Consider the following 56,327-nt stretch of genomic DNA (forward strand, 5'->3'; position numbering starts at 1 on the left):
CGGAAAGGGCACCACGCCGATCAGGTTGATACCCAGGCTGGCCCACAGCAGCGGGTCGCTGCCAGGGTGTTCGACCAACTCGATGAGGTCAGCCAGCACATCCACCGCGGCCAGGGCGTTGGCAACGATAGGGGTGTTTTCACCGAGGTTGCGCAGGGTCTGCAAGTCGAGGAAGCCGCCGCTGATGCCGTGCAGCCAGTCGTTGACAGCAGCAGCGGCGAGGCCCAGGTCCTCGCTGAGCAGGGTTTCGAGGGGGGCAATGGCGAGCTCGACGTCGTGCTCGGTGAGGGTGGTCATGGGGCTAGCCTTCCTGGCCATGGCTTGGGAAGGCGAAATGATGGTGAGCAGATGCCGCTCTGTATGTCGGAACGCGTCGCGGCATCGACAGGAAAGGGATGAGCTAGCGGTACGGGACGTCTTGCGAAATTACCAGTTGAACAAACAAGATGTTCATTGGCGCACGAAACATTGGTTATCTGGCACCCGCTTCGCGGGTGATCGCGGCTAAAGCCGCTCCCACAGAGGAATCGTGGTCCTTGTACGAGCGGCCTTGTGTCGCGAAAGGGCTGCGCAGCAGCCCCAAGCAATATCAACCCGTCAGCCCAAGCCAATCTCCACCTGCCCCGCCACCACCCGCACCGGCCACACCCGTAACTGCTGCGCCGAGTCCTCCAGGCAACGCCCGTCCTGCAGACTGAAATGCTGCTTGTACAACGGCGCCGCCACCACCAGCTCCCCCTGCAGGCTGCCCACCAGCCCGCGGCCGATGATATTGGCCCCCGAGCGCGGGTCGCGGTTGTCGATGGCGTACAGCGCCTGCTCGTGCCCGGGCAGGTAGAACAGCGCCACCTGCTCGCCCTCATGCCAAACCACCACGCCGGAATCGGCGACCAGATCGGCAGCCTGGCACACGGCCTGCCAGCTTGAATGGTGTGCTACAGCAGCATTGGACAGGTTCATCAGACAGCCTCCTCATGGGTCGGGATCAGGTGCAACGCAGCAGCAGGCCGGCGCTGGCCGCGCTCGCGGACGAAGTGCACATCGGGGTCGGCGCGCCGGTCGTTGACGAAGGTGCGGAAGCGCTTGAGTTTTTCCGGGTCGTTCAGGGCGTTGGCCCACTCGCATTCATACTGCTCGACCACATGCTGCATCTGTGCCTCCAGCTCGGCGGCCAGGCCCAGGCTGTCGTCGAGGATCACCTGCTTGAGGTAGTCCAGCCCGCCGTCCAGGCTTTCGCGCCAGACCGAGGTGCGCTGCAGCTTGTCGGCGGTGCGGATGTAGAACATCAGCACCCGGTCGATCAGCCGCACCAGGGTTTCATCGTCCAGGTCGGTGGCGAACAGCTCGGCGTGGCGCGGGCGCATGCCGCCGTTGCCACACACGTACAGGTTCCAGCCCTTGTCGGTGGCGATCACGCCGATGTCCTTGCTCTGCGCCTCGGCGCACTCGCGGGTGCAGCCAGACACCGCGAACTTGAGCTTGTGCGGCGAGCGCAGGCCCTTGTAGCGGTCCTCCAGGCGCAATGCCATGGCCACGCTGTCCTGCACGCCGTAGCGGCACCAGGTGCTGCCCACGCACGACTTCACCGTACGGGTCGACTTGCCGTAGGCGTGGCCGGTCTCGAACCCGGCCTCGATCAGCTCGCCCCAGATCAGCGGCAGCTCGTGCAACTGGGCGCCGAACAGGTCGATGCGCTGGCCGCCGGTGATCTTGGTGTAGAGGTCGTACTTCTTGGCCACCTGGCCGATCACGATGAGTTTTTCCGGGGTGATCTCGCCACCGGGGATGCGCGGCACCACCGAATAGGTGCCGTTCTTCTGCATGTTGGCCATGAAGGTGTCGTTGGTGTCCTGCAGCGGCACCAGCGCCGGGTCCATGATCGGCTGGTTCCAGCACGAGGCGAGGATGTTGCCCACCGCCGGCTTGCAGATGTCACAGCCGACATGGCCCTTGCCGTGGCGTTCGAGCAGCTCGTGGAAGCTGCGGATGCCCTCGACCCGCACCAGCCCGTAAAGCTCCTGACGGGTATAGGCAAAGTGCTCGCACAGGCTCTTGTCGACGGTCACGCCGCGGGCGGTCAGCTCGTGTTCGAAGACCTGCTTGAGCAACGCCGCGCAGCCGCCGCAACCGCTGGCAGCCTTGGTGCAGGCCTTGACCGAGGCCAGATCGCCACAGCCGCTGTCGATGGCCGCGCACACCGCGCCCTTGCTGACGTTGTGGCACGAGCAGATGGTTGCGCTGTCGGGCAGTGCATCGGCGCCCAGCGCCGGCGCGCCGCCGCCCTGAGGCAGGATCAGCGCGGCCGGGTCGGCCGGCAGCTTGATGCCGTTCTGGGCGTATTGCAGCAGGGTGTCGTAATAGCTGTTGTCGCCCACCAGCACCGCGCCGATTACGTGCTTGCCGCTGGCGTCCACCACCAGCCGGCGGTAACTGGCGTTGGCCTCGTCGATGAAGCGGTAGCTGCGCGCGCCCGGCGTGGCGCCGTGGGCATCGCCGATGGAGCCGACATCCACCCCCAGCAGTTTGAGCTTGGTCGACATGTCGGCGCCGGTGAATTCGCCGGCCGCAGCCCCCATCAGCAGCGCCGCCAGGTTGCGCGCCATGGCGTAACCCGGGGCGACCAGGCCGAACACGCTGCCGTTCCACGAGGCGCACTCGCCGATGGCGAAAATCCGTGGGTCGCTGGTGCGGCAATGATTGTCGATCACCACGCCACCCCGGGCGGCAATCTCCAGGCCACTGGCCCGGCCCAGGGCATCCTGGGGGCGGATACCGGCAGAGAACACGATCAGGTCGGTTTCCAGGTGTTCGCCGCCGTCGAAGTTCATGCGGTAGCGATAGTCTTCGCCGGCACTCACCGACTGGGTGGCGCGGGACAGGTGCACGCCCACGCCCAGCGCTTCAATCTGCGCCTTGAGTGCCGCGCCACCGTCGCTGTCCAGTTGCACCGGCATCAGCCGGGGCGCGAACTCCACCACATGGGCCTCCAGCCCCAGCGACTTGAGTGCGTTGGCCGCTTCCAGCCCCAGCAGGCCACCGCCGACCACCACGCCACGGCGGGCGTCACTGGCGGCGCTGCGGATCGCATCGAGGTCATCGAGGGTGCGGTAGACCAGGCGGGCATTGGCGCTGCAGCCCTCGACCGGCGGCACGAACGGGTAGGAACCGGTGGCCAGCACCAACTGGTCGTAGCCGTAACGGCCCTCGGCAGTGACCACCTCGCAGCGCTCACGGTCGATCTGCAGCACTGCCTCGCCCAGGTGCAGGTGCACGCCGTGGTCGCCGTAATAGCCCTGCTCGCACAGGGCCAGGGTCTCGGCGCAACTGCCGGCGAAGTATTCCGACAGGTGTACCCGGTCGTAGGCACGCTGGCGCTCTTCACCGAATACATGCAGCTCGAAGCGCTCGAGTGCGCCCTGCCCGATCAGTTGTTCGACACAGTGGTGGCCGACCATGCCGTTGCCGACGATGACCAGTCGTGCCCGTTGTGCGCCGTTCGCTGTTGCCTTCATAGCCGTTCCTCGATCACGGAAAACAAAAAGGCGCCTGGAGCGTAAGCTCCAGGCGCCTTTGCCTGTACTCATCAATGTGAGGCCCCTGGGTTGATCGCCGTTGATCAGTGGGGCTGTTGTGAATCTGTCAAAGCAGAGACTGTGCCAAGACCATCAAGTCGCGTGGCTTCGCCGGCCTCTTCGCGGGTAAACCCGCTCCCACAGGGCCTGCACTGCTCCTGTGGGAGCGGGTTTACCCGCGAAGAGGCCGGCGCAGGCAACCCATGAATGCACAGCCAAGGTGCACTGCTCCCCAACGCGGGGCACTCAGTACACATCCCGCCGATAGCGCTTGTCGCGCCCCAGCGCCTCGACATAGGCATCCGCCGCCGCGGCATCCATGCCGCCATGCTCGGCCACCAATTGGCGCAGCGCCGCATCCACATCCCTGGCCATGCGCTGGGCATCGCCGCAGATGTACACATACGCCCCCGCCTGCAACCACTGCCACAGCTCGGCGCCGTGCTCCAGCAGGCGCTGCTGCACATAGATCTTCTCGGCCTGATCGCGGGAAAACGCCGTGCTCAGGCGCAGGTGCCCACTGGCCTGCCAGGCCTCCAGTTGCTCGCGGTAATAGAAATCGCAGGCCGCCTGCTGCTCGCCGAAGAACAGCCAGTTACCCCCGCTGGCCGCGCGCACCTCACGCTCCTGGAGGAAGGCGCGAAACGGCGCCACACCGGTACCGGGGCCGATCATGATGATCGGCAGGCTGTCGTCCTCTGGCAGGCGGAAGTGCCTGGACGGCTGCGGGAAGATCGCCACTTCCAGTGCCTGGGCCCGGTCGGCGAGGAACGCCGAGCAGACCCCTTTGCGTTCGCCGTAGCGCACCGTGGCCATGGTCAGGTGCACCTGCCCAGGGTGCGCGGCGGGGCTGGAGCTGATCGAGTACAGCCGTGGCTGCAGCGGTTTGAGCAAGGCCAGCCAGGCATCCAGCGCCAACTGCTGGGGGTATTCGCGCAGCACGTCGGCCAGCTGACGGCCCCACAGCCAGTCTCTCAAGGCAGTTTTGTCCTGCAGCAGTTCGCGCAACACCTGCGCCGACTGGCTGAACACTTCAAGCTGCTGCGGGGTAACCCGGGCGATTTCCAGGTGCCGCTCCAGAGCCACGGCCAGGGGCATCGGAGCGTGCCCCTTGAGCTCGACCTGGGCCTGGCCATCGAGCTGCATCAACGCCAGCAGTTCGCTGACCAGCGCCGGGCAGTTGCGCGGCCATACGCCCAAGGCATCACCGGGCTGATAGGTGAAGCCGCTGCCGCTCAGGTCGAACACCAGCTGGCGGGTTTCCTTGGTCGAACCGGGGCCGTTGAGCAGGCGGTTTTCCAGCAGCGGCGCCAGCCAAGGCTGCTGCTTGCTGTAGCTTTTTACCGGCTCGGGCGCAACGCAGATTGGCGCGGCGCTGCCCAGCTCGGGCAGCAAAGCCGCCAGCCAGGCAGCAAAGGCCTGGTCATGCTCCGGCTCGCAATCGACCCGCGCCAGCAGGCGCCGCCCGCCCAGCTCAGCAAGGCGCTGGTCGAGCTTGCGACCGAACCCGCAAAACTGGTCGTAACTCGAATCGCCCAGCGCCAGCACCGCAAAAGGCAGTGCCGCGCAATGCTCGCCCGCCTCGCCCTGCAGCGCCTGCCAGAACGCCGCACCACTGTCCGGAGCCTCGCCATCGCCGAAGGTGCTGGCGATCAGCAACAGGCTGGCAGCGCCCTGCAACTGCGCAGGCGTCATCGCCTCCATGCAGCTCAGCTGCACCGCCAGCCCGGCCTCGCGCAGGTGCTGGGCGCAGCGTTCGGCCAGGGCCTCGCCGGTGCCGGTCTGCGAGGCCCAGAGCACGTGGTGGCATGGCGCGGCATCGATCACCACGGGTGCTGGCGCCGGTTGGGCGAAAAGCCCGGCCAACAGGCCATCGACGAACAGCCGCCGGGCCGGCGCCAGGGGTGCGCTGGCCGGCAGGCTCGGCACGCCTTCGCTACGGGCCTGGCCCAGGCCCAGCAAAAAGCCCTGCAGGTAGTGGCGTTCGTCTTCGGCCAGCACCGGGGCCGGCAGTGCGTCCAGGCCCAGCAGGCGGGACAGGGTGGCGGTCGGCATGGTGGCAGGCTCCGAAGGCGTGGCGGTGGTCAGGTCGAGGGCTTCGATACGTTCGCCGGCAACCCGCTCCAGGGCCACGGCGCAGTGCTTGAAGGCCGGTTGCAGCGAGGTGGGGTCGACCGCATCGCAGGTCACCGCATTGATCGCCAGTTGCTCGCCGTACAGGTCGTTCCAGTGGAACGGCGCAAAGCAGCCGCCGGGCAACACGCGGTCACTGAGCCGTGCCGGCAACAGCGCCTGGCCACGGCGCGAGCGGATCGCCACCTGGTCCTGGTCGGCGATACCCAGGCGCCGGGCGTCGTCGGGGTGGATCTCGACGAAGGGGCCGGGCTCCAGCTTGTTCAGGCTGGGCACCTTGCCGGTCTTGGTCAGGGTGTGCCATTGGTGCTGCACGCGGCCGGTGTTGAGCACGAAGGGATAGGCGTCGTCCGGCAGCTCGGCCGGCGGCAGCCAGGGCCGGGCGAAAAAGCGCGCCCTGCCGCTGGGCGTGGGGAAGGCCAGCGCCGGCCGCTCGCCATGCGCGTCGCGCAGCAGCTGCTGGCTGAGGCCGTCGTTGCGGTAACGCAGCGGGCTGCGATCGTCGCTTTGCCCTGGGGCGCAGGGCCACTGGCGTGGGCCTTGGCGTAGCTCGGCGTAGCCGATGCCGCGCAGGTCGTAGCCGGTGGCAGGGTTCCAGAAACGGCGGATTTCCTCGTACACGGCCTCGGCATCGGGGTAGTCGAAGGCCTCGGCGTAGCCCATGGCGCAGGCGATGCGGGCGATGATCCGCCAGTCCTCCAGGCTTTCGCCGGGCGCCGCGACGGCACGCGGCATCAGCGTCAGGTTGCGTTCGCTGTTGATCATCACCCCTTCCCCTTCGGCCCACAGCGCGGCGGGCAAAAGGATGTCGGCATGGCGGTTGGTTTCACTGTCGAGAAAGGCATCCTGGCTGATCACCAGCTCAGCCTGGCCCAGGCCGTCGATCACCTGCTGGCGGTTGGCGACGCTGGCTACCGGGTTGCTGCAGATGATCCAGCAGGCCTTTACCTCACCGGCCTTCATCTGCTCGAACAGCGCAACGGTGCCCTCGCCGCCTTCGCTGCGCAGATGGCCGGGCGGCAGTTGCCATTGCTGCTCGACGAAGGCGCGATCGGCCGCGACCTGGGCCGAACGCTGGCCGGGCAGCCCCGGGCCCATGTAGCCCATCTCGCGCCCGCCCATGGCGTTGGGCTGGCCGGTCAGCGAGAACGGCCCGCTGCCGGGGCGGCAGATGGCGCCGGTGGCCAGGTGCAGGTTGCACAGCGCGTTGCTGTGCCAGGTGCCGTGGATGCTCTGGTTCAGGCCCATGGTCCAGCAGCTCATCCACTCGCCGGCTGCGCCGATCAGGCGCGCGGCCTCAATGATGTCGGCCTCGCTCAGGCCGGTAATGGCGGCCACGCGTGCGGGGGTGTAGTCGGCCAGGAATGCCGGCAGCTCATCCCAGCCCTCGGTGTGGCGGGCGATGAAATCCGGGGCGGTGTGGCCGTTGACGTGCAGCAGGTGCAGCAGGCCGTTGAGCAGCGCCAGGTCGCTGCCCGGGCGCAGTTGCAGGAACAGGTCGGCCTTGTCGGCGGTGGCACTGCGCCGGGGGTCGACGACGATCAGTTTGGCCCCGGCCTTGACCCGGTCGAGCAGGCGCAGGAACAGGATCGGGTGGCAGTCGGCCATGTTCGCGCCGATCACCAGGAACACCTCGGCGCGCTCGAAATCCTGGTAGCTGCCCGGCGGGCCGTCGGCGCCCAGTGACTGTTTGTAGCCACTGCCGGCGCTGGCCATGCACAAGCGCGAGTTGGACTCGATATGGCGGGTGCGGATAAAGCCCTTGGCCAGTTTGTTGGCCAGGTACTGGGCCTCCAGCGACATCTGCCCGGACACATACAGGGCCACGGCGTCCGGCCCCTGTGTGTCGATGATCGCGCGCAGCCGCGCGGCGGCCTCGGCGATGGCCTGGTCCATGCCACTGCGTACCGGTTGCTGGCTGCGCTGGCGGCGTACGAAGGCATGGGCCATGCGCCCGGCGCTCAGCGGCACGTGGGCGGTCAGGCCCTTGGTGCACAGGCGGCCGAAATTGCTCGGGTGCTGCTTGTCGCCGCTAACCTTCACCACCTGGCCGTCGCTCACGCTCATGACGATGCCGCACCCTACCCCGCAATACGGGCAAACGCTGCGCACCTGGCTGTTGCTCATCGGCGATCTCCTGCTGATGAAACGACAAAGGCGCCGGCTGCCCCGCCTGCACTGGGCAAGCGGGGCAACACGGCGCCTTCGTCGTGATGAAAAGCGGCCATCGGCGTTGATGGCCTTGATAGTGAGTGCCCAGCAATTCTCAGGCCAGCGCTGGGCCAATCGCTGGCAAGCCAGCTCCCACAGGGTCAAAAGCGTGGGAGCGGGCTTGCCCCGCGATTGGCTCATGCACCGAGAAAGGGATCGACGCACCAACGGGTGGCACGCCTTGACGCTTTCGGCATATGATTCGTATACGTTTCATATATACGGATGAGTTAGCCATGGGCATCGTCAAGATCAACGACGAACTCCACGAAGACCTGCGCATCGCCAGCGCCGCCCTGTCGCGCTCGATCAACGCCCAGGCCGAACACTGGATCCGCCTCGGCATGCTCGCCGAGCTGCACCCCCAGGCCACTTACCAGGAATTGCTGCGCCAGCTGCTGCGCCAGGAACAAGCCAACCTCAAGGAACTGCTGCAATGAGCAAGGTGATACTCAAGGACGCCGCCCAACTGGCACTGATGCGCCGCGCCGGGCAGTTGCTGGCCCAGGTGTTCGCCGACCTCGACGGGTTCATCCGCCCTGGCGTGACCACGATGCAGATCAACGACCGCGCCGAAGCCTTCATCGTCGAAACCCTCAAGGCGCGCCCGGCGAGCAAGGGCCAGTACGACTTCCCCTATGCGCTGAACACCTCGGTGGACCATGTGGTGTGCCACGGCATGCCCAAGGTCGACGAGGTGCTCAAGGAAGGCTCTATCGTCAACGTCGACATCACCCTGGAACAGGGCGGCTACATCGCCGACTCGTCGAAAATGTATTGCCTGGGGCAGATCAGCGCAGACGCCCGGCGGCTGGTCGACACCACCTACGCCGCGCTCTGGAAAGGCATCGAACAGGTCCGCCCGGGCGCGACCCTGGGCGATATCGGCCACGCCATCCAGGCCCATGCCGAGGCCGCCGGCTACAGCGTGGTGCGCGAATACTGCGGGCATGGCATCGGCCAGCAGATGCACGAGGCGCCCGAGGTGCTGCACTTCGGCCAGCCCGGTTTTGGCATGAAGCTGCAGCCCGGGATGGTGTTCACCATCGAGCCGATGATCAACCAGGGCGGGCGCGGCACCCGCAGCCTGCGCGATGGCTGGACGGTGATCACCCGCGACCACAGCTTGTCGGCACAGTGGGAACATACCGTGGCGGTGACCGAGAGTGGCTATGAAGTCTTGACCCTGCGCGCGGAAGAACAGCGCCACTGAGCCCTCAAGTCAACGCCCCTACAGGGGACTGCACAGGCCTGAAAGCGCAACCCCACGCCGCCAACCATTGCATTACAATCCGCGCCAGTTCCCCCGAGCCTCAGGACCGACTTTCATGGAAGAATCCGCACAGCGCTGGCTGTTTGCCCTCTCCGCGCCCATGGCCGCGCTCAACGGCGCCAGCTACACCGCCGCCGAATACTACGAAGGCGAGGACCAGTCCGACCTGGAGCGCTGGTGGGGCATCAGCAACCGCGCACAACTGCTGGACATGCTCGGCATGGCCGACACCGGCCACGCCACCGAGGTGAGCGAGGCCTATTGGCAATACCAGCGCTGCCTGCCCAGCCAATGGCAAGCGCTGCTCGACGGGCTCAGCCCACGTGAGCGCGTCCGCCACGAATTCGCCGCGCGCACCTTCCCCGACTGCGGCCCGGGCGGCACCCGCGCCTGGGACCTGGGGCGCATGAGTTTCCTGCTGCGTGCCGGGGTCAAGAACGACCTGGTCAGCCGCGACGAAAGCCTCTACCTGCACTACCGCCTGGCCCTGCGCGCCCGCCATTACTACAACCGCTGGGACACCTACCTGGCCGGCTACCTGTTCGGCAAGGCGCTGTGGAACGTCAGCGACAGCAGCGACGAGACCTTCGCCGCCAACCTCGAACGCCAGGGCAGCGAGCACTGGAACCGCTGCATCCTGCTCAACCTGCGCCACGGCGCCCATGAACTGCTCGCCGGCCTGCCCTGGGACCTGCAACTGCCCGAACCGGAACGCCCCAACACGCTGGAAGAGGATTGCTGGTCATGAGCTGCTGGATTCGTCTGGGGATCGACCCCACCAACGACCTCGACGCCATCCGCCTGGCCTACCGTGGCCGGCTGCCAGCCCACCACCCCGAAACCGACCCGGAAGGTTTCAAGGCCCTGCGTGCGGCCTATGACGAAGCCCTGCGCCTGGCCCGCGAGCAAGAGGCCACGGCAGCTGATGCCAACGAGCAGCCGGCCGAGGAAGCCGCCGCGCACCCGGCGCTGCTCAGCTTCCACACCCTGCTCGAGGAGCCGGCCCTGCGCTTCGACCCGCAGGCCTGGCAGCGCTACATCGCCGAGCTGGACGAGCTGCCGCTGGACGAGCTGGACGAACTGAGCTGGCAATTGCTGCGTGCCCTGTACGACTGCGGCCCGCTTTCGCACCAGTGCGCGGGCATGCTGGCCCGTCGCCTGGCCTGGGATCAGCAACTGCTGCGCCTGGAAGACCCGCAACCGGTGGAAGCCTTCCTGCGCCGGCTGGACGAACCGGACCCGTTCGACACCGGGCTGATGCGTGACTGGCCACCGACTGCGCAAATGGAAACCTTGTGGTACCTGCGCAGCCTGGAGCACTGCTTCACCCAGCGCCCGCTGTTCGAATACGAGCAGTTCGCCAGTGTGCACACCTGCCTGGCGATACCCAATGACCAAGCCCTGGTAGAGCGCCTGATGGTGCAATTCAGCCAGGCCGGCATCGCCAGCAGCACCTTCCATGGCCTGCTGCAGGAGCGCTTGCAGCAAGCGCCCGACGACGCCGACCTGCTCTACCTGCTGGCCCGCCAGGCCGATGCCCTGGGCGCCGAACAACAGGCCCTGGACTGCTGGCTGCGGCTGTACCGTGAGCATCGGCATCCACAGGCCGAACGCTGGTTGCTCGACCTGTGCGCGCGCCATCAACCCCAGCGCCTGCCGCTGCTGATCCAGGCCTTCGACCTGCAGCACACGCCCGTCGCCTGGCCCGCCGAGCTGGCCGACCCGGCCCAGGCCTGGGGAAGCCCGGGGCAATCGCCGCAGACCCTGGCGCGCTGGGCCGAAGCGGCGCGCCTTGAGCTGGGCGGCATCGCCGCCACCTTCGTCGACTGGCGCCTGGACGGCGACGACGAACTGCCGCTGCTGGCCTGGTTGCTGCAAGAGCAAGACGAGCATGCCCTGCACCAGCGCTACTGGCAGGCCTGGGCCTTGCAACGTGGTGAAGCCGAATTGCTGGGCCAGATCCTCGCCCAACACCCGAGCGAAGACCCGCTCGACGCTTTGATTCTCGAAGGTTTCCAGCGCCAGGCCGCGCAGCAACTGCACTGGCTGTCACACGCCCCGGTATGCCAGGCGCTGGCGCTGTATTGTGCCGACACCCTGCCAGGCGCCGAACTGCCCGCCGCCCTGACCGAAGACGCGATTCACCCGGTTTGCCGCGAGTGGCTGCGGCGCCTGCGCTGCTACTCGGCCCAGGCGGTGTACGAACTCAACAATCACTTCAACATGCCACGCATGTTCACCGTGCCGTTCGCCCTGCAACTGCAGGGCCGCCTGGCCGAGGACGGCGTGGTGTTGCCGGCGATGCCCGAGGGCGAAGCGCTATGGCAATGGCACCGCCAGCAGTTGTTCATGCTGGCCATGATCGACCAGCCGACCCGCTGGCTGGCGCTGATCGACCCGGCCTTGCCCGGCCAGTTGCAGTACCCGCAGGAGCATCCGTTCGCCGCTACCCATGCCTTGCTGTTGCGCCACCCAAGCGGCGGCCTGCTCGGCAGCCTGGACACCAGCGACCCGCTGCAGGCTCAGGTCGCAGCGCGCATGGCGAACCTGCAACAGGCGCTGAACAGCGACCGCCTGCCGAGCGCCAGGCAACTGGCGCAATGCCTGGACAACGATGACGGCTCTGTGCTGGCGAAGAACCCGCTGGGCTACCTGCTGTTTTGCGCAGTGCTGTACAACGACCGCTCGCTTGACGAGGCGCTGCGTAGCCAACTGCGCGAGCGGCTTGAGGCGATACAGGTAACGGGCGACTGGTTCGCGCCCTGGCGCGCTGACCTGCTCAAGGGCAAGACTCGCACGGTACCAAACTGGGTGCTGCGCGAGCATGGCATCGACAGGCGCCTGATGAGCGACCTGCTGGAGGCCCTGGACGCTCTGCTGGAGCGCTGCACACGCCCCACAACCCGCGTACTGCGCGCCCTGCAAAAGCACAAGGACAACCCGCGTGAGCACCTGGGCCTGCGCTGCGCAATCATGGCCCTGCTGGGCTGGTCCGAGCGCATGCTGCTCAAAGACCTGCAGTACAAACCCGTGCCGTTCTGGGCCGTGTGGAAGCTCAACAGCCGCCTGGACCGCACAGGCTTCGGCCTGCACCTGGTGGCCATCGCCCTGTGCTACAGCCTCATGCTGACGGTGCCAGCGCTGATGGTGGTGGTCATCGGGTTGTTGATCAGTGCCTTGCTCAGGCGCTTGCGCGATCTGGGTAGGGGCATCCCCTCGCTGGTCCTGCTGGTGCTGCTCAGCCGCCTGCTGCCGGTAGTGCCATTGTTGTTGCTGGGCCTGCCCGGCGACCGGCTGCCGAACCGCTATGGCTCGGCGCCGGGGCTGCCGGGGCTGCTGGACGACAGCCTGCAGGCCACCCTGCGGCGCCTCAACGGTCAGTAGCGCAGTTCGTCGAGCGCCTGGCTCAAGGCCTGGCGCTCGCGGTTGATCTCGCTGGCCTGCTGGCGGGCCAGCACGTTGTTGAAGGCATCCAGCCAGCCGCCGATCAGCTCGCGTTCATCGCCCAGGCTCTGCATCCAGGCGCGTTCAAGGCGAGCCAGCAGGGTGCGGTTGGGCAGGGTGTCGCGCGGGTGGATCTTCAGCTTGGCCAGGCGCTCCTGGCTGGCCTGGCGTGCGTCAGCATCCAGCCCGGTGGGGCTGCGGTCGATGCTGTGGCTGTGCTTCTGGCCGCTTTCAAGGAAGGTCACATCCACTTCCAGCAGGCCATTGATGTCGTAGCTGAAACGCACATCCAGCGGTTGGATCTGACCGGTCTGCTGCAGCGGGATTTCGAAACTGTCGACCAGGATGTTGTCGCGCACCCACGGCCGCTCGCCCTGGTACACGGCAATACGGACGAATTTCTGCTCGGCATGGCTACTGTAGAAGCGCTGCACCTTGGAGGTGGGGATCACCGTATTGCGCTCGATGATCGGCGAGAACGCGCCGGTGACGTCTTCGCCCCGCGAAGAAGCAATACCCAGGGTGTAGGGGCAGACATCGGTCAGGATCAGCTCGTCGATGGCCGCGTCACGGGCCTTGCAGGCGGCCTGGCTGGCGGCGCCGAGGGCGACGATGGTGTCCGGGTCCAGATGCCGGTACGGCAGGCGGCCGAACAGCTTGGCCACCAGTTGCTGCACCTGCGGCATGCGCGTGGCGCCGCCGACCAGCACCAGGCTGTCCAGCTCCCGTGGGCTCAGCCGGGCATCGCGCAGGGCCTGCTCGATGGGGGTGCGAACCCGCGCCAGCAACGGCGCCCAGATGGCTTGCAGCTTGAGTTCGTCGAGCACCCATTCGCGGGCCTGGCCATCACCATTCCAGTTCAGCGTGCAGTTGCCCTCACCCGCTTCGCGTTTGAGCTGTTCGATGGCATCGCGCAGGCTGGCCAGGGCCTGGCCTTCGAGGTCTTCGAGGGTGAGGTTCCAGTCGCGCAGGCAGGCCAGCAGCAAGGCTTCGGTGAAGTCTTCACCGCCCAGGTAGTTGTCGCCGGTGGAAGCATGCACCTCGATGAGCGGCAGCGCGTACTCCAGCACCGTGACGTCGAAGGTGCCGCCGCCCAGATCGAACACCAGGGTGCGCTCGAACTTCTGCTCGTGCAGGCCGTAGGCCATGGCGGCGGCAGTCGGCTCGTTGATCAGGCGTTGCACGGTCAAACCGGCCAGCTCGGCGGCGAACAGCGTGCGCTTGCGTTGCTCGTCGCTGAAATAGGCCGGCACCGAGATCACCGCCTCGCTCACCGGGCAGCCCAGGTAGGCTTCGGCATCCTGCTTCAGTGCGCCCAGCACCAGGGCCGACAACTCTTCCGGCGTGAAGCGGTGCTCGCCCAGCGCATAGCGCTTGTCACTGCCCATGAAGCGCTTGAACGCGGCGGCGGTAAGCTGTGGGTGGGTGGTCAGGCGCGCCCGTGCGGCCTGCCCGACAAGGATGCTGCCATCCTCATCGATGCTCACCACCGACGGGGTCAGCACTTCGCCAAGGGCGTTGGGGATCAGTTGTGCGGCGCCATCGCGCCAGACGGCAATCAGGCTGTTGGTGGTACCAAGGTCGATACCGAGTAGGGGCGTGGGCTGGGTCGCGGAGGGAGAGAGGCTGGCATCCTGCATGGTCGGTCTCGTGCTGGCGATAAGAACCGGCGCACGGCCTGCTGGCCACTTGCGGCGGACAGGGGATTCTGACCGGTCCGGCGCACCGGCGAAGGCCAGAAACAAAAAAAGCGACCCTAAGGTCGCTTTTTCTGTTGCTTCAGGGTGTTCAGTGGGCCCTGAAGCTTAATATGGCGCGGCGGACGGGACTCGAACCCGCGACCCCCGGCGTGACAGGCCGGTATTCTAACCGACTGAACTACCGCCGCGCTATACATCGAGTGGTGGGTGATGACGGGATCGAACCGCCGACCCTCTGCTTGTAAGGCAGATGCTCTCCCGGCTGAGCTAATCACCCTTCGTCTCGGTGTGGTGCGCATTCTACGGAGGAGCCTGTACCCTGGCAAGCACTTTTTTAAATTTTTTTGAATAATTTTCAAGGACCTAGCGCAGCCGCTGTTTTCTTCCTTTATAAGGTCGTGCTGGCCCTCTGACAGGGTTGGCCTGAACCCACCGCTCGGAGAATAATGCCCGCCTTATGTATTAAGGAGAGATTGCCCCCCATGTGGTTCAAGAACCTGCTGACCTACCGCCTGACCCAGGATGTCCCGTTCGAGCCTGAAGCACTGGAAGCTGCCCTGGCCAGCAAGCCGGCCCGCCCCTGCGCCAGCCAGGAACTGACCACTTATGGTTTCGTCGCCCCGTTCGGCAAGGGCGAGGACGCGCCACTGGTGCACGTCAGCGGTGAGTTCATGCTGATCGCCGCGCGCAAAGAAGAACGCATCCTGCCCAGCAGCGTGGTCAACGATGCGGTAAAGGAAAAAGTCGAAGAGATCGAGACCGAGCAGATGCGCAAGGTCTACAAGAAGGAACGCGACCAGATCAAGGACGAGATCATCCAGGCCTTCCTGCCGCGCGCCTTTATCCGCCGCTCGATGATCTTCGCCGCCATCGCCCCGCGCCAGGGCCTGATCCTGGTCAACTCGGCCAGCGCCAAGCGTGCCGAAGACCTGCTGTCGACCCTGCGTGAAGTGATGGGCTCGCTGCCGGTGCGCCCGGTGAGCGTCAAGATCGCCCCGGTGGCGACCATGACCGAATGGGTCAAGGCCCAGGCGCCGGCTGCAGACTTCTATGTGCTCGACGAATGCGAGCTACGCGACCAGGCCGAAGACGGTGGCATCGTGCGTTGCAAACGCCAGGACCTGACCGGCGAGGAAATCCAGCTGCACCTGAGCACCGGCAAGGTGGTCACGCAACTGGCCCTGGCCTGGCAGGACAAGCTGTCGTTCGTGCTCGACGACAAGACCGTGATCAAGCGCCTGAAGTTCGAGGAGCTGCTGCAGGAGCAGGCCGAACAGGACGGCGGTGACGAAGCCCAGCAACAGTTCGATGCCAGCTTCCTGCTGATGATGATGACCTTCAACGAGTTCCTGCCGGCGCTGTTCGAGGCGCTGGGTGGCGAGGAGATTCCGCAAGGGGTCTGAGTTTCCTCAACTGCCGGTGTCGGCCTCACCATGGAGGCTGTTGGCGCCGGCCTATTCGCGGGTGAACCCGCTCCCACAGGTTCTGTAGATAACCTGTGGGAGCGGGTTTACCCGCGAATAGGCCTCTGAAAAATACAATGAGAACTCGACAGACAGAAGGACCTGCCCCCATGCGCGCCCTCGCCGCCCTCAGCCGCTTCGTCGGCAACACCTTCGCCCTGTGGGTGCTGGTGTTCGCCTGCCTGGCCTTCCTCATGCCGCAGTGGTTCATCGCCCTGAAGGTGGCCATCGTGCCGCTGCTGGGCTTGGTGATGTTCGGCATGGGCCTGACCCTCAAGCTCGACGACTTCGCCGCCCTCGCCCGCCAGCCCTGGCGGGTAGCGCTGGGGGTGGTGGCGCACTTCGTGATCATGCCCGGTGTGGCCTGGCTGCTGTGCCAGCTGTTTCACCTGCCGCCGGAGATCGCCGTGGGCGTTATCCTGGTCGGCTGCTGCCCGAGCGGCACGGCGTCCAACGTGATGGTGTGGCTGTCGAAGGGCGACCTGGCACTGGCGGTGGCGATCGCGGCGGTGACCACCCTGCTCGCACCGCTGCTCACCCCTGCCTTGATCTGGTTCCTGGCTTCGGCCTGGCTGCCGGTTTCGTTCATGGACATGTTCTGGTCGATCCTGCAGCTGGTCATGCTGCCGATCGTGCTTGGCGTGTTGGCCCAGCGCCTGCTCGGCGCGCGGGTGCACGCGGCGGTGCAAGTGCTGCCGCTGGTGTCGGTGGTGAGCATCGTGATGATCGTCTGCGCGGTGGTGGCGGCCAGCCAGGCGAAAATTGCCGAATCGGGCCTGCTGATCATGGCGGTGGTGATCCTGCACAACAGCTTCGGCTTTTTGCTCGGTTACCTCACCGGCAAGCTGTGCAAGCTGCCACTGGCCCAGCGCAAGTCGCTGGCGCTGGAGGTGGGCATGCAGAACTCGGGGTTGGGCGCGGCGCTGGCGGCGGCGCATTTTTCGCCCCTGGCGGCGGTGCCAAGCGCGCTGTTCAGCGTGTGGCACAACATCTCCGGGGCGTTGCTGTCGACCTGGTTCAGGCGGATGGAGGAGCCTTCGCCCGGGGTTGAGAGCACCGCCTCTGTCAGCAATTGATGTTGCCTGCTCCGGCCTCATCGCCGGAAAGCCGGCTCCCACACCGGTTTGCCGGCGATGAGGCAACCACCGATCCCTGAGACTTGCCCCGGCCTCGGCAAATGGGCAATATAGTGCGCACTGTGAGGACGACCTCACGACGCTGCGCGTGATCGTATCGGGGACGGCCCCATCATTAATAGATGGAGACACACCATGTCCTGGATCATCCTGTTCTTCGCCGGCCTGTTCGAAGTTGGCTGGGCTGTCGGCCTCAAGTACACCGACGGCTTTACCCGCCCCCTGCCCACCGTACTAACCGTCGGCGCCATGGTCATCAGCCTTGGCTTGCTGGGCCTGGCCATGAAAGAGCTGCCGCTGGGTACCGCCTACGCCATCTGGACCGGCGTGGGCGCCGTGGGTACCGTCATTGCCGGGATCATCCTGTTCGGTGAATCCATGGCGCTGATCCGCCTGGCCAGTGTTGCCCTGATCATCACCGGCCTGGTTGGCCTGAAGGTCAGCGCCAGCTGACCTTGCGCCTTATCCCTTCCTAACGCACATCGCCGCGCAGCAGGCTCACCTGCTCGCGCAGCGCTTCGGGCTGCGCCGCTTCCACCGGGATGGCGGCGCCTGCCACGAGGGTCACCCGCGACCACAGGCGCTTGAAAAAGCCCTTGTTCGGATCGCGACTGAAGAAGCTGCCCCACAGCCCCTGCAACGCCAGCGGAATCACCGGCACCGGTGTTTCCGAAAGAATCCGGCTGACCCCACCCTTGAACACATCGATCTCGCCGTCGGCACTGAGCTTGCCCTCGGGGAAGATACACACCAACTCGCCCTCGGCCAGGTACTGCTTGATGCGGGCGAAGGCCCGTTCATAGATCACTTCGTCCTCGCCGCGCCCGGCGATGGGGATGGTGCCGGCGGTGCGGAAGATGAAGTTGAGCACCGGCAGGTTGTAGATCTTGTAGTACATGACAAAGCGGATCGGCCGGCGAATGGCGCCGCCGATCAGCAGCGCATCGACGAACGACACGTGGTTGCACACCAGCAATGCCGCACCTTCATTGGGAATACGCTCAAGCTCGCGGTGCTGCACCCGGTACATCGAGTGGCTGAGCAGCCAGATCAGGAAGCGCATGGTGAATTCCGGCACGATGCGGAAGATGTAGGCGTTGACCGCGATGTTGAGCAGCGACACCACCAGGAACAGCTGCGGGATGCTCAGCTTGGCCAGGCTCAACAGGACGATGGTGACGATCGCCGACACCACCATGAACAGCGCATTGAGGATGTTGTTGGCGGCGATTACCCGGGCCCGCTCGCCTTCGGCGGTACGTGCCTGGATCAAGGCGTACAGCGGCACTATATAGAAGCCGCCGAAGATGCCCAGGCCGACGATCGAGGCCATGATCCACCAGGCCTGGCTCATGCCCAGCAGGTCCAGCCAACTGTGCGGCGCCGCGCCTGCCGGCACATCGCCCGAATGCCACCACCAGAGCAGGCCGAACAAGGTCAGGCCGAACGAGCCGAACGGCACCAGGCCGATTTCCACCTTGCGCCCGCTGAGGCGTTCGCACAGCAGCGAGCCCACCGCGATGCCCACCGAGAACAGGGTCAGCACCAGGGTCACCACGGTCTCGTCGCCGTGCAGCCAGTCCTTGGCGTAGGCCGGGATCTGCGTGAGGTAGATGGCGCCGACGAACCAGAACCACGAGTTGCCGACGATCGAGCGCGACACCGCCGGGGTCTGCCCCAGGCCCAGGCGCAGGGTGGCCCAGGACTGCTTGAAGATGTTCCAGTCGAGTTTCATTTCCGGTGCCGCTGCCGCCGCCCGCGGGATCCAGCGGCTGGCCAGGTAGCCGAGCACGGCAGTGCCGACCACCCCACCGGCCACCACCGTGGCGTAGCTGGAAGCCGACATCATCACCCCGGCGCCGATGGTGCCGGCGAGGATCGCCAGGAAGGTGCCCATCTCCACCAGGCCGTTGCCGCCCACCAGTTCTTCTTCACGCAGGGCCTGGGGCAGGATCGAGTACTTCACCGGGCCGAACAGCGCCGAGTGGGTGCCCATGGCGAACAGCGTCAGCAACATGAGCTCCAGGTGGCTGGTGATGAAACCGATGGCACCGACAGCCATGATCACGATCTCGGCCAGCTTGATCGCGCGGATCAGCCGGTCCTTGGCGAACTTCTCACCGAACTGCCCGGCCAGCGCCGAGAACAGGAAGAACGGCAGGATGAACAGCAAGGCGCAGAGGTTGACCCAGATCGAGCGGTCGCCTTCCAGGCTCAGCTTGTAGAGGATCGCCAGGATCAACGACTGCTTGAACAGGTTGTCGTTGAACGCGCCCAGCGACTGGGTAATGAAGAACGGCAAAAAGCGCCGCTTGCCGAGCAGGGTGAATTGCGAGGGGTGACTCATCGTCCGTGTACCTGTTTGGGCTTTGTCATTGGAGGCACGTTCAGCGCATAAAGCCACAAATCTGCACGGGAATGGACGATGAAGGCAAGCCCGTTGGCCGGCACGATGGAACGGCAACCGCGAAGCTGGCAGACTGCCGCCCCTCAGCAACACGGAAGGTGCGCCCCTTGGGGCCGAACTGAACAGGGATGAAGGCCAGCCATTGATTCAATTGAATACCCACAACGCCCGGCTCAAGCGCACGCTGCAGGCGGCCAGCCACACCGCACGCACGGCCACGACCAAGCAGCAACTGCTGGTCGCCGTGGACGCCATGGCCGCCTTTTACGGCAACATGCAGTTCGACAACCGCTTGCCCTGGCTGATTGCCCTGCTCTGTGGGCCTCTGGCGATTGCCAGCATCGCGGGCTACTTGCAGGCGTACGAGCCGCTGCTGGCGCCGCTGGCCAATCTGCTGGGCCAGAGCCTGCCGCAGCTTACATCCAACCTCTCGCTCGGCCTGCTCGGCGCCGCTGCGATCAGCCTGATCGTCCTTTACCAGCGCAGGAAGCTCATCCCCAATCTTGCCCACGACCTGGCCGAGCGCTCCAGCCTGATCACCGCCGGCCTGCAGGAAATCCCGGTGACCGACAGCCAGTTGCTCGTGGCCCTGCAAGCCGAGTTTCGCGACTATGTGCGCGGCAACCACAAACGCTTCCTGCGCCGCGCCGTGCAGGGCCACTATCAAGGCCGGCTGCACAGCTTCAATTACCGCTGGTACCACCTGCATTACGTGGACAAGCAGACCCACCAGGAAACCGAGTCCGATGGCAAAGGCGGCACTACCTCGAAAACCGTGACCTCCTATCAGGAATACGATCGCTACAGCCTGGTGATCGACTTCCCTTGGGTGCAGGGCATCGCCCTGGGCGGCGGTAGCGGCGGCCGCTCATCCATGGTCGACATGGAGCACCGCTTCAAGACCGCATCGAGCGACTTCGACCGCGCCTTCAGCCTCACCGGCAGCTCGACCATGGCCTGCGCCCGCTTCGCCAAGCCGGTGACGGTGCTGCACCTGCTCGACCTGCACCGCCAGCTTGATACGCCCAACCTGGAGTTCTCGCAGCACGGGCGCCTGTGCCTGAGCAGCAACGACAACCCGCTCGCTTTCAAGCTGACTTGCGAGCTGACCCGCGCGAGCGATTTCCGCTTGCTGATCGACCACGGCGTGCACCTGCCACAGCTCAGCACCCTGCTCGACGCCGTGCACACCCTGGCCGAGCAGCACGACGACAATTTCACTGCGCCTACCCCGGCACAGCTACAGACGGAGCACTGACATGGACCTTTTCGCCCTTATCCTGCTGGCCGTGCTGATTGGCGTGCCGCTGATCGTCATCAGCCTGTACAACGGCATCGTCGGCAACCATAACCGGGTCAAACGCGCCTGGGCCGATGTGCTGACCTATGAGCGGCAGAAGACCAAGGTGCTCGATGCGCTGCAAGAGCAAGCCGGCCTGTACCGCGACCATGAACAAGGCGTGCTGGCCGGGATCACCCGCCTGCGCAGCGCCATTGCCGAGCTGCCTGTCGAGGCGGACGGCAAGACCCTGGCCAAGGCCGAGGACGCCACCCGCTCGCTGCTCGGCGGGCTGCGCGTGGCCTTCGAGGCCTACCCCGAGCTCAAGGCCTCGGAGCTGATGAACAACCTCATGCGTGAAATCGCCGAGCAGCAACAGAACGTCGGCGCGGCCATCGTGATCTTCAACGGCGAAGTGGAGCGCTTCAACAACGGCATCCAGATGTTCCCAGGCTCCTTGGTCAACAGCGTGATGAACAAGCATGCCGCCGTCACCCCGTTCACCGATATCCAGGCCGCCAGCGCCTTCGACTACACACCCAACCTGTAAGGCCGATCAGCGCTGGGCAATGCACGGCGACACGAACAGCTCGCCGCGCCACGCCCCGCGCAAGGTGCGGCTGGCCACCAGGGCCCAGAGCATGGCCAGCGCCACCACCAGCACCTGACCGAACACGCTGAAGAAGCCGAGCTGCAGCCAGGCCGCCAGTTTCAGAGTGGCCAGGCAGTACACCCCCAGCGGGAAGGTGAAGCCCCACCAGCCCAGGTTGAACGGCATGCCCTGGCGCATGTAGCGCAGGGTGATCAGCACCGCCGTCAGCAACCACCACAAGCCCGCGCCCCACAACACGATGCCGGCCACCAGGCCCAGGCCACGGGCCACCTCGCCCAGGCTGCCCAGGCCATTGGCGGCGAACACCGCCGGCGCGTCGCCACCGAGCACCAGCATGCCCAGCGCACCGGTGCCGATCGGGCCCAGGGCCAGCCAGCTGGAGGCCGCCATGTTGGCCGGCGGCAGTTTGTGCAAGGCCATGCGCAGCATGAGGATGGTGAGGATGCTGAACGCCACCGGCAGCGACACCGCCCACATCACATAGCTGGTGATGACCACCAGAAACTGTGCGTGAGCGTCCGTCAGGTGCGGCGCCAGCAGCCCGCCGCTGGCGGCGGCGACTTCGGCAGCCACCACCGGCAGCAGCCACACCGCGGTCATCTGGTCGATGCTGTGCTCCTGGCGGGTGAACATCAGGTAGGGGATGGCCACCCCGCACAGCAGCGCCAGGCCCACATCCAACCACCACAGGCCCTCGACCCACGGCACCAGCGCCTCGCCCCAGCGCGCCAGGCCGAACACCAGCGCGCCATTGAGGATGGTGGCCAGCCCCATGGGGATGGTGCCGAAGAACATCGACACGGTGGAGTGGGCGAAAATACGCCGGGCCTCGTCGAAGAACAGCACCCAGCGGGCGCCATACAAGACACAGAACAAGACGAACAGGCCAATGGTCAGCCACCACAGCCCTTCGGCCAGGCTGTCCAGCAGCGGGATGTGCAACTGGTGAAAGGCCAGTGCCAGCACGCCGGTACCCATGGTCGCGGCGAACCAGTTGGGGGTGAACTGGCGGATCACCTCGCGGGGATGGGCCAATTGGCTGAACGGGCGCCATGAAGGTGCGCGGGTCTGGGTGCATGGCATGGGCTGTCTCCTGGCCTTGTGTAAGGTGGATTCATCTTATGCCTTTGAAGAATATCTATATAACGGGTAATTTCTCTATCTGTTATCGATTTTAAAGATATAGCCCATGGCATGCCGGCTGGCATATGCTTGGCCGCTAACAAAGACAAGGATCCGTCGATGCTGCGCGCCCTTAAAAGCTACCCTGCCACCGTCCGCCTGCTGCTGCTCACCACCTTCACCCTGACCACGGCCCGGGCGATCACCCTGCCCTACCTGGTGGTTTACCTGTCCGCGCACATGGCCCTGTCGATCGGCCAGACGGGCCTGCTGGTCGGTGGCGCGATGTTCCTGGCATCGTTGCTGAGCCTCTATGGCGGGCACCTGGTCGACACCCTGCGCAGCCACACGCTGATCGTGACCAGCGCGCTGGTGTTCGCCCTGGCCATCGCGGGGATGGTGGCAAGTACTTCGGCAGTGCTGTTCTTCTGTTTCCTGGTGGTGGCCAACCTGGCCCAGACCGTGGTCGACATTGCCGCCAAGGCGGGGTTCTGCGCCTTGCTGCCCGAAGACCAGCGCGGCGAGGTGTTCGCCATCAAGTACACCTTCAACAACATCGCCTGGGCCGCCGGGCCGATGCTCGGGGTGCTGCTGATCGAAGCCGATGACCACCTGCCGTTCCTGGTGTCGGCACTGATTGGCCTGGGCCTGAGCCTGGTTTATCACCGCCTGGGCGAACGCGGCCTGTCGAGCCAGGGTGAGCACGCGCCGGCGACAGGCTTCATCCAGGTCGCCCTGGGCATGCTGCGCGACCGGCGTTTGGTGTGCTTCACCCTGGGCGGCGTGCTCAGCGCCGTGGTGTTCGGGCAGTTCACCGCCTACCTGTCGCAGTACCTGGTGGTGAGCATCCACGACCCCGCCGAAGTGGCGCGGCTAGTGGGCTACCTGGTGACCACCAACGCCCTCACGGTGATCGCCCTGCAGTACCTGATTGGCCGACGCATGGCCCGCCAGCACCTGATGCCCTGGCTGATGGCCGGCATGGCCATGTTCGTCGCCGGGCTGCTGGGGTTTTCCCTGGCCGGCTCGGCAGTGGCCTGGTGCCTGGCCATGCTGGTGTTCACCTTGGGCGAAATCATCGTCATCCCCGCCGAATTCATGTTCATCGACCTGATCGCGCCGGAACATCTGCGGGGGATCTATTACGGCGCGCAGAACCTCTCCAACCTGGGCGCGGGGCTGGGGCCGATGCTGGTGGGCCTGGCCCTGGGGTACATGGCGCCAGCGTCGGTGTTCTATCTGTTGATCGGGTCGGTGGTGCTGGCGGCGGTGTTCTACTGGTTGGGCACGCGCGGGGCGCAACAGCCCTAGGCTACCTATCAGGGCCCTATCGCTGGCAAGCCAGCTCCCACAGGTTCCGCGCATTTCTTGGGGCAAGCACTGTACTTGTGGGAGCTGGCTTGCCAGCGAAGGGACCGTACAGGCTGACTGTACTGCCTGCGACGTCCTGCCACTGCGACCAACGTCGGCGCTGACGAACCCGCCCCTGCGTGCCAGACTGATTGATCGTGACCGCGTTTCATTTTTTGCTCCGGAGTTTGCATGTCGTTGTCCAGCGGGCTGATCGCCGTGGTCGCCCTGGCCTATATGGCCATCATGTTCGCCATCGCCTTCTACGGCGACCGCCGCAGCACCCCGTTGCCGCCCAAGCTGCGTGCCTGGGTGTACAGCCTGTCGCTGGCGGTGTACTGCACCAGCTGGACCTTCTTCGGCGCGGTCGGCCAGGCCGCCGAGCAATTGTGGGCGTTCCTGCCGATCTACCTGGGCCCGGTGCTGCTGCTGATCTTCGCGCCCTGGGTGCTGCAGAAGATGGTGCTGATCAGCAAGCAGCAGAACATCACCTCGATCGCCGACTTCATCGCCGCCCGCTACGGCAAGTCGCAAACCCTCGCCGTGGTGGTGGCGCTGATCTGCCTGGTCGGGGTGCTGCCCTACATCGCCCTGCAGCTCAAGGGCATCGTGCTGGGGGTGAACCTGCTGATCGGCGCCAACGCCGACGCCACCGGCAGCCGCGTACAGGACACCGCGCTGGTGGTGTCGCTGGTGCTGGCGCTGTTCGCCATCGTCTTCGGCACGCGCAGCCTGGACGTCACCGAGCACCACCGTGGCATGGTCCTGGCGATCGCCTTCGAGTCGCTGGTCAAGCTGCTGGCGTTCCTCGCCGTGGGCGCCTTCGTGGTGTTCAACCTGTACGACGGGTTCGACGACCTGTTCACCCAGGCGCGCCAGTCGGTGCACCTGGAAAGCTACTGGCAGGAGACCATCAACTGGCCGTCGATGGTGGTGCAGACCGCCGTGGCGATGATGGCGATCATCTGCCTGCCCCGGCAGTTCCACGTCACCGTGGTGGAGAATATCGAGCCCCAGGACATGCGCCTGGCACGTTGGGTGTTCCCGCTGTACCTGGCCCTGGCCGCGCTGTTCGTCGTGCCCATCGCCCTGGCCGGGCAGATGCTGCTGCCGGGCGCGGTGATCTCCGACTCGTTCGTGATCAGCCTGCCGTTGGCCGAAGCCCACCCGAGCCTGGCGCTGCTGGCCTTTATCGGCGGCGCCTCGGCGGCCACCGGCATGGTCATCGTCGAGGCCGTGGCGCTGTCGACCATGGTCTCCAACGACATGCTGCTGCCCTGGCTGCTGCGCCGCAACAACGCCGAGCGGCCGTTCGAAGCGTTCCGCCACTGGATGCTCTCGGTACGCCGGGTGACCATCGTGGTGATCCTGCTGCTGGCCTATGTGAGCTACCGCTTGCTCGGCTCCACCGCCAGCCTGGCGACCATCGGCCAGATCGCCTTCGCCGCCGTGACCCAGCTCACCCCGGCCATGCTCGGCGCGCTGTACTGGAAACAGGCCAACCGCCGCGGCGTGTTTGCAGGCCTGGCCGCCGGCATCTTCCTGTGGTTCTACACCCTGGTACTGCCGATCGCCGCCCACAGCCTGGGTTGGTCGCTGTCGCTGTTCCCGGGGCTGGCCTGGCTGCACGGCAACCCGCTGGACCTGCCGATCACCCCGCTCACCCAAGGCGTGGTGCTGTCGCTGGCGGGCAACTTCACCCTGTTCGCCTGGGTCTCGATCCTGTCGCGCACGCGGGTCTCGGAGCACTGGCAGGCCGGGCGCTTCATCGGCCAGCAGACCAGCGCCCGCCCCAGCAGCAAACCGCTGCTGGCCGTACAGATCGACGACCTGCTCAACCTGGCCGCGCGCTTCGTCGGCGAAGAGCGTGCCCGGCAGAGCTTCATCCGCTTCGCTTACCGCCAGGGCAAGGGCTTCAACCCCAACCAGAACGCCGACGGTGACTGGATCGAACACACCGAGCGCCTGCTCGCCGGGGTACTCGGCAGCTCGTCGACCCGCGCCGTGGTCAAGGCGGCCATCGAAGGCCGCGAGATGCAGCTCGAGGACGTGGTGCGCATCGCCGACGAGGCCAGCGAGGTGCTGCAGTTCAACCGTGCGTTGCTGCAGGGCGCCATCGAGAACATCAACCAGGGCATCAGCGTGGTCGACCAGAACCTGCACCTGGTGGCCTGGAACCGGCGCTACCTGGAGCTGTTCAACTACCCTGACGGGCTGATCAGCGTCGGCCGGCCGATTGCCGACATCATCCGCTACAACGCCGAGCGCGGCCTGTGCGGCCCGGGCGAGGCGCAGGTCCATGTGGCCCGGCGCCTGCACTGGATGCGCCAGGGCCGCGCGCACTCCTCCGAGCGGCTGTTCCCCAATGGCCGGGTGATCGAGCTGATCGGCAACCCGATGCCCGGCGGCGGTTTCGTCATGAGCTTCACCGACATCACCCCGTTCCGCGAAGCCGAGCAGGCCCTGCGTGACGCCAACGAAGGCCTGGAGCAGCGGGTGGCCGAGCGTACCCACGAGCTGTCGCAGCTCAACCAGGCACTCACCGAAGCCAAGAGCCGCGCCGAGGCCGTCAGCCAGTCCAAGACTCGCTTCCTCGCTGCCGTGAGCCACGACCTGATGCAGCCGCTGAATGCCGCGCGGCTGTTCTCCGCCGCGCTGTCGCAGCAGGCCGAGGGCATGAACGACGAAGCCCGGCAACTGGTGCAGCACATGGACAGCTCGCTGCGCTCGGCCGAAGAGCTGATCAGCGACCTGTTGGACATCTCGCGCCTGGAAAACGGCAAGGTCACCCCCGACGTCAAAGCCTTTGCCCTCAACGAGCTGTTCGACACCCTCGGTGCCGAGTTCAAGCTGCTGGCCGCCGAAAAAGGCCTGGCGTTCCGCCTGCGCGGCAGCCGCCTGCGGGTGGACAGCGACATGAAGCTGCTGCGCCGGGTACTGCAGAACTTCCTCACCAACGCCCTGCGCTATGGCAAGGGCCCGATCCTGCTGGGCGTGCGGCGCCAGGGCGAGCGGCTGTGGCTGGAGGTGTGGGACCGCGGCCCGGGCATCGCCGACGACAAGCTGGCGGTGATCTTCCAGGAATTCAAACGCCTGGACAGCCACCAGACCCGCGCCGAAAAAGGCCTGGGCCTGGGCCTGGCGATTGCCGATGGCTTGTGCCGGGTACTGGGCCATCGGCTGGAAGTCCGCTCCTGGCCGGGCAAGGGCAGCGTGTTCCGGGTCAGCGTGCCGATTGCCCGCAGCGCCGCACCGGCGGCGCCGGCACCAATGGAGCAGCCAGGCCAGCCGCTGGCCGGGCTGCAGGTGCTGTGCGTGGACAACGAAGACAGCATCCTGATCGGCATGAACAGCCTGCTCAGCCGCTGGGGCTGCCAGGTGTGGACCGCCCGCAACCAGGCCGAATGCGAGGCGCTGCTGGCCAAGGGGCTGCGCCCGCACCTGGCGCTGGTGGACTACCACCTGGACGATGGCGAGACCGGCACCGGGCTGATGGGCTGGCTACGGGCGCGCCTGGGCGAGCCGGTACCGGGGGTGGTGATCAGTGCCGACGGGCGCAACGAGACCATCGCCATGGTCCATGCCGCCGGCCTGGACTACCTGGCAAAGCCGGTCAAGCCCGCCGCGCTGCGCGCCCTGCTCAATCGGCATCTGAGCCTGGTTCAGTAACCGCTTCGTCGCTCAAGGCGCGCTCGATCAATTCGGCCGGCAGGCTCTTGCTGGCCCGGGCGCCGAGCAGCTTGAGCTGCTCGCTGCGGCTGACCAGGTTGCCGCGCCCTTCGCAGAGCTTGTTGCGCGCTGCCGCGTAGGCCTTGTCGACCTGCTGCAGGCGGGTGCCAAGTTCGTCCAGGTCCTGGATGAACAGCACGAACTTGTCGTACAGCCAGCCGGCGCGCTCGGCGATCTCGCGGGCGTTCTGGGTTTGCCGCTCTTGCTTCCACAGGCTGTCGATCACTCGCAAGGTGGCCAGCAGGGTGGTCGGGCTGACGATCACGATCTGCCGGTCGAAGGCTTCCTGGAACAGGTTCGGCTCGGCCTGCAGCGCCGCCGAGAACGCCGCCTCGATGGGCACGAACAGCAGCACGAAATCGAGACTGTGCAGGCCATCGAGGCGGTTGTAATCCTTGCTCGACAAGCCTTTGACGTGGTTGCGCAGCGACAGCACATGCTGTTTGAGCGCGGCTTCGTCGTTGTTGCTGACGAACTGCTGGTAGGCGGTAAGGCTGACCTTGGCATCGACCACCACCTGCTTGTCGCCCGGCAGCATGATCAGCACGTCGGGCTGGAAACGCTCGCCATCGGCGCTCTTGAGGCTGACCTGGGTCTGGTATTCGCGGCCCTTTTCCAGGCCCGCGTGCTCCAGCACCCGCTCGAGGATCAGCTCGCCCCAGTTGCCCTGGGTTTTCTGGCCCTTGAGCGCCTGGGTGAGGTTGGTGGCTTCGTCGGACAGGCGCAGGTTGAGCTGCTGCAGGCGCTCGAGCTCCTTGCCCAGCGAGAAGCGCTCGCGGGCCTCCTGCTGGTAACTTTCCTCGACGCGTTTTTCGAACGCCTGGATGCGTTCTTTGAGCGGGTCGAGCAACTGGCCCATTTGCTGCTGGCTGGTCTGGGCGAAGCGCTGCTCGCGCTCGTCGAAGATCTTCGTGGCCATTTCGGCGAACTGGGCGCGCAGGGTGTCACGCGCTTGCTGCAGGTCTTCCAGGCGCTGTTGGTGGCTTTCCTGCTGCTCACGCAACTCGGCCTCCAGGCGCGCCGCCTGCGCTTCGAAGCGGCGCAGCTCGGCTTCACGGTTGGCACGCTCCAGGCTCCAGGCGTGGGCGGCGTCGCGGGCGTTGTCGCGGTCGATCTGCAAGAGCTCCAGCTCGCGCCCCTGGGCGGCCAACTGGGCCTGCTTGACGGTGTTGGCTTCGCTCAGGTCGCTGATCTCGTCGCGGCCGGCGTCGAGCTGGGCCTGCAGGCCTTCGTGGGCCAGCTGGGCACTGCTCAGGCGCTCTTCGAGCAAGGCCCGCTCTGCGTCCCGGGCACCCTGGCGGCGCTGAACCTGCATGACCCATCCCAGGCAGGGCAAGGCACCCGCCACCAACCCCAGCAGAATGCTGGCCAGATCCACTGCCATGGTTACCCCGAACGATCTTTTGCGAATGCTGCGCAGCTTATCAGCAGCTTGATCAGCTTGCCTGCAAGGCCTCATCGCGGGGCAAGCCCGCGCCCACGGTGCGCAGCGTGATCAGCTGTCGCCCCACTGGCGCAACAACCGCCGCGCCTCCTGTGAGCCCTGCCCCGCCGCCAGCTCCAGCCAGTAACGGGCCTGCTCAGGCTCCTGGGCCTGGCATGCACGCCCGTACTCCAGCTGTGCGCGGCGATCACCGGCACGTGCAGCCTGGCGCAGCAGCTCGTGGCCGATGCGCCGGTCGCGGGCGTTGCCACAGTCGCGGCACAGCATCTGCCCCAGGCGGCTCTGGGCCACCACCACGCCCTGGCGGGCCGGCTGTTTGAGCATCCGCCCAGCCAGGTGCTTGACGCTGGGCTTGTCACCCAGGCGCGGGCTGTCGAGCAGCCACAAGGCAACTTTCAGGGAAAAGTGTTTTTTGGGGGGCAACGATGCATCCGGACTGGCGAGGTGTTTACCGCGAAACTTCATGACCGACAGCGTAGGTGACTCAAGAGGCGCGCCACTCTACCCTTTTTTTTTCGCCACGGCCCGGCAGACTTTTGGCCAATATCGATTTTTTTTCATGTTTTTTTCTTGACGTTTTTGCGAGGCGTATCCCCCCCCCGCAGCACCACCCCGATTGTCGGACACTTGCCCAAACTGCTGGCACGCCCGTGCTAGAGCAAGTGCCTGGGACAATCCACAGAAGCTGTGGATAACTCGGTGGACAACCCCCTCGCGAAGCCCGCAAACCCCTATGAACCGGGGCTTACAGTCAAACTGTCGATTTTTTCACCAGTAAAAATTAGTGTTTTTTTTCATTGACTTAAGCTCACAGTCAAGTCATTGGCGAAGCGTTTGCGGCCTGTTGCACGCGGCTAACAGCCACTGTCTCAAATGTGTACAAGTGCACCATCAAACGGCATGGGCGTGCTCGAAAACAGGCCATCCAGGCATTTGACGGGGCAGTTCCCCTCTTCACAGCACCGACAAGAATCGACATAATGGCCGGCTTCGCTGAAAACAACTGGATGCTTGCAAACCCTCAACCGTTCGTGTAGGGTGCGCCCTGTTAGTACCCAGCTGAAAGTCAATTCCGGCCACACAGTCCTCGCATACGCCCCTCGATCACGAGCAGGCAATGCCCCATCAGGACCGGCCCATTCGATGATCCACTTGGCAGCCAACGCTGCTCAAGCACGAATCACGTCTCAGATTGATCAGGATCTTCCCCGGTGCCTCGAACCCTGGCCCCGGTGTGCTGCCTGCCTTTTGTCGTACCTACCAGTCAGCCCAGCGCCCACCTTTGCTTGCGCCACTCTGGCTGCCCTGTTCCAGTCAGGTTCTGCGTCTCCTTAATAAAGACGTCACTGGAACGTTTCTATTGTGCACGGATCAAACCCCGTGTCTTACGCAGGAACATCCAACAATATGAGTAACCATCATCAAATTCAGGTTGCCGCTGGCACCCTCTCCAAAGCCTTCGCTCCACTGAAGTGCCTGATCGTAGCGCCCCGCAAGGGCAGCTTCAGCTTCACCCTGGTCGACGAGTATGGCGTCGCTTGCCACTCCGAGCGCCTGTACCCAGACCAGTACACCCGCGCCGAGCCCTTGCAGGCAGTGATCGAGCGCACCCGCCAGTCGCTGGTCGCATGAATGAATGGCGCGCGATTCATGCCATGAATCCATGCCCATGCAAGCTGCCTGACGGTTCTTGGCTTAATTGCCAGCGGGCATATGCCCCGCGACCTCAGGCAGCAATCGATTTAAAAACAGCCCTTTACACCATGCTTATCACACTACACTTCAACTCGAGCGGCCGTGGTCGCTTCCGACGGGCCTGACCACTCACCAGCTGCCAAGCTCCAGCGCCCGTCGGTCCTGATCTGTTCGAGGGCACCATGGGCATCGCTGCGAACGAGTTGAGTCGATACGTGATCCGGCCAACGCTGATCTACCTGAACCGCCACTGCGAAAGCGCCGAAGCATTGTTACTGGGCGTTGCCGCCAGCCAGTCGGCACTGGGCTCCGCCTTGCACGACAGGCGCGGCCACGGCCTGTACCGCATTGCCGAGCACCGCCACCGCTGCCTGTGGGACCAGTTCCTCGCCCGCGACCCGGAGCTGGCCAGCCTGGTCCGTGGCCTGGCCAGCCAGCACGCCTTCCTCGGCGGGCCGCACCTGGAACTCACGGTCAACCTGCGTTACGCCACCGCCATTGCCTGGATGCTCATCGAGGAGCAGGCCACCCCGCTACCCGCCGCCGACGACCTGCTGGGGCTGGCGCGTATCTGGCGCCAGACCTTCAACCCCCAGGGCCGTTTGCGTGACTTCACCAGGGCCTGGCAGCACTGCATCGAACCCGTTGCGACAGAGCCGTTCTGAGAGTCGTTCTCGTATACACCCCGGAAAAATGGAATTTTGGTCGGATTGTCCTACAAAACCGCTCTATCTCCTGCGTTACAGCCTATAGCGTGGAGCGAGATTTGTTGGTAGCTTTCCGCCCCGGAGATCCCAAGGAGTTTCTAATAATGAAAAAAGCAATGCTCAAAACCTCCCTCGGTATTGCCGTTGCCCTCGCTTCCAGCCACTTGCTCGCCAGCGGTTTCGCGCTGAACGAACAAAGTGTCAGCGGCATGGGGACAGGTTTCGCGGGTCGTTCTTCTTCTGCCGAAGATGCCAGCACCGTGTACGGCAACCCGGCGGGCATGGCGCGCCTCAAGCGCGAACAAATCACCGTGGGTGGCGCAGCCATCTTTGCAAAATCCGACATTTCCGGCCGTGGCAGCAACCTCGGGGGGGAAACCGATGGTGACATGGTCCCGGTCGTCGGCGTACCGATGGGTTACTACGTCAAGCCGATCGACGATAACTGGAGCGTCGGCTTCGGTGTATACGTACCGTTCGGCCTGGTGACCGACTATGGCAGCGGCGACGCCGCACGCTACTGGGGCAAGAAGAGCCACGTCGAAGTGGTGACCTTCCAGCCCACCGTCAGCTATGCCTTCAACGACAAGGTGTCGATCGGCTTCGGTCCGACCATCAACCGCATCAAGGGCGAACTGGGCTCGAACACCGTCAACCCGTTCACCCCTGGCCGCAATGACGGCGAAGTGAAGATCAAGGGCGACGACACCGCCGTCGGCTACAACATCGGCATCATGGTCCAGGCCACCGACCGCACCCGCATCGGCCTGACCTACCACTCGATGGTCGACTACAAGCTCGAAGGCGACACCAAGGTCAACAACGCGCTCCTCGGCCCGTTCAGTGGCAGCAAGTTCGACGCCGAACTGAAGATCAAGACGCCGGAGTCGGCCGACTTCTCGATCACCCACGAGCTGGATGACCAGTGGACCCTGTACGCAGGCACCACCTTCACCCGCTGGAGCCGTCTGAAAGACATCACCGTCACCAACGAGCTGCCGGCACAGGTTGCCGCCAGCCCTGTAGGGCGCGGGCTGGGCACCATCACCGAAGAGCAGAACTGGCATGACACCTGGGCTGGCGCCATCGGTGCGGCCTACAAGGTGAACAAGGAGTGGACCCTGCGCACTGGCTTCTCCATGGACCAGTCGCCGACCAACAACCACGACCGCTCGCCGCGCATTCCTACTGGCGATCGCAAGATCTTCAGCCTGGGCGCCGGCTACAGCCCGACCGACGACATGACCATCGACGTGGCTTACTCCTACCTGTGGGAGGAAGACACCAAGGTCAACCTGGCGAGCCCGACCAAGGGCACCTATCAGGCCAAGTACGAAAACAGTGCCCACGGTATCGGTGCATCCCTCACCTACCGCTTCTGAGTCACTGCCGCAGCATGAAGAAACCGCCCTCGTGGCGGTTTTTTCATGCCTGAACGGGCCAGTTGTCGCCCAGACACTCCTGCAGATACGCCATGAAGGCACGCACCTTGGTGGTCATGGCATGGCGGTCCGCCAGGCACAGGTAGACATCCATCGGCTCGGTCTGGGCGTAGGCCTGGGCGTTGTCGCTGAACTCGAACAACGGCACCAGCCGCCCGGCGTCCAGGTGCGGTCGCGTGATGAACTCGGCCAGGCGTGTTATACCGCCATCGTTCAGTGCCATCTGGGTCAGGGCATCGATGTCGTCGCTGATCAGTACCGGGCCGAATTGCGCCTCGAAACGCAGGCCATCGCGCATGAAACCCCAGGGTAGGAAGCGCCCGTCCACCGGGTAACGGAACACCAGGCAGCGATGCTCGCGCAGCGCCTCGGGCGTAGCTGGCCAGCCGTTGGCGGCCAGGTAACCGGGCGAGGCACAGCAGATGAAGGGAATGCGTGCGATATGCCGGGCCAGCAGATGATCTTCGAGCTGCGGGGTGATGCGCAGGCTGACGTCGACGTCCTCGCGGGCATGATTGACTTTGCGATCAGTCATCACCAACTCTATCGAAAGCTGCGGATAGCGCGCGGCAAACGCCGGGATCAGCGGCGCCAACACATGCCGACCAAAGGCCGAACTCGAGGCAATGCACAACCGGCCCTGCGGTTCGCTGTCGGGCGTGGTCACGGCTTGCTCGGCCAGGGCCAGGTCACGCTCGATATGGCTCACCCGCGCGTAGTACAGGCTGCCTGCCGGTGTAAGCGCCATGCTGCGGGTGGTACGCGACAGCAGGCGGACATGCAGGTGAGCCTCCAGGCGCGCCAGGTTCTGGCTGACTGCTGCCGGGCTAAGCCCCAGCACGCGGGCGCCCCCGGCAATGCTGCCGGCCTCGACCACCTTGATGAAACTGCGGATGGCGTTGAGCAGGTCCATGTCGTGCCCTTCGGATTCGTAAGAATCTCTTTATAAAGAACACACTGGGCAAGGTCTACAGGCGTCAGGGCAGTCATTGCTACCCTGCGCCCTTACCTTTCGAACAGGAATAGCCATGAACGAGCCTCTTGCACTGCGCAACCGACGCAAGCTGCACCCAGCTGCGACACCCTATGTCTTTGCCTTTTTCATGTCGGGGATCATGGCCATGCTGATGTGCTTCGTGATCACCGCAGCCACCGCCGGGGTGGGTGACGATTACCTGAGCAAGGTGCTCAAGGCCTACCAGCTGGCGATGCCGGTGGCCTTTGTTTGTGTGCTGATGGTACGGCCACTGGTTGTGCGCCTGGTGGCGCTGACGGTGCATCCTCATTGAGGCGAGGTTGGGCCTCAGGTGCAGGTCGGGGTGCTGGGTGAAGGCCACCAGGTGCCTGGCGGTGTTTTTGTAGCGCCTATGAGATCGAGCGCCGCCCGCGCGGCGCATCGCTGGCAAGCCAGCTCCCACATCTGTTTCGGGCCAGTCACTCCTGTGATTTCATCACTGTCCGCCTTGTGGGTACGACGCGGTATTGAGGTGGGCACCACTGGCGCTTCACCCGACTTGAGACATGTACCAAGGCGGGCAGCGGTACCCTCACAGGCATAATTGGCCCGAAATAAATGTGGGAGCTGGCTTGCCAGCGATGCGCCGCGCGGGCGGCGCTCGATCTTGAAGGCGCTGCAAACCTGTCGTCCTGCACCTGGTGGCCTACATGCAATCCCAAGTCAGGAACCAGGCCCACCTCAGCCACCTCAGGGCTGCGAAGCAATCGCCTTCTCGATCGCCGCAGTAAACGCCGGATCATCCGGCTTGGTCAGGCTGGAGAAATTGCCGATGACCTTGCCCTTGCGGTCCACCACGTACTTGTAGAAGTTCCACTTCGGTGCGCTGCTCTGATGCGCCAGCTCGACGAACAGCGGGATCGCATCCTTGCCCCGTACCGCCTGGGTCTTGGTCATGGTGAAGGTCACGCCGTAGTTGGCGTAGCAGACCTTGGCGGTCTTCTCGCTGTCGGCGTCTTCCTGCTTGAAGTCGTTGGACGGCACGCCCAGCATCTCAAGCCCTTGGCCGTGGTAGGCCTTGTAGGTCGTTTCCAGCCCTTCGAACTGCGGGGCGAAGCCGCAATAGCTGGCGGTATTGATCACCACCAGCGGCTTGCCGGCAAAGCGCTGGCACAGGTCGATCTGCTCCTTGCCACGCAATTCGGGCAAGCTGCCCTGCAGCAGGGCCGGGCAGTCAGCAGCCCAGCTAGAAGTCGCGGCGGCCAGGGCCAGCAGGGGTAAGGTCAGCCAGCGTGCATGCATCAGGGGTGCTCCTGCAGGAAAATGCTTCCTGCAGGGTAGCGCCTAACACAGGCTCATGCCCAGCTGCAGCAACGCCAGCCCGCCCTGGTGCCAGCCCCACCAGGCCAGCGCCAGCAGCAACAAGACCGCAAGCGCCAGCAGGCCGCGCCCGAGCAGGCGGTTCATGCCGCCTGCGCCTGCAACCGGGCCACCGGGCGCTCGCGCACCGGCCAGTTGAGCGCGGCGGCCAGCAGGCTGAGCAGGATCGAGATTTGCCAGACCAGGTCGTAGCTGCCGGTCTGGTCATACACCACACCGCCCAGCCAGCCACCCAGGAATGCCCCCAGCTGATGGAACAGGAACACGATGCCCCCGAGCATGGACAGGTTGCGCACACCGAACAGCGTGGCCACGGTGCCATTGGTCAACGGCACTGTCGACAGCCACAGCAGGCCCATGGCGATGCCGAACAGGTAGGCGCTGACCTGGGTCACCGGCGCCCATAGGAACAGCACGATCACCACTGCCCGCAGCAGGTACAGCGCGGTCAGCAAGCGCGGCTTGGACATGCGCCCGCCCAGCCAGCCGGCGGTGTAGGTACCGACGATGTTGAACAGCCCGACCAGCGCCAGCACCGTGGTACCGGTGATGGCCGGCAGGTGCTGGTCGACCAGGTAGGCCGGCAGGTGCACGCCGATGAAAACCACCTGGAAGCCACAGACGAAGAAGCCCAGGGCGAGCAACCAGAAGCCCGAATGCGAGCAGGCCTCGCGCAACGCCTGGCCCAGGCTCTGATCGGCGCCATGGACAGGCAGTGGGTTGTCGCGCAAAAGGCCCACCAGCGGCACGATCAGCGCCACCATCAGGCCCAGCACCAGCAGCGCCGCCGACCAGCCCAGCCACAGGATCAGGCCGAGGGTACCCGGGAGCATGGCGAACTGGCCAAACGAGCCGGCCGCACTGGCGATGCCCATGGCCATGCTGCGCTTTTCCGGCGGCACGGCGCGGCCGACTACGCCGAGAATCACCGAGAACGACGTGCCTGACAGCCCAATGCCTATCAGCAGGCCGGCACTGAGCGACAGCGACCAGATCGAGTCGGCCATGCCCATCAGCACCAGCCCCGTGGCGTACAGGATGCCGCCGATGATCACCACCTTCGCCGCGCCCAGCCGGTCGGCCAGCGCGCCGGAGAACGGCTGGGCCAGGCCCCAGATAAGGTTCTGCAGGGCGATGGCAAAGGCGAATACCTCGCGGCCCCAGCCGAAATCGGCGCTCATCGGCGCCAGGAACAGGCCGAAGCCATGCCGCACACCCAAAGACAGCGCCAAGATCAGCGCCGCCCCCAGAAGCACCCAACCGCTGGTCCGCCATACGGAAGTCATTGTCGTTGTCTCCAGCACATCGCAAGGTTTATGCGGGTATATACCCGCTTATGATCGTAATGGATCAAGCCAGCCGCTCCAGCAGACGCACCAGCTCGTCGCGCTGGCCTTCGCCCAGTTGTTCCACCAGTTGCTGTTGGGCCTGCTGCCAGGCCGGGTGCGCCGCTTCAAGCCGCGCCCTGCCCGCCTCGCTCAACAGCACCAGCCGGTTGCGTTGGTCATCGCCGTCGGCCAGTTGCACCAGCCCATCAGCCTCCAGCACCCGCAGGTTGCGGCCCAAGGTGCTGCGCTCAAGGCCCATGGCCTCGGCCAGGCTGGTGATGCTCGGCCGGTCGAGTCGCTGCACATGACGCAGCAGGGAAAACTGGGCGACGTTGATACCGAAGCCGGCAAGGGCCTCGTCGTAGTGTCGGCTCACCCCACGGGCAGCACGACGCAGGTGGGTACAGATACATTCACTGGTCAGCATGGATACGTGTATATACCCGCAATATGGATGTTGCAAGAAATTTCAGAGTTCATGGCGTCATGCCCCGCAATGAGGCCAGCGCTGGCAATCGAACAATCAGCCGGCCATCACCGCCAGCCCAACCACCACCGTCAACTCCAGCAGTTCCAGCACCGCGCCTGCGGTGTCTCCGGTAGTACCGCCCAGCCGCTTGCACATCAACCGGCGCAGCCCGCCAAACACCAACAGCGTAAGCCCGAGCAGCCAGAACAGCGACCAGCCCCCGAGCACCACGCATGCCAGTGCACACCCCAGCAGCACCCATCCTGCGGCCTGGCGCGGCAGGTGTTCGGCCAACGCCGCCCCCAGCCCGCCTGCCCGCACATAAGGCGTGCTCAGGAACAACCCGAGCATGGCCGCCCGCCCAACCACCGGCGCCAACACCAGCACGCCGCCCGCCCCGCGCTCGACCAGCACCCACAGCGCGCAGAACTTGAGCAGCAGCACCAGCACCAGGGTGACCACGGCAATCGGCCCGCTACGGGGGTCCTTCATGATCTGCAAGGTGCGTTCGCGGTCGCCGAAGCCGCCCAGCCAGGCATCGGCGCTGTCGGCCAGGCCGTCGAGGTGCAGGGCGCCGCTGAGCAGCACCCACAAGGCCAGCAGCAGCGCCGCGTGCAAGGGCGCCGCAGTGCCCTGCAGCAGATGGCTGGCCAGCCACAGCAGCAGGCCGAACAGCAGCCCGACCGCGGGATAGAACAGCACCGAGCGCCCCATCTGCGCAGGCGTCGGCATACCTGGCAGGCTCACCGGCAAGCTGCTGAGAAACTGCAGGGCAATCCAGAACGGCAGCATCTCAGCCAACCTCGCGCAAATGGCCATCAAGGCTGGCCTCAAGGCGCATCAACGCCCCATGGCCGACCTCGACTTGCAGCAGCTGCTCACGGGGCAAACCACGCGCCCTTGCCAGCAACAGGCGCATCACCCCGCCGTGGGTGACCAGCAGCACGCGCTTGCCGGCATGCTCGCGGGCCAGGCGTTCGACCGCTGCCACCACTCGCCCGGCAAACGCCAGCACCGGCTCGCCGGCCGGCGGCGTGAAGGCGTAGGGGTCATTCCAGAACAGGCCCAGGGCATCGGCTTCGGTCTGCATGATCTGCGCCGCGCTGCGCCCTTCCCAGTCGCCAAAGTGCAGCTCGCGCACATCCGCCTCGCGCTGCACCGGCAAGCCCAGGCGCGCGCCCAGCTCGTCGGCGAACAGCGCGCAGCGTTGCAGTGGTGAGCTGACCACGATGTCCCAGGGGCCAGCCTGTGCCACGGCCTGACGCATCTGAGCCCAGCCGGTGGCGGTCAGTGCATCGTCCAGGCTGCCGCGCAGGCCGCCACCCAGTTCGGTTTCGCCGTGGCGCAGCAGGTCGAGGATCATGCCGGGCGGTCCGCCACCGCTGCTTCGGCGAAGGTCGCCATTTGCCCGTGCAGGGCACAGGCCAGGCGCAGCAGCGGCACAGCCAGCGCCGCACCGCTGCCTTCACCCAGGCGCAGGCCCAGGGCCAGCAGTGGCTCGGCCTGCAACGCGGCCAGCAGCATCTTGTGACCCGGCTCGGCGCCCTGGTGGGCGAACAGCAGCCAAGGCCGGCATTGCGGGTTGAGGCGTACCGCCACCAGGGCGGCGACGCTGCAGATGAAGCCATCGACCAGCACCACCACGCCGTGCTGGGCACAGGCCAGGTAGGCGCCGGCCAGCGCGGCGATCTCGAAACCACCGACACAGGCCAGGGCCTGCAGCGGTTGGTCGGCGCGCAACCCGTGCAGTACCAGCGCCGCCTCGATCACCTCGGCCTTGTGCCGCACACCGGCGCTGTCCAGGCCGGTGCCCGGCCCGCTCAACTCACGCGCCGGGCAGCTCAGCAAGGTGCTGGCCAAGGCCGCTGCCGCCGTGGTGTTGCCAATGCCCATCTCGCCGCCGATGAACAGCTGGGCGCCGTCCTCGACCGCACGCAGGGCGCTGTCGCGACCGGCCTGCAGGGCGGCGGCCAGCTGGGTGTCGGTCATCGCCGGCTGGCGGGCGAAGTTGGCCGTACCCGCGCCCAGGCGCAGGTGGTGCACGCCGGGCAGTTCGAGGGACGGATCGATGGTGCCGAGGTCGACCACTTCAAGGCGTGCGTCGAGCTGGCGGGCCAGCACGCTGATTGCCGCACCGCCGCCGACGAAGTTGCGCAGCATCTGCCCGGTCACCGCTTGCGGGTAGGCGGAGATGCCCTCCTCCACCACACCGTGGTCGCCGGCGAAGATGCTGATCGCCACCTTGTCCACGCTGGGCCGCTCGCGCCCCTGCAAGGCGGCCAGGTGAATCGCCAGGCCTTCGAGCTGGCCGAGGGAACCGGTGGGCTTGGTCAGTTGCTGCTGACGGGCGCGGGCCTGGTCCATGGCGGCGGTGTCGAGGGATTGGCAGGCATCACGCCACCACATCTGGGTCATAGAGCGGGTCCTTTGAGCATGAGAGGGAGGCCGGCCACGGTCAGCACCACGCGCTGGCAGCGTTCGGCCACGGCCTGGTGCAACAGCCCGGCGTGGTCGACGTAGCGGCGGGTCAGTTCGCCCATGGGCACCACGCCCAGGCCGGTTTCGTTGCTGACCAGGATGATCGTGCCCGGCAATTGCTCAAGGCACGCCAGCAGCGCATCGCGCTCCTGCACCAGGCGTTGCTCGTCGTCGAGCATCAGCAGGTTGGTCAGCCACAGCGTCAGGCAGTCCACCAGCAGGCAACGCCCTGCGCCGGCTTCGGCACGCAGCACCTTGGCCAGGGCCAAGGGTTCTTCGATCAGCCCCCAGTCAGCCGGGCGGCGTTCACGGTGCAGGCGTACCCGTTCGTTCATCTCGCCATCCAAGGGCTCGCTGGTGGCGATGTAGGTCACCGACAGGCCGCTGCTGCTGGCCAGTTGCTCGGCCAGGCGGCTCTTGCCCGAGCGGGCGCCGCCGAGGATCAGGTTACGCATGGGCAGTGATTCCACACAGCTGGCGCAGGTGCGCGGTGTCCAGGTGTTGCTCGACCAGGTCGGCCAGGCGCTCGATATCGCGCTCGCGCAGGGCCTCGTAATCGATAGGCTGTACATCGGCGAGCCCGGCCCAACGCAGCAGTGCCGCGCACGACTGGCTGCCTTCGAACAGGCCGTGCAGATAGGTGGCGAGAATCTGCCCGTCGGCACTGATGGCACCGTCGCAGCGGCCGTCTTGCAGCTGCACGGCCGGATGCTCCAGGGCCGGGCCACGGGTGACACCGGCGTGAATTTCGTAGCCCGCGATCGGTGACTGCTCCAAGGCCAGCGTGCCGCTGACGTTGCGCAACTGCTTCTCGGCCTCAAGCACCGTCTCGTAGTCCAGCAGGCCAAGCCCGGCACTGGAGCCGGCCTGGCCTTCCAGGCCGAGCGGATCGTGAACCTCGCGGCCCAGCATCTGCAACCCGCCGCAAATGCCGATCAGCTTGCCGCCGTAGCGCAAATGCCGGGCGATGGCCGTGTCCCAGCCACGCGCGCGCAACTGCGCCAGGTCCCCGCGCACGCTCTTGGAGCCGGGCAGGATGATCAGGTCGGCGGGCGGGATCGGCTGGCCCGGGCCGATGAATTGCAGGTCGACCTGCGGATGCAGGCGCAGCGGGTCGAAATCGGTGTGGTTGCTGATGCGCGGCAGCACCGGGACTATCACCTTGAGCAGCCGTTCGCCCTTGACCGCCTGGCGCACGTCGATGCCGTCCTCGGCCTCCAGGTGCAGGTCGGTGACAAAGGGCAGCACGCCAAGCACCGGCTTGCCGGTGCGCTGCTCCAGCCAGTCCAGGCCCGGTTGCAGCAAGGCGATGTCGCCACGGAAGCGGTTGATGACGAAGCCTTTGACCCGCGCCTGCTCGCTCGGCGAGAGCAGCTCCAGGGTGCCCACCAGATGGGCGAACACCCCGCCACGGTTGATATCGGCCACCAGGATCACCGGGCAGTCGACCGCCTCGGCAAAGCCCATGTTGGCGATGTCGCCGGCGCGCAGGTTGATCTCGGCGGGGGAGCCTGCGCCTTCGACCATCACCACTTGATAGGCCTGCTCAAGCCGCTCATGGGAGGCCAGCACCGCCTGCATGGCGATGGCTTTGTAGCCGTGATAGGCCACGGCGTTCATGCTGGTGACCGCGCGCCCATGGATGATCACCTGGGCCCCGGTGTCGCTGTTGGGCTTGAGCAGCACCGGGTTCATGTCGGTGTGCGGCGCCAGCCGGCAGGCTTGGGCCTGTACCGCCTGGGCGCGGCCGATTTCGCCACCGTCGGCGGTCACAGCACTGTTGAGCGCCATGTTCTGCGGTTTGAACGGCACCACTGCAACGCCTTGGCGCAGCAGCCAGCGGCACAGGGCGGTGACCAGCGTGCTTTTGCCGGCATCGGAAGTGGTGCCTTGCACCATCAGGGTGGTCATGCCGATTCCTTTTGATATGCCAGCAGCGCCTCGCGCAGGCGCAGCTCCTGCGCCGCATTGGCCGGCAGGCCGAAGCGCAGCGCCGCCGGTTGCTCGAACAGGCGCACGAGGATGCCGCGCCGGGCGAGGAATTCATGTAACTGCGCGGCACGCTCGGTGGCCACGTACTGGAACAGGTCGCAGCCTCCCGTCGGCGCCAGGCCGGCTTCGCCCAGCAACGCCACCAACCGCGCGCGGGCCTTGGCGCAGCGGTCGATCTGCATCAGGTGGGCCAGTTCATCGGCCAGGCACACCTTGCCCAGCACCCGGGTCGGGCCGCTCACCGTCCACGGCCCCAGCAGCTCGGCCAGCGCCTGCAGCAATGCCGGCTGCGCCATCACGAAGCCCAGCCGCACCCCCGCCAGGCCGAAGAACTTGCCGAACGAACGCAACACGATCAGCCCAGGCCGATCGACATGGCCGCACAGGCTGAGCCGCGGGGTGTTGTCGATGAACGCTTCGTCGACCACCAGCCAGCCGCCGCGCTCTGCCAGCCGGGCATGCCAGGCCAACAGGCGCTCACGGGGGATCAGCCGGCCGGTGGGGTTGTTGGGGTTGACCAGCACCAGCACGTCGAGGCTATCGATTGCCTCATCGACCTGCTCGTCAGCCAGCTCGACCAGCGTATGCCCTGCGCGCTGCCAGGCGTGTGGATGCTCGGCGTAACAGGGTGTCAGCACCCCGACCCGCCCAGGCGCGCGCAGCTGCGGCAGGGCCTGGATCGCCGCCTGTGAACCGGCCACAGCCAGCAACTGATCGGCCTGATAGTAGGTGCGCGCCGCCTGCTCCAGGCCGTCCTCGGTTTCCGGCAGTCGCGCCCAGGCCTCCTGGGGAATCGACGGCACGGCATAGGGCCAGGGCGCGATGCCGCTGGACAGGTCGAGCCAATGCTCGCGGGCAATTGCGTACTGCGCCACCGCCCGCAGCAGGCGGCCACCGTGTTCAAGCATTCAGGTAACTCCCCAGGCAGATCACCAGCAACCATAGCCATACCCCGCGCTGCACCAGGCTCCAGCCGCGCTCGATGGCGTCAGCGTCGGCCATCGGTCCCTCGCCCAGGCGCGGCCGCTCGTGCAACTCGCCGTGGTACACCGCAGGCCCGCCCAGCTCCACGCCCAGCGCACCGGCGCCGGCGGCCATCACCGGGCCGGCGTTGGGGCTGTCCCACAGCGGCCCTTGCTGGCGCCAGCAGCGCAGCGCCAGGCGGGTCTTGCCGAGCACAGCGTAGGTCAGCGCCACCAGGCGCGCGGGAATGTAGTTGAGCACGTCGTCGATACGCGCCGCGCACCAGCCGAAGCGTTCGAAGCGTTCGTTGCGATAACCCCACATGGCATCGAGGGTATTGCTCAGGCGATACAGCACCACCCCCGGCGCGCCGGCCACGGCAAACCAGAACAGCGCGGCGAACACTGCATCGCTGCCGTTCTCCAGCACCGATTCGGTGGCTGCCCGGGCTACCGCGGGCTCGTCCAGCTCGCGGGTTTCGCGGCTGACCAGGTAACCGACCCGGCGCCGCGCTTCTTCCAGGTCACCCTGGCGCAGGGCCTGGGCCACCGGCAGCACATGCTCGCCGAGGCTGCGCAGGCCCAACGCGCAGTACAGCGCCAGCACATCGACTATCCAACCAACGTACGGCAGCCAGGACAGGATCAGCGCCAGCAGGGTCAATGGCACCACGGCGAGAAACCAGGCGCTGACACCATGGCTGCGCCAGCCGCGGCCACCGGCGTTCAGGCGCCGCTCCAGGTTCGCCGCCAGGTTGCCGAAGCCCACCAATGGGTGGCGGCGTTGCGGCTCGCCGAGCAAGGCGTCCAGGGCCACGCCCGCGACAGTCAGCAAGGCCACGCTCATGGCCGGTCTCCCCAATGGTTCTCGTACAGCATTTCGCTCAGGGGCCGTTGCTCGGCCCAGTTTTCCAGCACCAGCATCGGCGCCGGGTAGAACTCGATCACCGGCCCCAGGCACAGTACCGCCACCGGCTTGGCCCCGGCGGGCATGCCCAGCAGCTCGGCCAGCGCCTGTGGCTCGAACAGCGACACCCAGCCCATGCCCAGGCCCTCGGCACGCGCCGCCAACCAGAGGTTCTGGATGGCACAGGCCAGCGAGGCCAGGTCCATTTCCGGCAGGGTGCGACGGCCGAAGATGTGCGGCTCGCGGTTGTCCATCAACGCCGCCACCCACAGTTCGGCGCAGTCGTTGATGCCCTCGACCTTGAGCTTCATGAACTCATCGGAGCGCTCGTTCAAGGCGTCGGCGGTGCGTACCCGCTCGTCCTCGACCAGCGCCTGGATACGCGTGCGCAGCTCGGCGCGGGTGATGCGGATGAAACGCCACGGCTGCATCAGGCCGACGCTCGGTGCCTGGTGCGCGGCGGCCAGCAGGCGTGCGAGCAGCTCCGGCGCCACCACGCCACCGGCAAAATGGCGCATGTCGCGGCGCTCGCCAATGGCCCGGTAGACGGCCGCGCGCTCGGCGTCGCTGTAGGCGTGCTCGCTCATGGTCGCAGCAGCGCCGCCGCCGCGTCGGGGTTGGAGGGGAAGTAGAAATGCACGTAGGAGGCGGTCAGCCGGCCCAGGCGGTACACCGCTTCGTTGCCACGGCCGCCGTTGGGGCTCAGGCCGCGGGCGATCGGCTCCAGCGTGGTGCTGGTCAGCGAGTGGTGGTAGGTGTGCCCGCGCAGGGTGCCTTCCGGCAGTTCGACCGCCTGCAAGGCCAGGGCGGCCAGGCGCTTCTGCATGGTCGCCTCGCCCGGCAGCAGGCCGAGCAGCGCGGCGCGTTCGCCGGCCACGTCGGTCAGGGCATCGAGCAGGTAGAGCATGCCGCCGCATTCGGCCAGCAAGGGCTTGCCCTGGGCGTGGTGGGCGCGGATCGCCTCCAGCATCGGCGCGTTGGCGGCCAGTGCGTGGTGGTGAAGCTCCGGGTAGCCACCGGGCAGGTACAGGCTATCCACAGCGGGCAATTCGCGGTCATGCAGCGGCGAGAAGAATTCGAGGTGCGCGCCGAGGTTGCGCAGCAGCTCCAGGTTGGCGCCGTAGGTGAAGGCGAAGGCTTCGTCACGGGCCACGCCGATGCGTACCCCCTTGAGCGAAGCCGAAAGCGCAGCAGGCACTGGCGCGGCAAAACTCACCGGTGGCGGCAACGCCGCATCGCAACTGGCGGCGAGCGCTTCGGCGGCGGCGTCCAGGCGCGCATCCAGGTCATTCAGCTCGCTGGCCTGGACCAGCCCCAGGTGGCGGCTGGGCAGCTCGATGCCGCGCTCGCGGGACAGCCCGCCGTACCAGCGCAGGCCTTCGGTCAGGCTGCCTTCGAGCAGTTGCGCGTGGCGCAAGGTGCCGACGCGGTTGGCCAGCACACCGGCAAACGGCAGGTCCGGCTGGTAGCGCGCCAGGCCCAGGGCCAGGGCGCCGAAGGTCTGGGCCATGGCCGTGCCGTCGATCACGGCCAGCACCGGCACGCCGAAGTGGCGCGCAAGGTCGGCACTCGACGGGGTGCCGTCGAACAGCCCCATCACCCCTTCGATCAGGATCAGGTCGGCATCGCCGGCCGCTTCCCACAGCAGGCGACGGCTCTCATCGGCACCGATCATCCACAGGTCCAGCTGGTACACCGGCGCGCCGCTGGCACGCTCGAGGATCATCGGGTCGAGGAAGTCCGGGCCGCACTTGAACACCCGCACCTTGCGCCCGAGGTTGCGGTGCAGGCGCGCAAGGGCGGCGGTGACGGTGGTCTTGCCCTGGCCGGAGGCTGGCGCTGCGATCAGCACCGCCGGGCACTGACGTGCTTCACTCACAGTTCAACGCCCTTCTGCGCGCGGATACCGGCCTGGAACGCATGTTTGAGCATGCCCATCTCGGTGACGGTATCGGCCAGTTCGACCATTTCGGGCTTGGCCGCACGGCCGGTGACGATCACGTGCTGCATCGGCGGGCGGGCCTGGATATCGCTGAGCACCTGGTCGAGGTCGAGGTAGCCGTGCTTGAGGGCGATGTTCAGTTCATCGAGCACGACGAACTGGATCGCCGGGTCCTGCAGCAACTGGCGCGACACGGCCCAGGCGGCTTCGGCAGCGGCGATGTCGCGCTGGCGGTCCTGGGTTTCCCAGGTGAAGCCCTCGCCCATCACGTGGTAGCTCACCTGCTCGGGGAAGCGCCGGAAGAACAGTTCCTCGCCGGTGCTGTTGCGGCCCTTGATGAACTGCACCACGCCGCACTGCATGCCGTGCCCCATGGCCCGGGCGAGCATGCCGAAGGCCGAGCTGCTCTTGCCCTTGCCGTTGCCGGTGAGTACCAGCAGCAAGCCGCATTCGTTCGGGGAGTTGGCGATGCGCTCGTCGATGAGCGCCTTCTTGCGCTGCATGCGCGCCAGGTGGCGTTCGTCGCGTTCGGGGGATTCGCTCATCAGGGTTCTCCGCAGCTGTCGCAGCCAGGCAACAGGTAAAAGGCGGGCAGACGGAGAACGCGCAGGGGCCGTGGCCTGGGCCACATCGCACTGCGCATCACCCTCCGTGATGCCGTTGGCAGTTCCAGGCCGGTCTCCGGGCTCGTGAGCGGGCACCTGGCCCTTGCCTGCGCGCCTTCCCGGGTGCTTGCACCCAGTGGCCCTGCGCGGTTTTGCACTCACTTACCGTTGCGGGGGCAGCGCCGGAATCGCGCCTTATGACGCCCACCGGCTTCCCAGTTTCACCCTGCCAAACCACGGTTCGCAGGGCACCTGAAACACGCCGCGAAGGTTAGAGGGTTGCACCGGGAGCGTCAATCGAACGTGGGCCGAACTGGCCTGGATCAATGGCCAATCCGTCGGCTTGTGCCACACTGATGGCAGTGATATCACTTAGCCATCAACTTCGCTGACCTCAATGACAATGACAAGGAGCGCCCAGCATGCAAGGCCTGATCATCAACAATACCCAGTTCGAATTCCTGCGCCCGGCGCTGGAGCGCTGGGTCGACTGCATCGACCGCTTCAACCAGCTGCAAGGGGACGCTGACGCGCCCTACTGGCATGGCAGCGCCGCCAACGTCGGCATGCTCGCGGCAGCGGCCTGGCAAGGCGAGCTGGTGGCACTGCAGCAGTACCAGAGCAAGAAGCAATGCGACGAGGGTGAGCGCGAGGGGCGCTGCGACCTGTCGATCAGCAACGCCGAGGCCTCTGTGCACTTGCATGCCGGCCAGCGCTGGCCACGTATCGCCCGCCTCGACCTGGCCTCGGCGCTGCAGGAAACCGCCGCCCAGGCCAAGCACATCGGCTATGCCAGCCAACTCAAGGCCGGCGCGCTGTTCGTCACCCCGTGGAAGGCCGGCCAGCACGCCAGCCCCGAAGAGCTGCAGGACCTGGTCGACGACCTGCAGAAGCACACCGCCTGCGCCATCGCCTGGTACTTCCCCTACGCCTACCGCAAGCTGCACAACGAGCTGGGGCAGTACTTTCCCGGCGTGGCGCTGCTGCTCAAGCAAGCCTGAGTGGCCGATTCAGGCCGGACTCACGTTGGCAGCGGGGCTGTCAGCCGCAAAGAAGCGCTGTGCAAGCCCCGGCGTCTTGAAGTCAGTCAGGGAAGAACCGGTTCGCCAGCTCCGCGCTACCCAGCCGGGCAGTGTAGGCGGCCTTGTCAAATACCGCACCGGTGCGCAGTTCGTAGACATGGCCGCTGGCCGGCCTGGGCACCTCGCTGAGCCTGACACTGACAAAGTGGTAGTCGCCACCGCGGATTTCCTTGAGCTCGTCGACGCGGAAATACGAGCCAGGCAAGAACAGGGTTTCCGCCTCGTTCGGATGGCTGGAGAACGGACTGATGGGCGTGCCATGCTGATAGCTGCCGGCGGGCAGCTCGAACACCACCGAGCTGTCGTCGAAGACGCCGTCCACCCCGCTGCCCGCCACCAGATCATTGTCGGCGGCGAACAGGCGCACGATGTAGGGGTTTTCGGTGAAGGAAGTCAGGTCGGTGTTGACCAGCACATCGCCCACCTTGAACTGCCCACTGCGAAAATGCGTACCACTGGTACTGCGTGTGCCATGGCCTCCGCGATACAGCGGCACGTCGTTGTTGTGCGGTAGCTTCCCCAGGTCATCGGCGAGGTTGTCGAGGTACTCGACTTCGTCGCCGTAATCGAACTCGCGCTCGCCTTCGCGCAGGAACCGATTGATCTTGGCACCGTCTTCTTCCGTGTACATGAAGATCCGGTGATTGCGGTACTCCCCGTCATGGCGGTAGGTGTAAACGCGCTCGCCTTCACTGTCGATGAAGTCAAATCCATCTTCGTCCACCAGCGGCTCCTGCTCGTCATCCAGCACATCGATTGCCCGCCCCTGCAACAGAGCTCGCTGGCGCGCTCGCGCGGCATTCGACAGGGCCTGGCTGCGGTCCAGGTGGGTGTGCATGTACTCATCCCAGAACGCCGAGGGCTCGCTGGCCAAGCCATCGGTCGGCGCCCCACCCAACAGGCGTGGCGGCACCAGCAACTGCCACTCGCCCGCAGCGTCCATCCGCACCGGGCGCAAGGGTCCGAAAGCGTAAGGGTTTTCCGGAGGTACTATCAGCCAGGACGACAGCTCCGGGCTGAAGCGCACCCGGTAGGGCAATCCTTCCAGCTCGATCCAGCAACTGCCGTCCGTGCCGAGCCGAATCCCCTGCAGGCGGTCGCTACCCATTGGCTTGCTGCCAAGCAGCTCGTTGGCCTCATCCCCCTCCAGGCTCGACGTGGGGGCCTGCTCGACCTCCCATTCGGCCAGCGATGCGTCCAATTCATGGAACGGCGCCTGGTAGGTCAGGGACGCCAGGCTGCTGCCAAAACTCACATCCACCATGTTCAAGGCGCCGAAGATCGAATCGAGGATGGCCGTACGCATCGCCGCCTTGCGCTCCTGGGCATCGCGGGCGTGCAAGGCGCCGTCGACCTCCAGGCCGACCTTTGCCAGGGTGGCGCCGAGCAGCACCAGCGACACCGGCCAACCCAACGGCACGAAACCGCCGAACACTTTCAGGAAAGCCCCCAGATAACCCCGCCACAGGGCCTTGCGCAGTTGGCTGTTGTCCACCAGGCGGGCGGCGGTGTGCTGCATTTCCTGCCGGGCATGCTCCACCAGAGCGTCGAGAAGATGCCCGACAGGGCTGCGCTGCTGCTTGAGCACAGCCAACGCGGCCGCATCGCTCGGACTTTCGCCCAGCGCTTGCAGGGCCTGCTGCACCGCTTGCGCAGCCTCGAGGTCTTGCGGGTCGGCAATCAACGCCTGCTGGAACGCTCCCCGGCCCTGAGCCGTGGCCAGGTGCTCGCGCAGCCAGCCTGCCATGCCCTGCAGGTTGTCGAAGCCTCGCAGCGCCTGTTCGGCCCAGGGGCAGTACAACAAGACCCTGGTACCGGGCCCCTGGATTGCATAGATCGCCGCCCCACTGGCGACACCAAGCCCATAGCCGCTTGCACGCAGCTCGACACTCGACTGTTCACGCAGTTGCGCCAGCGAGGGCGCTCGCTGCCCGGCCGACAGCCCCGGCACCACATGAGCGCGTAACTGCGCCGCGTCCGCGCTGTCGATATACCCGCCCCGTTCGGCACGGGCACACTGGCCCAGCAGGTTGACCTTGGCCAGGAGCCTGAAGTCATCTTGGTACGCGGCCCAGAATGCCGATATCTGGCGACGGTATAACTGGGCGAAATCCAAGGCCCAGAAGTCCTGCTGGACATCGCGGGCCAACATTGGCACCTCGTTGCGCTCATCGTAGGTGTGCGCATGAGGCCCCTGGCGATAGAAGCCGCCATAGAGATCGAGCGAGTCAGTAGCTTCCTGGAAGCCGGGGTCGAAGCGCTCGACCATCAATTCGGTGAAGCGCAGAGACTTGGCGGGCGGACTGCTGTGCGCCCATCCCGTAAAGCTGCGATGGCTGGAGCTGGCACGACTGAATTGATGCCACCAGACCTGCCGAGGGTCCCAGTCCTTGCCGGTATGCTTGCGCAGGATGACCGACGCCTGGGTCACGGCCAGCTGGTATGGATCGGGATAAGCGCTCAGGACCTTGTCGGCCAGACGGGCCAACTCGCGCCCGGTACCCAATACCTGCAGGTTGCGCTGCAACATGCTTTCGATGCCGCTCATGACATGCTCCTTTCGATGAAGAAGCACGCATCCTTTACCAGCCGCCACGACCATTCGCGGTATATAAAGCGGCGCTCGCCAAGCCAGTGCGTTGAACCGCCCTGCGCCCGTCTCGCCCGGAATTCACGTGGATAAAGAAACGCGCAGGCGCCGATGCGTTATCGCCGCCTTTCTAACAGGGCGCGTTGCTTGGACAGTAGGACTCGTGGAACCGCAAACCGCGAGGTGGCGTATTGGTTGCGAACGATGTGGGCAACCTGGACTGGCGCATCAACAAGGCGCCCTGAGGGGCACACGGCCAGGCGGGTGGCCCACCGCGCTCAGGGATTCTGCGCCAGATGCCCAGGTGGCAACACGCGCTTGGCCTGCAGATAGGCCTTGGCCCAGTAGCTGCTGGACAGATAGTCCAGGCGCACCGTGCCGCCGGTGGACGGCGCATGGACGAAACGCCCTTCGCCGACATAGATACCGGCATGGCTGACCTGTGCTCCGCCATTGGTGGCAAAGAACACAAGGTCGCCGGACTGCAAGGCATTGATGTCCACACTGGGCGCACGCATGACGATCATGTCGCGGGTAGTACGTGGCAGGCTGATGCCCGCGGCATCACGGTATACGTAGCCGATCAGGCCGCTGCAATCGAACCCTGAATCAGGGGTGTTGCCGCCCCAACGATACGGCGTGCCGACCAGGCCGATCGCGCGGAACAGCACGTCCTCCGCCGCAGGCGATGCCGCCGGTTGCTGGCTGAAGACCATGGGCTGTTTGACCGGCGCCGGGGCAGGTGCACGGCTGGAGCAGGCAGCAAGCAATGCCGCCAGGGAAAGAAATGCGAAGCGCGCCAACATCGCCATGATGCGAACGTCCTGTCAGACAAGCCCCGGCCACGGCCGAAGATGAAAATAGGTGAGAAATTAGATTAGACGCTTTCTGTAAATGCGCACGGCGGCGAGCTTTTCAGCTACGCCGCCGCGGCAGGGTACAGCATTTTGATATCAAATCAATTGCGCGAAATGGTGGTCGGTGCCATGGCCAGCGCGCGCTTGGCTTCGATGAAAGTCTTGCTCCAGTAGCGATCGCCGAGGCTGTCGATGCGCACACCACCGCTGCGGCGGCTGCTGGAGTGGATGAACTGGTTGTCGCCCAGGTAGATGCCGGCGTGACTCACGCGGCCGCGACCATTGGTGCTGAAGAACAGCAGGTCGCCTGGCTTGAGCTTGTTGCGCGCGACTTTGGGGGCATCGACGTTGATCATCTCGCGGGTCGAGCGCGGCAGGTTCATGCCGGCTTCTTCGCGGAACAGATAACCAATGAAGCCGCTGCAGTCGAAGCCTTGTTCGGTGGTGCCGCCAAAGCGGTAACGGGTACCGATCAGCGCCATGCCACGCTCGAGGATGCTGTCGGCCAGCACCGGGAGCTGATAGGGCTTGCTGTTGCTGGAGAAGGCATTCAGGTCATCTTCGCTGGCCAGCTCTTCCTCGGTGAATACGGAAGAAGCGGAAGCCTTGACCTTGAGCGATTGCTCGGCGGCCAGGCGATGATCCTGGGATTGAGTGGCCGGGCCATGAACGGCGCAACCAAACAGAAAGGTGGCAAGTGCAAGTGGCACGAGGGGTGCGAAGCGCTTCAGCATGGGCACGACCGTGTCTGTAGTCCTTTAGAAGGGGGAAACTATGCCTTCTATCAGAACCATTTGCAAATTTTATCGAAAAACATGTGACTTTTCTGTTTTGCCGCTCTGGCCCGGTGTTTTCAGGGGGTCACCAACCCAGGGTTTCCTTGAGGAACGGGATGGTCAGCTTGCGTTGCGCCTGCAGCGAAGCTTGGTCAAGGCGTTCGAGCAGGTCGAACAGCGCACTCATGCTGCGTGTGCCACGGGTGAGGATGAAGTGGCCGACTTCGTCGGTCAGGTGCAGGCCGCGCCGCGAGGCACGCAGTTGCAGGGCGCGCAGCTTGTCCTCGTCGGACATGCCGCGCATCTGGAAAATCAGCGCCAGGGTCAGCCGCGACTTGAGGTCCGCCAGCTTGATCGGCAGTTCGCGGGGCGAGCTGGAAGCGGCCAGCAGCAGCCGTCGGCCACTGTCGCGCAGGCGGTTGAACAGGTGGAACATGGCCTCTTCCCAGTCCGCCTTGCCGGCGATCACGTGCAGGTCGTCGATGCACACCAGCTCGTATTGCTCGAGGTGGTCAAGCAACTCGACGCCACGCTCCAGCAGTTGCGCCAGCGGCAGGTAGACGGCGGGCTCGCCCCGCTGCTGGAAACGCTGGGTAGCGGCTTGCAGCAGGTGGGTACGGCCAACGCCCTGTTTGCCCCACAGGTAGATGAGGCTCTCGGTCCAGCCGGCGTCGGCTTCGCATAGCCGCTCGACGTAGCCCAATGCCGCGGCATTGGCGCCCGGATAGTAGTTGATGAAGGTGGCGTCATCGCGGAGACGCACACCCAGGGGCAACTGGATCGGTTTCATGCTCGCGGGCGGTCGCGGGGACCACAGGGGGCCTTTGGTGAAGAGTGTGCAAAGTCTATACCCGCAACGCGGGCGGCACAATCCGGCAGGGGAAGAGTACAAGTAAAATCAAGCAGTTGCGATGTTCACGAGCCCCTGTGGGAGCGGGTTTACCCGCGAAGATGACACCTCGGTGCCTGGCACGGGCTATGCCCGTGTTCGCGGGTGAACCCGCTCCCACAGGTATCGCGCTAACTTGAAGCAGCATCGTACCTGTGGGAGCTGGCTTGCCAGCGATGAGGCCAGCACTGACAACATAAGACAGTAGCTCCCACAGGTATCGCGCATCTGACGCGGTCACTTACAGGTCCGGATCGATCGCCTCGCCATACATGTCCGACTCCTTGTAGAGGTCATGCACATGCCGCAACAGCACCATGATCACCGCCGCCACCGGCAGCGCCAGCAGCACACCGGTAAAGCCGAACAGCTCACCACCGGCGAGGATGGCGAAGATCACCGCCACCGGATGCAGGCCAATGCGGTCGCCCACCAGCATGGGCGTCAGTACCATGCCTTCCAGCGCCTGGCCGACCATGAACACTGCGACAATCCCCAGCATCGGATACAAATCGCCGCTGAACTGGAACAACCCGGCCACCAGGGCCGCGCCGATGCCGATGATGAAGCCCATATACGGGACGATTGCCGCCAACCCCGCCAGCATGCCGATCAGCAGGCCCAGTTCCAGACCCACCAGCATCAGCCCGCTGGAATAGATGACGCCCAGGGCGAGCATCACCAGCAACTGGCCACGCACGAACGCCCCCAGCACTTCATGGCACTCACCGGCCAACCCCACCACCTGCTCTTCGCGCTGACGCGGCAACAGGCTGCGCAGCTTGGCCATCATCAGGTCCCAGTCGCGCAACAGGTAGAACCCCACCACCGGGATCAGCACCAGGTTGGCCAGCCAGCCGATCAGGGCCAGGCTCGACGCGGTGGCCTGGGACAGCAGTACACCGACAATATCGGTGGTCTGGCCCATGTGCGCGCCGATGGCGGCCTTGATCTTGTCGAACTTCCAGAAGCCATCGGCCAGGCCCAGGCGGCTTTGCACCCAAGGCAAGGCCACATGCTGCAGCCAGTCGAGCATCTGCGGCGCCAGCTCGTACAAGCGCACCAATTGCTTGGCCAACATGGGGATCAGCACCAGCAGCAGGGCCATGAACACCAGGGTGAACAAGCTGAAGACCACCACCACGCCCCAAGTCCGCGACAGCCCGGCCCGTTCGAGGCGGTCGACCAGCGGGTCGGCCAGGTAGGCCAGCAGAATCCCCACCAGGAAGGGGGAAAGAATGTTGTGCAGCAGGTACAGCAGCACGGCGATCAGCAAGGCGGCGCCCAGCCCGATCCAACGACGCATATCAATCATGTCCAAGCCCCCTTACCAGCGAAAACGCAAGCCATCGAACGGCTTGGCTGCAGCGCCAGGGGGTGTCGCGCCCGGCTCGCCCTGGGCCGCAGGTGCCGGCGTGGCCTCGGCAGGCAACTCCTGCAACTTGGCCAGGCCCAGTTGCGCCCGCAACTGCTCACGGTTGCCGGTGACGCCGTAGGTCAGGGTGGCGCCTTCGGCCATCTGCAAACGGGCGCCGTAAGGTTCGAGCACGCGGCTCAGTTCGGCATAGCGCTGCAGGTTCATGCCCTGCACCTGCACCAGCAGGTCACTGCTGGCGCCGGGGCGGGTCACATAGCGCGGCGCCAGGCGGTTGCTCACGGCCAGCAGCACGGCATCGGCCAGGGCGGCCTGGTCGGCTCCTTCGGCGTTGCCCTGCTCGCGCTGGTCGCCCAGCCACAGTTGCCACTTGCCTTGCCACTTGCCGTCGGCCTCGTGGGCATGCACTGCCAGCAAGGCATTGGCGCCGTAACGCTCGGACGCCTCGCGCAGCGGCGCCGGGTCATTGCCCTCGAGCTGCTTGGCGTTGGCCACCAGTTGTTCCTGCAGGTCGGCCAGCGGCAGGCGCAGCGGCAGGCCACGGTGCTGGGCGGCACGGCGCAGCGGTTCGGCGGCAGCCTGGCCATCGCCGACCAGGTTGCTGCCCTCGACACTGTCGTAGAGCCACCAGCCGATGATCGACGGACGGTTGTTGCCCCACAGCGCCAGGCCAGCCTGGCGCAGCGCGCGCTCAGTGCTGCCTGGGTCGAACTCGACCAGCAGCGCCTCGGGCGGCCCGGCCTCGGTGCCGACCTGGTTGATGATTTGCTGGGGATCCTTGCGCAGGGCAGCCAAGGCCGGGCTCTGCGCCGCCTTGGGGTCGCCGGTCAGGCGCAGCACCAAGGTGTCCAGGGCCTTGCTGGTAGCCTGGGCGCGGGCATCGGCGCCCTGCCCTTCGACAGGTTCGCGAACCTGATACAGCCCGGTGACGGTCTCGGCCTGCGCCGCAGCGCCGACCAGCACCAGGCACCCGGCCGCGATGTAATTGAAAAGACGCATTGAGGATTCCTGTCCAGATGACCACGAGCGACGAGCCCGGACCTGCCGGCTGTGACCGCGCAACGCAGAGAAATGCTCCGCTGCTGCGGCCCTTTGTGCCCGTCACGATGCCTATACCTTATACAGGCACCGCCGCGGCAACCAGTCGCGCACCGTGAAAGCGCTTTTTTGCCCAGATTTCCGGCCTGCCCGTCGGCCTGAGGATGGCCGCTTCGGGGCAACCCTGATAAAATCGCGCGCCTTCGCAGACCAGTGACGTACAGGCAGCCGCCGCTTTTGAAGCCGGCCTTGGCCGTCCCGGTCGTTTTCCAAGAATCCCTCCCTCTTAAAGGCCTGGATCAATGAGCAAGCAACCCTCCCTGAGCTACAAGGACGCCGGTGTAGACATCGACGCCGGCGAAGCACTGGTCGAACGCATCAAGGGCGTCGCCAAGCGCACCGCACGCCCTGAAGTCATGGGTGGCCTGGGCGGCTTCGGCGCCCTCTGCGAGATCCCGGCCGGCTACAAACAGCCGGTGCTGGTCTCCGGCACCGACGGTGTCGGCACCAAGCTGCGCCTGGCACTGAACCTGAACAAGCACGACAGCATCGGCCAGGACCTGGTCGCCATGTGCGTCAACGACCTGGTGGTGTGCGGCGCCGAGCCGCTGTTCTTCCTCGACTACTACGCCACTGGCAAGCTCAATGTCGACGTGGCCGCCACCGTGGTTACCGGCATCGGCGCCGGTTGCGAACTGGCCGGCTGCTCGCTGGTCGGTGGTGAAACCGCCGAAATGCCAGGCATGTACGAAGGCGAAGACTACGACCTGGCCGGCTTCTGCGTCGGCGTGGTGGAAAAAGCCGAGATCATCGACGGCTCGAAAGTCGCCACCGGCGACGCCCTGATCGCCCTGCCGTCCTCCGGCCCGCACTCCAACGGCTACTCGCTGATCCGCAAGATCCTCGAAGTGTCCGGCACCGACATCGAAAACACCCAGCTCGACGGCAAACCGCTGACCGACCTGCTGATGGCGCCGACCCGCATCTACGTCAAGCCGCTGCTGCAGCTGATCAAGAACACCGGCGCAGTCAAGGCCATGGCCCACATCACCGGTGGCGGCCTGCTGGACAACATCCCGCGCGTACTGCCGAAAAACGCCCAGGCCGTGGTCGATGTGGCCAGCTGGCAGCGCCCGGCGGTGTTCGACTTCCTGCAGGCAAAAGGCAACGTCGACGAGCACGAGATGCACCGCGTACTGAACTGCGGCGTCGGCATGGTCATCTGTGTCGCCCAGGATCAGGTCGAAGCCGCCCTGAACGAACTGCGCGCCGCCGGTGAGCAGCCTTGGGTGATCGGCCACATCGCCGAAGCCGCCGAAGGCGCCGCTCAGGTCGAGCTGCAGAACCTCAAGGCACACTGATGCCGAGCAAGACCTGCAACGTCGTGGTATTGCTGTCGGGCTCCGGCAGCAACCTGCAAGCGCTGATCGACAACACCAGCGCCAGTGACAGCCCGGTACGCATCCGCGCGGTGATTTCCAACCGCGCCGATGCCTACGGCCTGGAACGTGCCAAGGCAGCCGGTATCGACACCGCGCTGCTCGAGCACCAGGGTTTCGACGGCCGCGAAGCCTTCGATGCGGCGCTGATGGCGCTGATCGACGGCTTCGAGCCCGACCTGGTGGTACTGGCCGGCTTCATGCGCATTCTCAGTGGCGGCTTTGTACGCCACTACCAGGGCCGCCTGCTCAACATACATCCGTCACTGTTGCCCAAGTATAAAGGCCTGCACACCCACCGGCGCGCGCTGGAGGCTGGCGATGCCGAGCACGGCTGCAGCGTGCACTTCGTCACCGAGGAACTCGACGGCGGGCCTTTGGTCGTACAGGCTGTGGTTCCGGTTGCAACGGACGACACCGAGCAGTCGCTCGCCCAGCGCGTGCACCTGCAGGAACACCAGATCTACCCGCTGGCGGTGCGCTGGTTCGGCGAAGGGCGCTTGCGTCTGAGCGAACAGGGTGCATTACTGGATGGCCAGCCGC

Annotated in this window: 48 protein-coding genes, 2 tRNA genes and 1 riboswitch (1 of these 51 running past the window's edge); of the genes, 18 read left to right on the plus strand and 32 right to left on the minus strand. The window is 65.7% G+C overall.

What is annotated here, in order from left to right:
- The 4 genes from ACQ4N9_RS11355 to ACQ4N9_RS11370 form a co-directional block, all read right to left on the minus strand.
- The coding region (locus ACQ4N9_RS11355; protein WP_430932867.1) for a hypothetical protein at positions 1-297 on the minus strand (297 nt) is incomplete at its 3' end.
- A gap of 300 nt (positions 298-597) precedes the next feature.
- Positions 598-960, minus strand: a complete 363-nt coding sequence (nirD, locus tag ACQ4N9_RS11360; protein ID WP_390970290.1) for a nitrite reductase small subunit NirD — start codon at positions 958-960, stop codon at positions 598-600.
- Positions 960-3,512, minus strand: a complete 2,553-nt coding sequence (nirB, locus tag ACQ4N9_RS11365; protein WP_390970292.1) for a nitrite reductase large subunit NirB — start codon at positions 3,510-3,512, stop codon at positions 960-962. The genes nirD and nirB overlap by 1 nt, the downstream gene beginning before the upstream one ends.
- 306 nt (positions 3,513-3,818) lie before the next feature.
- Complete coding sequence (locus ACQ4N9_RS11370; RefSeq protein ID WP_390970294.1) at positions 3,819-7,832, minus strand: molybdopterin-dependent oxidoreductase; 4,014 nt, start codon at positions 7,830-7,832, stop codon at positions 3,819-3,821.
- Positions 7,833-8,152: 320 nt separating this feature from the next.
- Here ACQ4N9_RS11370 and ACQ4N9_RS11375 point away from each other — a divergent pair, with 320 nt between their 5' ends.
- From ACQ4N9_RS11375 to ACQ4N9_RS11390, 4 genes are all read left to right on the plus strand, one after another.
- Positions 8,153-8,356, plus strand: coding sequence for a ParD-like family protein (locus ACQ4N9_RS11375; RefSeq protein ID WP_110993070.1), 204 nt, complete (start codon positions 8,153-8,155; stop codon positions 8,354-8,356).
- Positions 8,353-9,129 (plus strand): type I methionyl aminopeptidase, encoded by a 777-nt coding sequence (gene map, locus ACQ4N9_RS11380; protein WP_390970296.1) that lies wholly within the window; start codon positions 8,353-8,355, stop codon positions 9,127-9,129. Before ACQ4N9_RS11375 ends, map begins: the two co-directional genes overlap by 4 nt.
- 115 nt (positions 9,130-9,244) lie before the next feature.
- Positions 9,245-9,937: a DUF1266 domain-containing protein gene (locus ACQ4N9_RS11385; RefSeq protein ID WP_390970298.1), complete on the plus strand. Its 693-nt coding sequence runs from the start codon at positions 9,245-9,247 to the stop codon at positions 9,935-9,937.
- Positions 9,934-12,573 carry a molecular chaperone DnaJ gene (locus tag ACQ4N9_RS11390; RefSeq protein ID WP_390970300.1) on the plus strand — a complete coding sequence of 880 codons (2,640 nt, stop codon included), beginning with the start codon at positions 9,934-9,936 and terminating at the stop codon, positions 12,571-12,573. Before ACQ4N9_RS11385 ends, ACQ4N9_RS11390 begins: the two co-directional genes overlap by 4 nt.
- Here ACQ4N9_RS11390 and ACQ4N9_RS11395 read toward each other — a convergent pair.
- The 3 genes from ACQ4N9_RS11395 to ACQ4N9_RS11405 form a co-directional block, all read right to left on the minus strand.
- On the minus strand, positions 12,567-14,273 hold the full coding sequence (locus tag ACQ4N9_RS11395) for an Hsp70 family protein (RefSeq protein ID WP_390970301.1): 1,707 nt from the start codon (positions 14,271-14,273) through the stop codon (positions 12,567-12,569). The genes ACQ4N9_RS11390 and ACQ4N9_RS11395 overlap by 7 nt on opposite strands.
- A gap of 171 nt (positions 14,274-14,444) precedes the next feature.
- Positions 14,445-14,521 (minus strand) — tRNA-Asp (locus ACQ4N9_RS11400).
- A gap of 13 nt (positions 14,522-14,534) precedes the next feature.
- Positions 14,535-14,610, minus strand: a tRNA-Val gene (locus ACQ4N9_RS11405).
- Between the two features lie 205 nt (positions 14,611-14,815).
- Here ACQ4N9_RS11405 and rdgC point away from each other — a divergent pair.
- The 3 genes from rdgC (at position 14,816) to sugE (ending at position 17,385) form a co-directional block, all read left to right on the plus strand.
- Positions 14,816-15,736 carry a recombination-associated protein RdgC gene (rdgC, locus tag ACQ4N9_RS11410; RefSeq protein WP_125857750.1) on the plus strand — a complete coding sequence of 307 codons (921 nt, stop codon included), beginning with the start codon at positions 14,816-14,818 and terminating at the stop codon, positions 15,734-15,736.
- Between the two features lie 170 nt (positions 15,737-15,906).
- Positions 15,907-16,872 (plus strand): bile acid:sodium symporter family protein, encoded by a 966-nt coding sequence (locus tag ACQ4N9_RS11415; protein WP_258645360.1) that lies wholly within the window; start codon positions 15,907-15,909, stop codon positions 16,870-16,872.
- A gap of 195 nt (positions 16,873-17,067) precedes the next feature.
- On the plus strand, positions 17,068-17,385 hold the full coding sequence (gene sugE, locus ACQ4N9_RS11420) for a quaternary ammonium compound efflux SMR transporter SugE (RefSeq protein WP_023631604.1): 318 nt from the start codon (positions 17,068-17,070) through the stop codon (positions 17,383-17,385).
- A 19-nt stretch (positions 17,386-17,404) separates the two neighbouring features.
- Here the strand turns inward: sugE and ACQ4N9_RS11425 are convergent, their stop codons facing one another.
- Positions 17,405-19,279, minus strand: a complete 1,875-nt coding sequence (locus ACQ4N9_RS11425) for an MFS transporter (protein WP_390970304.1) — start codon at positions 19,277-19,279, stop codon at positions 17,405-17,407.
- A 202-nt stretch (positions 19,280-19,481) separates the two neighbouring features.
- Here ACQ4N9_RS11425 and ACQ4N9_RS11430 point away from each other — a divergent pair, with 202 nt between their 5' ends.
- On the plus strand, positions 19,482-20,597 hold the full coding sequence (locus ACQ4N9_RS11430; protein WP_390970306.1) for a hypothetical protein: 1,116 nt from the start codon (positions 19,482-19,484) through the stop codon (positions 20,595-20,597).
- Position 20,598: 1 nt separating this feature from the next.
- Positions 20,599-21,168, plus strand: coding sequence for a LemA family protein (locus ACQ4N9_RS11435; protein ID WP_258645353.1), 570 nt, complete (start codon positions 20,599-20,601; stop codon positions 21,166-21,168).
- Between the two features lie 6 nt (positions 21,169-21,174).
- Here the strand turns inward: ACQ4N9_RS11435 and ACQ4N9_RS11440 are convergent, their stop codons facing one another.
- Complete coding sequence (locus ACQ4N9_RS11440) at positions 21,175-22,314, minus strand: TDT family transporter (RefSeq protein ID WP_125463014.1); 1,140 nt, start codon at positions 22,312-22,314, stop codon at positions 21,175-21,177.
- A gap of 159 nt (positions 22,315-22,473) precedes the next feature.
- On the opposite strand from ACQ4N9_RS11440, the gene ACQ4N9_RS11445 reads away from it, so the two are divergent.
- Both ACQ4N9_RS11445 and ACQ4N9_RS11450 read left to right on the plus strand, forming a co-directional pair.
- On the plus strand, positions 22,474-23,664 hold the full coding sequence (locus tag ACQ4N9_RS11445; protein ID WP_390970308.1) for an MFS transporter: 1,191 nt from the start codon (positions 22,474-22,476) through the stop codon (positions 23,662-23,664).
- 231 nt (positions 23,665-23,895) lie between these two features.
- Complete coding sequence (locus tag ACQ4N9_RS11450; protein ID WP_390970310.1) at positions 23,896-27,372, plus strand: hybrid sensor histidine kinase/response regulator; 3,477 nt, start codon at positions 23,896-23,898, stop codon at positions 27,370-27,372.
- Here the strand turns inward: ACQ4N9_RS11450 and rmuC are convergent.
- Positions 27,344-28,702 (minus strand): DNA recombination protein RmuC, encoded by a 1,359-nt coding sequence (gene rmuC / locus ACQ4N9_RS11455; protein WP_347150642.1) that lies wholly within the window; start codon positions 28,700-28,702, stop codon positions 27,344-27,346. The two genes, ACQ4N9_RS11450 and rmuC, sit on opposite strands and share 29 nt — an antisense overlap.
- A gap of 225 nt (positions 28,703-28,927) precedes the next feature.
- A complete protein-coding gene (locus ACQ4N9_RS11460; RefSeq protein WP_347150564.1) occupies positions 28,928-29,341 on the minus strand; it encodes a tetratricopeptide repeat protein in 414 nt (137 codons plus the stop codon).
- A 942-nt stretch (positions 29,342-30,283) separates the two neighbouring features.
- Here ACQ4N9_RS11460 and ACQ4N9_RS11465 point away from each other — a divergent pair.
- The 3 genes from ACQ4N9_RS11465 to ACQ4N9_RS11475 all read left to right on the plus strand — a co-directional run bounded on the left by ACQ4N9_RS11465 (position 30,284) and on the right by ACQ4N9_RS11475 (position 32,660).
- Entirely contained in the window at positions 30,284-30,508 is a 225-nt protein-coding gene (locus ACQ4N9_RS11465) for a hypothetical protein (protein ID WP_125463009.1), read from the plus strand.
- Between the two features lie 245 nt (positions 30,509-30,753).
- The gene (locus ACQ4N9_RS11470) at positions 30,754-31,236 is read left to right on the plus strand and encodes a hypothetical protein (RefSeq protein ID WP_279847662.1); all 483 of its coding nucleotides are present in this window, start codon (positions 30,754-30,756) and stop codon (positions 31,234-31,236) included.
- Positions 31,237-31,382: 146 nt separating this feature from the next.
- Positions 31,383-32,660 carry an OmpP1/FadL family transporter gene (locus ACQ4N9_RS11475; protein ID WP_390970313.1) on the plus strand — a complete coding sequence of 426 codons (1,278 nt, stop codon included), beginning with the start codon at positions 31,383-31,385 and terminating at the stop codon, positions 32,658-32,660.
- A gap of 43 nt (positions 32,661-32,703) precedes the next feature.
- Here ACQ4N9_RS11475 and ACQ4N9_RS11480 read toward each other — a convergent pair whose 3' ends face one another.
- A complete protein-coding gene (locus ACQ4N9_RS11480; RefSeq protein WP_390970315.1) occupies positions 32,704-33,633 on the minus strand; it encodes a LysR family transcriptional regulator in 930 nt (309 codons plus the stop codon).
- Positions 33,634-33,748: 115 nt separating this feature from the next.
- On the opposite strand from ACQ4N9_RS11480, the gene ACQ4N9_RS11485 reads away from it, so the two are divergent.
- Positions 33,749-34,009: a DUF2798 domain-containing protein gene (locus ACQ4N9_RS11485; protein ID WP_390970317.1), complete on the plus strand. Its 261-nt coding sequence runs from the start codon at positions 33,749-33,751 to the stop codon at positions 34,007-34,009.
- 416 nt (positions 34,010-34,425) lie between these two features.
- On the opposite strand, the gene ACQ4N9_RS11490 is transcribed toward ACQ4N9_RS11485, so the two are convergent.
- The 14 genes from ACQ4N9_RS11490 to cobO all read right to left on the minus strand — a co-directional run bounded on the left by ACQ4N9_RS11490 (position 34,426) and on the right by cobO (position 45,678).
- A complete protein-coding gene (locus ACQ4N9_RS11490; protein WP_390970319.1) occupies positions 34,426-34,977 on the minus strand; it encodes a glutathione peroxidase in 552 nt (183 codons plus the stop codon).
- A 42-nt stretch (positions 34,978-35,019) separates the two neighbouring features.
- On the minus strand, positions 35,020-35,142 hold the full coding sequence (locus ACQ4N9_RS11495; protein WP_347150570.1) for a hypothetical protein: 123 nt from the start codon (positions 35,140-35,142) through the stop codon (positions 35,020-35,022).
- A complete protein-coding gene (locus ACQ4N9_RS11500) occupies positions 35,139-36,341 on the minus strand; it encodes an MFS transporter (RefSeq protein WP_390970321.1) in 1,203 nt (400 codons plus the stop codon). The genes ACQ4N9_RS11495 and ACQ4N9_RS11500 overlap by 4 nt, the downstream gene beginning before the upstream one ends.
- Before the next feature lie 64 nt (positions 36,342-36,405).
- Positions 36,406-36,810, minus strand: coding sequence for a MarR family winged helix-turn-helix transcriptional regulator (locus tag ACQ4N9_RS11505; RefSeq protein WP_110993050.1), 405 nt, complete (start codon positions 36,808-36,810; stop codon positions 36,406-36,408).
- Between the two features lie 96 nt (positions 36,811-36,906).
- Positions 36,907-37,644: an adenosylcobinamide-GDP ribazoletransferase gene (locus ACQ4N9_RS11510; protein WP_390970323.1), complete on the minus strand. Its 738-nt coding sequence runs from the start codon at positions 37,642-37,644 to the stop codon at positions 36,907-36,909.
- Between the two features lies 1 nt (position 37,645).
- Positions 37,646-38,215 (minus strand): alpha-ribazole phosphatase family protein, encoded by a 570-nt coding sequence (gene cobC / locus ACQ4N9_RS11515; RefSeq protein ID WP_390970325.1) that lies wholly within the window; start codon positions 38,213-38,215, stop codon positions 37,646-37,648.
- Positions 38,212-39,267: a nicotinate-nucleotide--dimethylbenzimidazole phosphoribosyltransferase gene (gene cobT, locus ACQ4N9_RS11520; RefSeq protein ID WP_390970326.1), complete on the minus strand. Its 1,056-nt coding sequence runs from the start codon at positions 39,265-39,267 to the stop codon at positions 38,212-38,214. Before cobT ends, cobC begins: the two co-directional genes overlap by 4 nt.
- Entirely contained in the window at positions 39,264-39,785 is a 522-nt protein-coding gene (cobU, locus tag ACQ4N9_RS11525; protein WP_390970328.1) for a bifunctional adenosylcobinamide kinase/adenosylcobinamide-phosphate guanylyltransferase, read from the minus strand. The genes cobT and cobU overlap by 4 nt, the downstream gene beginning before the upstream one ends.
- The gene (locus tag ACQ4N9_RS11530) at positions 39,778-41,241 is read right to left on the minus strand and encodes a cobyric acid synthase (RefSeq protein WP_390970331.1); all 1,464 of its coding nucleotides are present in this window, start codon (positions 41,239-41,241) and stop codon (positions 39,778-39,780) included. Before ACQ4N9_RS11530 ends, cobU begins: the two co-directional genes overlap by 8 nt.
- A complete protein-coding gene (gene cobD / locus ACQ4N9_RS11535; RefSeq protein ID WP_390970333.1) occupies positions 41,238-42,230 on the minus strand; it encodes a threonine-phosphate decarboxylase CobD in 993 nt (330 codons plus the stop codon). The genes ACQ4N9_RS11530 and cobD overlap by 4 nt, the downstream gene beginning before the upstream one ends.
- Positions 42,223-43,131, minus strand: coding sequence for an adenosylcobinamide-phosphate synthase CbiB (gene cbiB / locus ACQ4N9_RS11540; RefSeq protein WP_390970335.1), 909 nt, complete (start codon positions 43,129-43,131; stop codon positions 42,223-42,225). The genes cobD and cbiB overlap by 8 nt, the downstream gene beginning before the upstream one ends.
- Positions 43,128-43,778, minus strand: a complete 651-nt coding sequence (bluB, locus tag ACQ4N9_RS11545; protein ID WP_390970337.1) for a 5,6-dimethylbenzimidazole synthase — start codon at positions 43,776-43,778, stop codon at positions 43,128-43,130. The genes cbiB and bluB overlap by 4 nt, the downstream gene beginning before the upstream one ends.
- Positions 43,775-45,070 (minus strand): cobyrinate a,c-diamide synthase, encoded by a 1,296-nt coding sequence (locus tag ACQ4N9_RS11550; RefSeq protein ID WP_390970339.1) that lies wholly within the window; start codon positions 45,068-45,070, stop codon positions 43,775-43,777. The genes bluB and ACQ4N9_RS11550 overlap by 4 nt, the downstream gene beginning before the upstream one ends.
- Positions 45,067-45,678: a cob(I)yrinic acid a,c-diamide adenosyltransferase gene (cobO, locus tag ACQ4N9_RS11555; RefSeq protein ID WP_125857728.1), complete on the minus strand. Its 612-nt coding sequence runs from the start codon at positions 45,676-45,678 to the stop codon at positions 45,067-45,069. Before cobO ends, ACQ4N9_RS11550 begins: the two co-directional genes overlap by 4 nt.
- A 110-nt stretch (positions 45,679-45,788) precedes the next feature.
- A riboswitch (cobalamin riboswitch) is annotated at positions 45,789-46,009 on the minus strand.
- A 151-nt stretch (positions 46,010-46,160) separates the two neighbouring features.
- On the opposite strand from cobO, the gene ACQ4N9_RS11560 reads away from it, so the two are divergent.
- Complete coding sequence (locus tag ACQ4N9_RS11560) at positions 46,161-46,739, plus strand: hypothetical protein (protein ID WP_390970341.1); 579 nt, start codon at positions 46,161-46,163, stop codon at positions 46,737-46,739.
- Positions 46,740-46,821: 82 nt separating this feature from the next.
- On the opposite strand, the gene ACQ4N9_RS11565 is transcribed toward ACQ4N9_RS11560, so the two are convergent.
- From ACQ4N9_RS11565 to ACQ4N9_RS11590, 6 genes are all read right to left on the minus strand, one after another.
- Entirely contained in the window at positions 46,822-49,368 is a 2,547-nt protein-coding gene (locus ACQ4N9_RS11565; protein ID WP_390970343.1) for a dermonecrotic toxin domain-containing protein, read from the minus strand.
- Between the two features lie 320 nt (positions 49,369-49,688).
- A complete protein-coding gene (locus ACQ4N9_RS11570; protein ID WP_125462987.1) occupies positions 49,689-50,222 on the minus strand; it encodes a C40 family peptidase in 534 nt (177 codons plus the stop codon).
- Positions 50,223-50,368: 146 nt separating this feature from the next.
- Positions 50,369-51,001: a C40 family peptidase gene (locus ACQ4N9_RS11575; RefSeq protein ID WP_390970346.1), complete on the minus strand. Its 633-nt coding sequence runs from the start codon at positions 50,999-51,001 to the stop codon at positions 50,369-50,371.
- Positions 51,002-51,128: 127 nt separating this feature from the next.
- Positions 51,129-51,833: a DnaA regulatory inactivator Hda gene (gene hda / locus ACQ4N9_RS11580; RefSeq protein ID WP_110993035.1), complete on the minus strand. Its 705-nt coding sequence runs from the start codon at positions 51,831-51,833 to the stop codon at positions 51,129-51,131.
- A 340-nt stretch (positions 51,834-52,173) separates the two neighbouring features.
- A complete protein-coding gene (locus ACQ4N9_RS11585) occupies positions 52,174-53,247 on the minus strand; it encodes an AI-2E family transporter (RefSeq protein ID WP_390970348.1) in 1,074 nt (357 codons plus the stop codon).
- 12 nt (positions 53,248-53,259) lie between these two features.
- Complete coding sequence (locus ACQ4N9_RS11590; protein WP_390970350.1) at positions 53,260-54,306, minus strand: DUF2066 domain-containing protein; 1,047 nt, start codon at positions 54,304-54,306, stop codon at positions 53,260-53,262.
- Between the two features lie 341 nt (positions 54,307-54,647).
- Between ACQ4N9_RS11590 and purM the strand changes: the two genes are divergently transcribed.
- Both purM and purN read left to right on the plus strand, forming a co-directional pair.
- Positions 54,648-55,706, plus strand: coding sequence for a phosphoribosylformylglycinamidine cyclo-ligase (gene purM, locus ACQ4N9_RS11595; RefSeq protein ID WP_390970352.1), 1,059 nt, complete (start codon positions 54,648-54,650; stop codon positions 55,704-55,706).
- Positions 55,706-56,327, plus strand: the 5' portion of a protein-coding gene (gene purN / locus ACQ4N9_RS11600; protein WP_390970354.1) for a phosphoribosylglycinamide formyltransferase. It continues 32 nt past the right edge of the window; 622 of the gene's 654 nt are visible here — the first part of the coding sequence; its start codon is at positions 55,706-55,708; its stop codon lies beyond the right edge, outside the window. Before purM ends, purN begins: the two co-directional genes overlap by 1 nt.

Origin of the sequence: Pseudomonas sp. ES1 (genome assembly GCF_050586605.1) — a bacterium.
Classification (GTDB): domain Bacteria; phylum Pseudomonadota; class Gammaproteobacteria; order Pseudomonadales; family Pseudomonadaceae; genus Aquipseudomonas; species Aquipseudomonas sichuanensis.

What these genes read in the sequence shown, in the direction of transcription:
- ACQ4N9_RS11385 (WP_390970298.1), top strand. Translation starts at nt 9,245, where the DNA reads ATGGAAGAATCCGCACAGCGCTGGCTGTTTGCCCTCTCCGCGCCCATG.
- ACQ4N9_RS11570 (WP_125462987.1), bottom strand. Translation starts at nt 50,222, where the DNA reads ATGGCGATGTTGGCGCGCTTCGCATTTCTTTCCCTGGCGGCATTGCTT.
- bluB (WP_390970337.1), bottom strand. Translation starts at nt 43,778, where the DNA reads ATGAGCGAGCACGCCTACAGCGACGCCGAGCGCGCGGCCGTCTACCGG.
- ACQ4N9_RS11510 (WP_390970323.1), bottom strand. Translation starts at nt 37,644, where the DNA reads ATGCTGCCGTTCTGGATTGCCCTGCAGTTTCTCAGCAGCTTGCCGGTG.
- ACQ4N9_RS11460 (WP_347150564.1), bottom strand. Translation starts at nt 29,341, where the DNA reads ATGAAGTTTCGCGGTAAACACCTCGCCAGTCCGGATGCATCGTTGCCC.
- cobU (WP_390970328.1), bottom strand. Translation starts at nt 39,785, where the DNA reads ATGCGTAACCTGATCCTCGGCGGCGCCCGCTCGGGCAAGAGCCGCCTG.
- ACQ4N9_RS11470 (WP_279847662.1), top strand. Translation starts at nt 30,754, where the DNA reads ATGGGCATCGCTGCGAACGAGTTGAGTCGATACGTGATCCGGCCAACG.
- ACQ4N9_RS11425 (WP_390970304.1), bottom strand. Translation starts at nt 19,279, where the DNA reads ATGAGTCACCCCTCGCAATTCACCCTGCTCGGCAAGCGGCGCTTTTTG.
- cobC (WP_390970325.1), bottom strand. Translation starts at nt 38,215, where the DNA reads ATGATCCTCGACCTGCTGCGCCACGGCGAAACCGAACTGGGTGGCGGC.
- ACQ4N9_RS11500 (WP_390970321.1), bottom strand. Translation starts at nt 36,341, where the DNA reads ATGACTTCCGTATGGCGGACCAGCGGTTGGGTGCTTCTGGGGGCGGCG.
- ACQ4N9_RS11390 (WP_390970300.1), top strand. Translation starts at nt 9,934, where the DNA reads ATGAGCTGCTGGATTCGTCTGGGGATCGACCCCACCAACGACCTCGAC.
- ACQ4N9_RS11435 (WP_258645353.1), top strand. Translation starts at nt 20,599, where the DNA reads ATGGACCTTTTCGCCCTTATCCTGCTGGCCGTGCTGATTGGCGTGCCG.
- ACQ4N9_RS11465 (WP_125463009.1), top strand. Translation starts at nt 30,284, where the DNA reads ATGAGTAACCATCATCAAATTCAGGTTGCCGCTGGCACCCTCTCCAAA.
- ACQ4N9_RS11565 (WP_390970343.1), bottom strand. Translation starts at nt 49,368, where the DNA reads ATGAGCGGCATCGAAAGCATGTTGCAGCGCAACCTGCAGGTATTGGGT.
- ACQ4N9_RS11370 (WP_390970294.1), bottom strand. Translation starts at nt 7,832, where the DNA reads ATGAGCAACAGCCAGGTGCGCAGCGTTTGCCCGTATTGCGGGGTAGGG.
- cobT (WP_390970326.1), bottom strand. Translation starts at nt 39,267, where the DNA reads ATGACCCAGATGTGGTGGCGTGATGCCTGCCAATCCCTCGACACCGCC.
- ACQ4N9_RS11450 (WP_390970310.1), top strand. Translation starts at nt 23,896, where the DNA reads ATGTCGTTGTCCAGCGGGCTGATCGCCGTGGTCGCCCTGGCCTATATG.
- ACQ4N9_RS11445 (WP_390970308.1), top strand. Translation starts at nt 22,474, where the DNA reads ATGCTGCGCGCCCTTAAAAGCTACCCTGCCACCGTCCGCCTGCTGCTG.
- ACQ4N9_RS11585 (WP_390970348.1), bottom strand. Translation starts at nt 53,247, where the DNA reads ATGATTGATATGCGTCGTTGGATCGGGCTGGGCGCCGCCTTGCTGATC.
- cobO (WP_125857728.1), bottom strand. Translation starts at nt 45,678, where the DNA reads ATGAGCGAATCCCCCGAACGCGACGAACGCCACCTGGCGCGCATGCAG.
- ACQ4N9_RS11485 (WP_390970317.1), top strand. Translation starts at nt 33,749, where the DNA reads ATGAACGAGCCTCTTGCACTGCGCAACCGACGCAAGCTGCACCCAGCT.
- ACQ4N9_RS11575 (WP_390970346.1), bottom strand. Translation starts at nt 51,001, where the DNA reads ATGCTGAAGCGCTTCGCACCCCTCGTGCCACTTGCACTTGCCACCTTT.
- cbiB (WP_390970335.1), bottom strand. Translation starts at nt 43,131, where the DNA reads ATGAGCGTGGCCTTGCTGACTGTCGCGGGCGTGGCCCTGGACGCCTTG.
- ACQ4N9_RS11590 (WP_390970350.1), bottom strand. Translation starts at nt 54,306, where the DNA reads ATGCGTCTTTTCAATTACATCGCGGCCGGGTGCCTGGTGCTGGTCGGC.
- ACQ4N9_RS11395 (WP_390970301.1), bottom strand. Translation starts at nt 14,273, where the DNA reads ATGCAGGATGCCAGCCTCTCTCCCTCCGCGACCCAGCCCACGCCCCTA.
- ACQ4N9_RS11495 (WP_347150570.1), bottom strand. Translation starts at nt 35,142, where the DNA reads ATGAACCGCCTGCTCGGGCGCGGCCTGCTGGCGCTTGCGGTCTTGTTG.
- ACQ4N9_RS11440 (WP_125463014.1), bottom strand. Translation starts at nt 22,314, where the DNA reads ATGCCATGCACCCAGACCCGCGCACCTTCATGGCGCCCGTTCAGCCAA.
- ACQ4N9_RS11475 (WP_390970313.1), top strand. Translation starts at nt 31,383, where the DNA reads ATGAAAAAAGCAATGCTCAAAACCTCCCTCGGTATTGCCGTTGCCCTC.
- map (WP_390970296.1), top strand. Translation starts at nt 8,353, where the DNA reads ATGAGCAAGGTGATACTCAAGGACGCCGCCCAACTGGCACTGATGCGC.
- cobD (WP_390970333.1), bottom strand. Translation starts at nt 42,230, where the DNA reads ATGCTTGAACACGGTGGCCGCCTGCTGCGGGCGGTGGCGCAGTACGCA.
- hda (WP_110993035.1), bottom strand. Translation starts at nt 51,833, where the DNA reads ATGAAACCGATCCAGTTGCCCCTGGGTGTGCGTCTCCGCGATGACGCC.
- ACQ4N9_RS11560 (WP_390970341.1), top strand. Translation starts at nt 46,161, where the DNA reads ATGCAAGGCCTGATCATCAACAATACCCAGTTCGAATTCCTGCGCCCG.
- ACQ4N9_RS11480 (WP_390970315.1), bottom strand. Translation starts at nt 33,633, where the DNA reads ATGGACCTGCTCAACGCCATCCGCAGTTTCATCAAGGTGGTCGAGGCC.
- ACQ4N9_RS11505 (WP_110993050.1), bottom strand. Translation starts at nt 36,810, where the DNA reads ATGCTGACCAGTGAATGTATCTGTACCCACCTGCGTCGTGCTGCCCGT.
- ACQ4N9_RS11530 (WP_390970331.1), bottom strand. Translation starts at nt 41,241, where the DNA reads ATGACCACCCTGATGGTGCAAGGCACCACTTCCGATGCCGGCAAAAGC.
- rdgC (WP_125857750.1), top strand. Translation starts at nt 14,816, where the DNA reads ATGTGGTTCAAGAACCTGCTGACCTACCGCCTGACCCAGGATGTCCCG.
- ACQ4N9_RS11375 (WP_110993070.1), top strand. Translation starts at nt 8,153, where the DNA reads ATGGGCATCGTCAAGATCAACGACGAACTCCACGAAGACCTGCGCATC.
- ACQ4N9_RS11490 (WP_390970319.1), bottom strand. Translation starts at nt 34,977, where the DNA reads ATGCATGCACGCTGGCTGACCTTACCCCTGCTGGCCCTGGCCGCCGCG.
- purM (WP_390970352.1), top strand. Translation starts at nt 54,648, where the DNA reads ATGAGCAAGCAACCCTCCCTGAGCTACAAGGACGCCGGTGTAGACATC.
- nirD (WP_390970290.1), bottom strand. Translation starts at nt 960, where the DNA reads ATGAACCTGTCCAATGCTGCTGTAGCACACCATTCAAGCTGGCAGGCC.
- nirB (WP_390970292.1), bottom strand. Translation starts at nt 3,512, where the DNA reads ATGAAGGCAACAGCGAACGGCGCACAACGGGCACGACTGGTCATCGTC.
- sugE (WP_023631604.1), top strand. Translation starts at nt 17,068, where the DNA reads ATGTCCTGGATCATCCTGTTCTTCGCCGGCCTGTTCGAAGTTGGCTGG.
- ACQ4N9_RS11415 (WP_258645360.1), top strand. Translation starts at nt 15,907, where the DNA reads ATGCGCGCCCTCGCCGCCCTCAGCCGCTTCGTCGGCAACACCTTCGCC.